The 57671-nt window shown below is 44.3% G+C and carries 53 protein-coding genes and 1 riboswitch (1 of these 54 cut by a window edge); of the genes, 11 read left to right on the top strand and 42 right to left on the bottom strand.

Annotated features, from left to right (window positions below; translation table 11 throughout):
* Window positions 1–339 precede the first annotated feature (339 nt).
* The 8 genes from MHH49_RS19110 to MHH49_RS19075 form a co-directional block, all read right to left on the bottom strand.
* Window positions 340–1806: an ABC transporter substrate-binding protein gene (locus MHH49_RS19110; RefSeq protein ID WP_036682927.1), complete on the bottom strand. Its 1467-nt coding sequence runs from the start codon at window positions 1804–1806 to the stop codon at window positions 340–342.
* A 132-nt stretch (window positions 1807–1938) separates the two neighbouring features.
* Window positions 1939–2811: a carbohydrate ABC transporter permease gene (locus MHH49_RS19105; protein ID WP_036682930.1), complete on the bottom strand. Its 873-nt coding sequence runs from the start codon at window positions 2809–2811 to the stop codon at window positions 1939–1941.
* A 1-nt stretch (window position 2812) separates the two neighbouring features.
* A complete protein-coding gene (locus MHH49_RS19100) occupies window positions 2813–3640 on the bottom strand; it encodes a carbohydrate ABC transporter permease (RefSeq protein ID WP_370510615.1) in 828 nt (275 codons plus the stop codon).
* A 210-nt stretch (window positions 3641–3850) separates the two neighbouring features.
* Window positions 3851–5179 (bottom strand): response regulator, encoded by a 1329-nt coding sequence (locus tag MHH49_RS19095; RefSeq protein WP_076141627.1) that lies wholly within the window; start codon window positions 5177–5179, stop codon window positions 3851–3853.
* Window positions 5180–5198: 19 nt separating this feature from the next.
* Window positions 5199–6992, bottom strand: coding sequence for a cache domain-containing sensor histidine kinase (locus MHH49_RS19090; RefSeq protein ID WP_036682936.1), 1794 nt, complete (start codon window positions 6990–6992; stop codon window positions 5199–5201).
* A 1221-nt stretch (window positions 6993–8213) separates the two neighbouring features.
* Complete coding sequence (pgmB, locus tag MHH49_RS19085; RefSeq protein ID WP_051491264.1) at window positions 8214–8852, bottom strand: beta-phosphoglucomutase; 639 nt, start codon at window positions 8850–8852, stop codon at window positions 8214–8216.
* Window positions 8853–8877: 25 nt separating this feature from the next.
* Window positions 8878–11166, bottom strand: coding sequence for a glycosyl hydrolase family 65 protein (locus tag MHH49_RS19080; RefSeq protein ID WP_076141628.1), 2289 nt, complete (start codon window positions 11164–11166; stop codon window positions 8878–8880).
* The gene (locus MHH49_RS19075; RefSeq protein ID WP_076141629.1) at window positions 11163–13469 is read right to left on the bottom strand and encodes a glycoside hydrolase family 65 protein; all 2307 of its coding nucleotides are present in this window, start codon (window positions 13467–13469) and stop codon (window positions 11163–11165) included. The genes MHH49_RS19080 and MHH49_RS19075 overlap by 4 nt, the downstream gene beginning before the upstream one ends.
* Window positions 13470–13891: 422 nt before the next feature.
* Between MHH49_RS19075 and MHH49_RS19070 the strand changes: the two genes are divergently transcribed.
* Window positions 13892–14617 (top strand): Crp/Fnr family transcriptional regulator, encoded by a 726-nt coding sequence (locus MHH49_RS19070; protein ID WP_036682945.1) that lies wholly within the window; start codon window positions 13892–13894, stop codon window positions 14615–14617.
* 178 nt (window positions 14618–14795) lie between these two features.
* On the opposite strand, the gene MHH49_RS19065 is transcribed toward MHH49_RS19070, so the two are convergent.
* From MHH49_RS19065 to MHH49_RS19025, 9 genes are all read right to left on the bottom strand, one after another.
* A complete protein-coding gene (locus MHH49_RS19065; protein WP_036682946.1) occupies window positions 14796–15587 on the bottom strand; it encodes a formate/nitrite transporter family protein in 792 nt (263 codons plus the stop codon).
* Between the two features lie 52 nt (window positions 15588–15639).
* Window positions 15640–15960: a nitrite reductase small subunit NirD gene (gene nirD / locus MHH49_RS19060; RefSeq protein WP_076104367.1), complete on the bottom strand. Its 321-nt coding sequence runs from the start codon at window positions 15958–15960 to the stop codon at window positions 15640–15642.
* Window positions 15961–15992: 32 nt separating this feature from the next.
* Window positions 15993–18416 carry a nitrite reductase large subunit NirB gene (gene nirB, locus MHH49_RS19055; protein ID WP_341138419.1) on the bottom strand — a complete coding sequence of 808 codons (2424 nt, stop codon included), beginning with the start codon at window positions 18414–18416 and terminating at the stop codon, window positions 15993–15995.
* Between the two features lie 231 nt (window positions 18417–18647).
* Window positions 18648–19358: a hypothetical protein gene (locus MHH49_RS19050; protein WP_036682955.1), complete on the bottom strand. Its 711-nt coding sequence runs from the start codon at window positions 19356–19358 to the stop codon at window positions 18648–18650.
* A 150-nt stretch (window positions 19359–19508) separates the two neighbouring features.
* Window positions 19509–20204: an iron-sulfur cluster repair di-iron protein gene (ric, locus tag MHH49_RS19045; protein ID WP_076215358.1), complete on the bottom strand. Its 696-nt coding sequence runs from the start codon at window positions 20202–20204 to the stop codon at window positions 19509–19511.
* Between the two features lie 297 nt (window positions 20205–20501).
* Window positions 20502–21227: a hypothetical protein gene (locus MHH49_RS19040; RefSeq protein WP_341138418.1), complete on the bottom strand. Its 726-nt coding sequence runs from the start codon at window positions 21225–21227 to the stop codon at window positions 20502–20504.
* Window positions 21228–21438: 211 nt separating this feature from the next.
* Complete coding sequence (locus tag MHH49_RS19035; protein ID WP_036682958.1) at window positions 21439–21756, bottom strand: winged helix-turn-helix transcriptional regulator; 318 nt, start codon at window positions 21754–21756, stop codon at window positions 21439–21441.
* A gap of 124 nt (window positions 21757–21880) precedes the next feature.
* On the bottom strand, window positions 21881–22204 hold the full coding sequence (locus MHH49_RS19030) for a hypothetical protein (RefSeq protein WP_036682960.1): 324 nt from the start codon (window positions 22202–22204) through the stop codon (window positions 21881–21883).
* Between the two features lie 23 nt (window positions 22205–22227).
* Window positions 22228–23163, bottom strand: coding sequence for a Gfo/Idh/MocA family protein (locus MHH49_RS19025; protein WP_341138417.1), 936 nt, complete (start codon window positions 23161–23163; stop codon window positions 22228–22230).
* A gap of 163 nt (window positions 23164–23326) precedes the next feature.
* Here MHH49_RS19025 and MHH49_RS19020 point away from each other — a divergent pair, with 163 nt between their 5' ends.
* Entirely contained in the window at window positions 23327–23944 is a 618-nt protein-coding gene (locus MHH49_RS19020) for a TVP38/TMEM64 family protein (protein ID WP_036682965.1), read from the top strand.
* 102 nt (window positions 23945–24046) lie between these two features.
* Window positions 24047–25033: a peptide-methionine (S)-S-oxide reductase MsrA gene (gene msrA / locus MHH49_RS19015; RefSeq protein WP_038572566.1), complete on the top strand. Its 987-nt coding sequence runs from the start codon at window positions 24047–24049 to the stop codon at window positions 25031–25033.
* Between the two features lie 91 nt (window positions 25034–25124).
* Here msrA and MHH49_RS19010 read toward each other — a convergent pair whose 3' ends face one another.
* The gene (locus MHH49_RS19010; RefSeq protein ID WP_341138416.1) at window positions 25125–26240 is read right to left on the bottom strand and encodes a DUF4349 domain-containing protein; all 1116 of its coding nucleotides are present in this window, start codon (window positions 26238–26240) and stop codon (window positions 25125–25127) included.
* A 428-nt stretch (window positions 26241–26668) separates the two neighbouring features.
* On the opposite strand from MHH49_RS19010, the gene MHH49_RS19005 reads away from it, so the two are divergent.
* Complete coding sequence (locus MHH49_RS19005; protein ID WP_076098619.1) at window positions 26669–26821, top strand: DUF1540 domain-containing protein; 153 nt, start codon at window positions 26669–26671, stop codon at window positions 26819–26821.
* A gap of 146 nt (window positions 26822–26967) precedes the next feature.
* Here MHH49_RS19005 and metE read toward each other — a convergent pair whose 3' ends face one another.
* The 8 genes from metE to MHH49_RS18965 all read right to left on the bottom strand — a co-directional run bounded on the left by metE (window position 26968) and on the right by MHH49_RS18965 (window position 36379).
* Window positions 26968–29271: a 5-methyltetrahydropteroyltriglutamate--homocysteine S-methyltransferase gene (metE, locus tag MHH49_RS19000; RefSeq protein WP_341138415.1), complete on the bottom strand. Its 2304-nt coding sequence runs from the start codon at window positions 29269–29271 to the stop codon at window positions 26968–26970.
* A gap of 155 nt (window positions 29272–29426) precedes the next feature.
* A riboswitch (cobalamin riboswitch) is annotated at window positions 29427–29632 on the bottom strand.
* A gap of 99 nt (window positions 29633–29731) precedes the next feature.
* Window positions 29732–30592 (bottom strand): undecaprenyl-diphosphate phosphatase, encoded by an 861-nt coding sequence (locus MHH49_RS18995; protein ID WP_341138414.1) that lies wholly within the window; start codon window positions 30590–30592, stop codon window positions 29732–29734.
* 50 nt (window positions 30593–30642) lie between these two features.
* On the bottom strand, window positions 30643–31266 hold the full coding sequence (locus MHH49_RS18990; RefSeq protein WP_036682974.1) for a DedA family protein: 624 nt from the start codon (window positions 31264–31266) through the stop codon (window positions 30643–30645).
* A gap of 18 nt (window positions 31267–31284) precedes the next feature.
* Window positions 31285–33234 carry an FtsX-like permease family protein gene (locus MHH49_RS18985; protein ID WP_038572572.1) on the bottom strand — a complete coding sequence of 650 codons (1950 nt, stop codon included), beginning with the start codon at window positions 33232–33234 and terminating at the stop codon, window positions 31285–31287.
* Complete coding sequence (locus MHH49_RS18980) at window positions 33209–33979, bottom strand: ABC transporter ATP-binding protein (RefSeq protein ID WP_036682980.1); 771 nt, start codon at window positions 33977–33979, stop codon at window positions 33209–33211. The genes MHH49_RS18985 and MHH49_RS18980 overlap by 26 nt, the downstream gene beginning before the upstream one ends.
* 85 nt (window positions 33980–34064) lie before the next feature.
* Entirely contained in the window at window positions 34065–35072 is a 1008-nt protein-coding gene (locus MHH49_RS18975; RefSeq protein WP_341138413.1) for a sensor histidine kinase, read from the bottom strand.
* Complete coding sequence (locus MHH49_RS18970; protein WP_036682984.1) at window positions 35069–35770, bottom strand: response regulator transcription factor; 702 nt, start codon at window positions 35768–35770, stop codon at window positions 35069–35071. The genes MHH49_RS18975 and MHH49_RS18970 overlap by 4 nt, the downstream gene beginning before the upstream one ends.
* 162 nt (window positions 35771–35932) lie before the next feature.
* Window positions 35933–36379, bottom strand: coding sequence for an NlpC/P60 family protein (locus MHH49_RS18965; RefSeq protein ID WP_341138795.1), 447 nt, complete (start codon window positions 36377–36379; stop codon window positions 35933–35935).
* Between the two features lie 468 nt (window positions 36380–36847).
* On the opposite strand from MHH49_RS18965, the gene MHH49_RS18960 reads away from it, so the two are divergent.
* Window positions 36848–37936, top strand: coding sequence for a hypothetical protein (locus tag MHH49_RS18960; protein ID WP_341138412.1), 1089 nt, complete (start codon window positions 36848–36850; stop codon window positions 37934–37936).
* A gap of 653 nt (window positions 37937–38589) precedes the next feature.
* Here MHH49_RS18960 and MHH49_RS18955 read toward each other — a convergent pair.
* Entirely contained in the window at window positions 38590–39384 is a 795-nt protein-coding gene (locus MHH49_RS18955; protein WP_038572584.1) for a TIGR00266 family protein, read from the bottom strand.
* Between the two features lie 302 nt (window positions 39385–39686).
* On the opposite strand from MHH49_RS18955, the gene trhO reads away from it, so the two are divergent.
* Window positions 39687–40583, top strand: a complete 897-nt coding sequence (gene trhO, locus MHH49_RS18950) for an oxygen-dependent tRNA uridine(34) hydroxylase TrhO (RefSeq protein WP_036682991.1) — start codon at window positions 39687–39689, stop codon at window positions 40581–40583.
* A gap of 252 nt (window positions 40584–40835) precedes the next feature.
* On the opposite strand, the gene MHH49_RS18945 is transcribed toward trhO, so the two are convergent.
* From MHH49_RS18945 to MHH49_RS18925, 5 genes are all read right to left on the bottom strand, one after another.
* Window positions 40836–41507, bottom strand: a complete 672-nt coding sequence (locus tag MHH49_RS18945) for a YitT family protein (protein WP_036682994.1) — start codon at window positions 41505–41507, stop codon at window positions 40836–40838.
* A gap of 315 nt (window positions 41508–41822) precedes the next feature.
* Window positions 41823–42323 carry a Crp/Fnr family transcriptional regulator gene (locus MHH49_RS18940; protein ID WP_036682996.1) on the bottom strand — a complete coding sequence of 167 codons (501 nt, stop codon included), beginning with the start codon at window positions 42321–42323 and terminating at the stop codon, window positions 41823–41825.
* 176 nt (window positions 42324–42499) lie between these two features.
* Window positions 42500–44428, bottom strand: coding sequence for a PTS fructose transporter subunit IIABC (locus MHH49_RS18935; protein ID WP_038572586.1), 1929 nt, complete (start codon window positions 44426–44428; stop codon window positions 42500–42502).
* A gap of 38 nt (window positions 44429–44466) precedes the next feature.
* The gene (gene pfkB / locus MHH49_RS18930) at window positions 44467–45378 is read right to left on the bottom strand and encodes a 1-phosphofructokinase (protein ID WP_076104357.1); all 912 of its coding nucleotides are present in this window, start codon (window positions 45376–45378) and stop codon (window positions 44467–44469) included.
* 117 nt (window positions 45379–45495) lie between these two features.
* Entirely contained in the window at window positions 45496–46260 is a 765-nt protein-coding gene (locus MHH49_RS18925) for a DeoR/GlpR family DNA-binding transcription regulator (protein ID WP_305953507.1), read from the bottom strand.
* 251 nt (window positions 46261–46511) lie between these two features.
* On the opposite strand from MHH49_RS18925, the gene MHH49_RS18920 reads away from it, so the two are divergent.
* A complete protein-coding gene (locus MHH49_RS18920; RefSeq protein WP_036683002.1) occupies window positions 46512–46784 on the top strand; it encodes a hypothetical protein in 273 nt (90 codons plus the stop codon).
* 191 nt (window positions 46785–46975) lie between these two features.
* The gene (locus MHH49_RS18915; RefSeq protein WP_036683003.1) at window positions 46976–48085 is read left to right on the top strand and encodes an AI-2E family transporter; all 1110 of its coding nucleotides are present in this window, start codon (window positions 46976–46978) and stop codon (window positions 48083–48085) included.
* Window positions 48086–48195: 110 nt separating this feature from the next.
* Here the strand turns inward: MHH49_RS18915 and MHH49_RS18910 are convergent, their stop codons facing one another.
* Genes MHH49_RS18910 through rnhA form a run of 3 tightly spaced genes read right to left on the bottom strand, consistent with a single transcriptional unit; the run spans window position 48196 to window position 49999 of the window.
* Complete coding sequence (locus MHH49_RS18910; protein WP_036683006.1) at window positions 48196–48600, bottom strand: hypothetical protein; 405 nt, start codon at window positions 48598–48600, stop codon at window positions 48196–48198.
* Window positions 48601–48630: 30 nt separating this feature from the next.
* On the bottom strand, window positions 48631–49299 hold the full coding sequence (gene ung, locus MHH49_RS18905; RefSeq protein ID WP_036683009.1) for a uracil-DNA glycosylase: 669 nt from the start codon (window positions 49297–49299) through the stop codon (window positions 48631–48633).
* 43 nt (window positions 49300–49342) lie between these two features.
* Entirely contained in the window at window positions 49343–49999 is a 657-nt protein-coding gene (rnhA, locus tag MHH49_RS18900; RefSeq protein WP_038572590.1) for a ribonuclease H, read from the bottom strand.
* A gap of 208 nt (window positions 50000–50207) precedes the next feature.
* On the opposite strand from rnhA, the gene MHH49_RS18895 reads away from it, so the two are divergent.
* Complete coding sequence (locus MHH49_RS18895; RefSeq protein WP_036683014.1) at window positions 50208–50801, top strand: hypothetical protein; 594 nt, start codon at window positions 50208–50210, stop codon at window positions 50799–50801.
* 65 nt (window positions 50802–50866) lie between these two features.
* Here the strand turns inward: MHH49_RS18895 and MHH49_RS18890 are convergent, their stop codons facing one another.
* The 4 genes from MHH49_RS18890 to MHH49_RS18875 form a co-directional block, all read right to left on the bottom strand.
* Window positions 50867–51439, bottom strand: coding sequence for a type 1 glutamine amidotransferase family protein (locus MHH49_RS18890; RefSeq protein ID WP_038572592.1), 573 nt, complete (start codon window positions 51437–51439; stop codon window positions 50867–50869).
* Window positions 51436–52554: a DNA alkylation repair protein gene (locus MHH49_RS18885; RefSeq protein WP_038572593.1), complete on the bottom strand. Its 1119-nt coding sequence runs from the start codon at window positions 52552–52554 to the stop codon at window positions 51436–51438. Before MHH49_RS18885 ends, MHH49_RS18890 begins: the two co-directional genes overlap by 4 nt.
* A gap of 97 nt (window positions 52555–52651) precedes the next feature.
* Window positions 52652–53185, bottom strand: coding sequence for a hypothetical protein (locus MHH49_RS18880; protein WP_036683019.1), 534 nt, complete (start codon window positions 53183–53185; stop codon window positions 52652–52654).
* 120 nt (window positions 53186–53305) lie between these two features.
* On the bottom strand, window positions 53306–53620 hold the full coding sequence (locus MHH49_RS18875) for a hypothetical protein (RefSeq protein ID WP_076273031.1): 315 nt from the start codon (window positions 53618–53620) through the stop codon (window positions 53306–53308).
* A gap of 205 nt (window positions 53621–53825) precedes the next feature.
* On the opposite strand from MHH49_RS18875, the gene MHH49_RS18870 reads away from it, so the two are divergent.
* Window positions 53826–54035, top strand: coding sequence for a hypothetical protein (locus tag MHH49_RS18870; protein WP_036683023.1), 210 nt, complete (start codon window positions 53826–53828; stop codon window positions 54033–54035).
* A gap of 77 nt (window positions 54036–54112) precedes the next feature.
* Here MHH49_RS18870 and MHH49_RS18865 read toward each other — a convergent pair whose 3' ends face one another.
* Genes MHH49_RS18865 through MHH49_RS18855 form a run of 3 tightly spaced genes read right to left on the bottom strand, consistent with a single transcriptional unit; the run spans window position 54113 to window position 57040 of the window.
* Window positions 54113–55126 carry a Gfo/Idh/MocA family protein gene (locus MHH49_RS18865; RefSeq protein WP_341138411.1) on the bottom strand — a complete coding sequence of 338 codons (1014 nt, stop codon included), beginning with the start codon at window positions 55124–55126 and terminating at the stop codon, window positions 54113–54115.
* 31 nt (window positions 55127–55157) lie between these two features.
* Window positions 55158–56171, bottom strand: coding sequence for a Gfo/Idh/MocA family protein (locus tag MHH49_RS18860; protein WP_076146737.1), 1014 nt, complete (start codon window positions 56169–56171; stop codon window positions 55158–55160).
* Between the two features lie 20 nt (window positions 56172–56191).
* Entirely contained in the window at window positions 56192–57040 is an 849-nt protein-coding gene (locus MHH49_RS18855; protein ID WP_076104352.1) for a sugar phosphate isomerase/epimerase family protein, read from the bottom strand.
* A 182-nt stretch (window positions 57041–57222) separates the two neighbouring features.
* Between MHH49_RS18855 and MHH49_RS18850 the strand changes: the two genes are divergently transcribed.
* On the top strand, window positions 57223–57671 hold the 5' portion of the coding sequence (locus MHH49_RS18850) for an AraC family transcriptional regulator (RefSeq protein WP_341138410.1). 457 nt of this gene lie beyond the right edge of the window; 449 of the gene's 906 nt are visible here — the first part of the coding sequence; its start codon is at window positions 57223–57225; the stop codon falls past the right edge of the window.

The raw sequence follows: 57671 nt of genomic DNA, 5'->3' as shown, positions 1-57671 counted from the left end.
ACCTTGTATAGTGAAATCTTTCACAAAGTATAAAGTTTTTTTGATTTGTTTTCAAAGCGCTTTCATTCGATCATATTATAGATTTTTTACCATTATTTATGCTTTATTATTTCTTAAATTTAAAGTTTATGTTTAAAAAGACAAGAACTGATACCCATTTTCTACCTTTCCGCTCGCAAAAATATTTTAAAAAAGCAAACCTAATTTTGTTGACACTCTATTTTTCCATTGGTCTCTAAAAAATAGTGGGATGCCCCCCCGTCGTGTTGATTTATAAAAATATCAATAATATAAACATAAAAAAACCGACTCCTATGGAGCCGGTTCTGTTCTTCCTAGCTATTCTACTTTAATTGTGTCGAAGAATTTCTCTTGCACTGTTTTGGCAGCAGCTTCAAGCTGTGTCTTGGAATCTGTTCCTTTTTTGGAGAACAGCTCTTGAATTACATTGGACATGGTTGCGTAGTAGTCCTGTGTATTGTATTGCGCTTCCGGTTTACCGTCCAGCAAACCTAAAATATCAGGGCTGTATTGATATACATTTGTATATTTATCATACACAGCTTTCGTTTTCTTGCCGAAGTCAGAATCTGCAGAATAGTAATCTAAGAGCGGCGGAATAAAGTATTTACCATCCGTTGTACGTTGTTGCAGAACCGCATCCAGTGCTTCTAGACCTTTATCGGAGAAGTAATCAAATGTAATATAACGGAATGCCATTTCTTGCTCGTCTGGTGTTGCATTTGGATTGATTACAAGGTAGTCACCACCAAGTACCCCGGTGTGTTTTCCGCCTTTTTCCATTGCAGGCATTGGATACGTAAGTACATCTTCTGGTTTCAGACCGCCTTGATTCAACGCTTGCTCAATAACACCGTCAGATCCAGCCATTACCATTGCTGTACGACTTTGTTGGAATGCGCCTACAGCATCACCCCAGCCCAGTGCCCAGTCCTGAGGAATCGCGTTTGCTTCCCATCTAAGTTTCTTGTAGAAATCCAGCGCTTTAATCCCAGCCTCAGAATTAAAAGTAGCTACAACCTTACCGCCTTCTATCTTCTGAATTTCACCGCCAGCTTCGAACAGGAAGTTGGTCCAGTTCCAGCCTGCTTCATTCCCTTTACCCATTGGAGCAATACCGGAAATACCTTTTTTGGTATCAGCTACGCCTTTCGCGGTATTCAGCATATCATCCCAAGTCCAATCCATAGGTGGAACAGCAACGCCTTTTTCGTCCAGCATTTTTTTGTTGATCATTGTGGTTGTTACATAACCCTTTTGAGTTACGCCGAAGACTTTACCGTCAATGATAAATTGATTTTGGAGAACCGGGTTAATTTGATCCTTAAATTCGTATTTATTCCACAGATCCGTAATGTCAGCTACCCAGCCTTTTTCAACTAGGAATTTTGCTTCTGTAGCGTAGGTGTTAAAGAAGGTTGGAGCTTCATTCGCTGCCATTTTGATGCCGATTTCACTTACATTGTACTGCCAATCGTCTTTGACGATTTCAACATTCGGATATTCCTCTTGGAAACGTTTGATCTTGTCATCTTCCTGTGCTCTAACTTCGGTTAGGTCAGGGGTTGGATAGTGAATTTTGATGGTCACTTTTCTTTGTGTGATATCATCAGTTGGCGCTGCTGTAGCACTGCCAGCATTATCTGTTGCAGCATTCGTTGGCGCAGTAGTCGCTTCCCCTTCCTTGTTTCCTGTCGTGTTTCCGTTATTGTTATTACCGCCGCAAGCGGTTAACAACGATCCGGCCACAAGGAGGCTTAGTAGCACGCTAGAGTACTTACGCATTGAAACTCCCCTTTTCAATTCATAGTTATCTTACATATCGATCATAAAAGAGAAATCGTTTACAAACGAGGTGCATTTATATTCCTTTCATGTGCATGTTTACGATCCGTGACTAAATCCGTCGATCCTTGCTTATCCCTTAACTGCTGATAATGCGACGCCACGCATAATGAACTTTTGGAAGATCAGGAAGACAAGGATCGGCGGCAACGATACGATAAATAGGATGGCGAATTTAATATTCGTATTAAGTGCCTTTACATTAATAACGTATTTATAGATTGCTGTCGCGAGCGTATATTTCTCTTCACTGTGCATAACCAGAGATGGCCAGAACCAGTCATTCCATGCTGTAGAAAAGATAAAGATCGCCAGCGTAGCAAAAATCGGAACCGACAATGGCACTGCAATGGAGAAAAAGCTTCTCGGCTCAGAGGAACCGTCAATCCGCGCGGCTTCAAAAATTTCAGGATGTATCCCATCAAAAAAGTTCTTTAAGAGTAGAAAATAGAATGTATTCGCACCAGCCGGCAGCCAAAATGCTGCGTACTGATTTAGTAATCCAAGCTCTTTTAGATTGACAAAGTTGGGAATCATATAGCTGGTCGCCGGAATAAACAATGTCATCAGGAAAAAGAAATAAATTGCCTTTCTGTAAGGGACATTCATACGAGAAATGCTGAAAGCAGACATTCCCAATACTACTAGTGTCACGACCATATTCCCCACAAAAATATAAATGGTGTTTTTAAGGAACATCAGCAGATCAATGTAATTCATCGCTTCCTTAAGGTTGCTGAAGTGCCATTCCTGCGGGAAAAAATGCGGTGGGAATGAGTTCACCTCTTGATTCGATTTCAGTCCGTTAAATAACGTCATACAGATCGGATACAGCATGCTGAACACCATAATCAAAATAACCACGCACATCAAGCCATAAACGATCTTATTGCTTGTTTTTTTCAAATCATGTTCTGAGAGAATCCCTCTATCTGCGCTCTTCATCTTAGTTGTCCTCCTTGTTAAGCTTGAACTGTAAAATGCCCAAACCACCTAGGACAATGAACATTAGCATGCCAAGCGCAGTCGCTGTTCCATAATCGAGTCGCGTAAAAGCATATTTTACGATCAGCAGCGCATAGGTAAGCGTAGTATTATTCGGCCCACCATCAAGCAGCGCCATTTGTGACTGATACCCTTGTGAAGTCCCGATAATCTGTAATATCAACATCAAAATGATCAAATTACGTAGCGAAGGCAATGTGATGTACTTTATACGTGCCCACACACCAGCCCCATCAATCTCAGCTGCTTCATACCAATCCCGCGGAATGCTGAGTACAGCAGCCAAGTATATTAACATCCCTGATCCAAACTGCTGCCACGTCTCCATAAAAACAAGAGAAATCATCGACCACCTTGTATCTGTCAGGAAGGCAACCTGGTCCACACCAAGCGAGCTTAATACCGCATTGATTGGGCCCACCGGATCATAAATCCATCTCCAGAGTCCATATAGAACCACACCAGGCATAACGAAAGGAAGGTAAGCCGCTACCCGTACAAAGCCCCCAAACCTTCTCAGCTCCGAGATCATAATGGCAAAAGCAATCGGAACCCAGAACCCGATAATAAGACATAGAAGCATGTAATACCCCGTATTTTTTAACGCGGTCAAAACATCTGGATCACTAAGGGCTCTAGCGTAGTTCTCAAAGCCAACAAAGCTATTCCCTTTTACAAAATCAACATGGTAGAAGCTGTACAACAAGCCTTTAAAAATTGGCACCCACAGGAACATTACAAAAATAATCACAGCAGGTACGAGGAACATATATCCCCAAAAGTTTTTCTTCCAGCGGTTTTGCTTGTAAGGTGTACCCTTCAGCGCCGGCGGATTTTCGGATACAACTGCGGTTTGATTCATCAGGCTCCCTCATTCCATTTTTCTTTCAGCATTTTTCGCAAAATGCTTCCTACCTTAAATTGTAGAAAATGAGGGTTGTACTGAACATGTCTAAATCTACCGAAGTAGTATGTGTTTTTACTTCTTCAATTCACTGGGGCTAATCCCATAATATTTTTTGAAAATTTTACTAAAATGCTCCGGTGATTCATAACCTACACGCTCGGCAATTTCGTATCTGCGAAGATCAGTGTTCAAAATCATGTCCCGGCTTTCTTCCATCCGCAGCTTAATTACATATTCCCACAGGTTGTAACCTGTATTTTTCTTAAACAAATAGCTCAAATAATTAGGACTGACATGGTTTTTCTTAGCCACTTCATGGATGGTTAATCCTTTTTGCGCATAGTTCTCGTCAATATACTCTCTTGCTTTCTCTACAATCAGATTGCTGCGTGTATGAAGCTCTTCTACTGAAGGATCGGTTGTGTAGCTGTTCCAATTAAAATCCCCGTAGTAAAACACATAATGGTCATTATGTTCATTATTCCAAAGAATGGCTTTGGAGGCTTGACGGTTCAATACAGCCATAAATGATAGACCCTTGAGAATCTGGCTGATGCCGATGACTGCATTTAAGTGCAGATATTTTTGAATATTAAAATGAAGACTGCGGCCAAGAATATCTAGCCTATTGATTTGACTGGCAGACGAATCTTCATAGCTTTTTTCATCCCATTGAATAATGATCGTTATTTCTTCATCCTCTGCGTAAAAGCCTGTCGAGTTCCACTCCTGATCCATCAGCTCTTTGGCGATATTCAGCGCGGCATAACAAAGAAGCCGTCTGTCCCGCAGGGTGTAGTGCTTCTCCTGATTCATTCCAGCCAGAGGCACCTTAATTTTTAAGACGGAAAAATACGGCCCTTGCAGCTTCAGGTTATCCAGCTTTTGTAAGCGTTCTGCATCACACAGTACACCTTCAGGCTCATTGAGCAGCTCATTTAATAACTTGCTGTATTCCGGAAGCGGCTCTTCCAGCCGAAAGCTTTCGTTAATCCCTGACATGAAAATGTCCAATTCTGGTGATGGTTTGCCCATCTTAAGCAGCACATTTCGCACCGAATCCAGAAATTGCTCACTGTTCAAAGGTTTGATCAAATAATCCTTCGCGCCAAGCCTAACCGCCATTTGCGCATATTGAAATGTCTCGTGTGCAGAAATCACGATGGTCTGTACCCAGGGTTTGGCCAATTTTGCATGCTGCATTAGATCAATCCCGCTCATTGCGCCCATCTGAATATCAGTAACGAGCAGGTCTATTTCCTCCATCCGAATGCAGTCCAGCGCTTCAAAACCACTGTTTGCTGTATAAATATGGTCTATGTTTAACCCCGAAGAAGCTAATAAATTGCTCAGCCCTTTACAAATCAAAGGTTCGTCATCCACAACTAATATATTGAACATATCTGTATGCTCCCCTTCCTTAGTCCTGATTCTCTGATTTCGGAAGCTTAACCGTCACCAATGTACCGCCCTCTTTACGAGGCGTATAGCTGATGCCATAATCAGAGCCAAAGTGTAAATGTATGCGCTGGTTAATGTTGCGAATCCCGTAACCGCTGGCCGGATTTGGACTGTCGTCATTCAGCACAGCTTCAATGGCCTGATAATCAACAGACTTATATCCGTTATCTTCAATAGTGATCTCGACGGTATCGTCCACACAAACTGCGCTAATGATGATTTCCCCATCCTCGCCCATATTTTTGACACCATGAATAATAGCATTCTCAATTAACGGCTGCAGGGTAATTTTAGGAATTAGATTTCTTTTCGTATCTGGGTGAATCTCCATTACAACACGAAATATATAATCATACCGGTGCTGCTGCAGCTTGATATAGGCCGTTGCATGCTCCAGCTCTTCTTCAAGGCTAATCAGCTCCCTTCCCCGACTGAGGCTAATCTTCATAAGCTTGGATAATTCCTTGATCATCTCGGCGGATTCAACGTTGCCTTCCAGCGAGCTTTTCCAGTAAATACTCTCTAAAGTGTTGTAGAGCAAATGCGGATTGATCTGCTGATAGAGCAGTTGAAGCTGTGATTCCTTCTGTTTTAGCTCCATCTGATATTTATAAGTAATTAGTCCATTTAGCCTGCGGGCCATGTCATAGGTAGATCCAATCAGCACACTGACCTCATCGTTACTCCCTCTTTTTGGCGTCTCAGGGACACGATTGCCTGGCTCAAACTTTCGGACGAAAAAGGCTAACTTTTGCAAAGGCGTCATTAATGAACGCCAGAAATAAGTAATCATGATTAATCCAAAAACAGCATAGGCCACAGTTATGTATTGAATCACACTTTTCATTTCGTTTTGTTGCTGCAGCAGTGCTTTTACGGCGATTTTGTAGACTAGCTTCTGTCCTAAGGCGTGGTTATTATTGACCACATAAATAAAATCCGAGGTAATAACATCCACGGTACCTTCCAAATCCTCAGCAATGACCGTTTCCGGCAACGTAATGATCTCACCAGTATTATTCGTAGTAGAAGCGAGTACACGATTATCCAGATCCGTTAAGTAAATATCACCATCAGGCAACGATATGGATTTGAGGGATTCTCCGATTTTCGCGTCCATCTTGGTAATGACTAAGACCCCAATAGTCTCAGCTTTCCTGGAGATGTTATTGACAGCTCTCATATAGGTAAGAGTCTTCAAGTTTTCCGCTTGCGCACTTAGCTTCCCTGTGAATTTTAGAGATCCGCGGCCCTTTTTCTGGACAACCTCCTCGAACCAATATGGCTCTTCCGCTTTGGAAAAGAAATATACCCCCGCCTTCTTAACCTGTGGGAAATTGGGTGCAAAAAAATAATAATCCTCGGGATCGTATATATAAAGGGAATAATAGATGCCGTCCCCACGCTCAGCTCCCTGCGAGTAACTGACCAACAGCTTCTCTATCGTCTCATAGCGTTTAACCCGCTCCAGGATGGTATCCGAACCCGTCATATTAATCTGCTGAATCAGAGGGTTTTGAATTACAGTGGTAGTAATTTTATTTACGGTATCGATATCTCGGTTAATGATGGTGAAGTTTTGCTTGTTCAGCTCTACATAAGCATTCGTCACATGGCGCTTCAGAATTTGCTCAGCCTTCATATTCCCGTAAATGTTCAAAAACAGAATGGGCGAGATCATAATCAGAAACAGCAGGATAAGCTGCTGTTTGACGTTCAGCTTCAGAATCGGCCGAATCAGCCTAGACAACATCGAGATGCACCTCCGGGTTCAATAACTATATCAAAGTGATAAACGCTTACATATGTTTATTTTAAAGTTTTTTATGTTCATTTGTATGTAGTTTTTTCTGTTGGACGGATAAAAAGAGCACGATGATATGTTCGCCACTACGTGGAGCGTTTGGGCTTACGATCGCTGTTATCCTCAGATTTCCTGATTTTATACCGCTGAGCGGTAGAAATCCGAGGATAAAGGCGACCACTGGCGTTTCTCCAGCTCCAAACCTCCACTTCGCAACTCCATCAACGAACTCTTAAAAACCGCAAACAGAAAAAGGGGCGGACGGCGTAAAGACCACTGCGTGGGGCTAGGAGGAATGAACTCTATATGGAAGAAGTGCGATGTATGTTCTTGAACACTTGAACACTCAAGTACTTCAATACTTGAATGTGCTTTGCTGTTGGGCGTCTGGATTACTTGATGTGCTATTTAGCTGCTTGTTGTGCGTTAGGATTACCGGATGTGCGGCTTTGCTGCTTGTTGAGCGTTTGGATTACTTAATGTGCGACTTACTACTTATTCGGCGTTTTGCATTCCCATACGCCCTCTTCACGATGAGCTATAGGACTCAGATGCAGCTATTTGGCTAATTTTTGGCTTTTACGAGGAGTTTCGGACTCCAGAGGCGTTATTCGTTCCAAACTACGCGATATGTGGGCTTTTCGAACCAATAGCGACTATGGAGTCCGATAGGTTCGCATATGAGCCGAATTATTACTTATAGAGACTATGAGGTCCGATAAACTGTTGAGCTTTTTGACTAACCTTCTGAATTATTTACTATACGGCTAATAGCGACTATGGGGTCCGATCACCGTCTGAGCTTAATACTAACCTTTTGGATTACTTAATGTGTAGCTAACTACTTATTCGGCGTTTTACATTCCCACACACCCCTTCACGATGAGCGATCGGACTCAGATGCTGCTATTTGGCTGATTTTTGGCTTTTACGAGGAGTTTCGGACTCCAGAGGCGTTATTCGTTCCAAACATACGCGATATGTGGGCTTTTCGAGCCAATAGAGACTATGGAGTCCGATAGGTTCGCAAATAAGCCGAATTTTGGCTAATAGCGACTATGAGGTCCGATAGACAGTCTGAGCTAGCTAAATACAGAGACTTTGCACAAAAAAAGACCGCCCCCAAAGTCATCCGCTACTTTGGAGTCGGTCCCTTGTTCATTTAGAAATTTAGTCTGTCAGCAGCTCATACAATCCTTTTACGACCAGATCAGCTTCTTTCAGCACCTCAGGTTTGCCGATACCTACAACCTTCATTCCAGCAGCTTTACCTGCTTGAACGCCTGCCTCAGCATCTTCAAACACAACACATCCATCCGGCTGCAAGCCTATCTCTTGAGCCGCGATCAGGAATACCTCTGGGTCAGGTTTGGCTAGTGACACTTTGTTGCCGTCAACAACTGCATCGAATAAGTCTGTAATGTTCAGCTTATTCAAAATAAACTCAGCGTTCTTACTGGCTGATCCTAGCGCAATCCCAATCCCACGTGATCTCAATCCTGTTAGGTATTCTTTCACTCCAGGCAGCAGCTCCGATTCCTCGAGTCGAGAAATGTATTCTACGTACAGGCGGTTTTTCTTCTCCGCCATTGCCTGCTTCTCTGCTTCCTCAAATTCCAGGCCACCCACTTCCAGCAGGATATCAAGCGATCTCAGCCGGCTCACACCTTTAAGCCGTTCATTATCCTCCTCCGTGAATTTAAAGCCAAGCTCATCTGCAAGACTCGCCCACGCCAAATAATGATATTTGGCTGTATCTACGATCACGCCGTCCAGATCAAAGATGGCGCCTTTCATATTTTCCAACATTGATTTGCTTCCTCTCCGTTGTGTATTAATATTTATACTCCTGTTTCGACAAAGCCAGTCGAAGGTTCTCACCAGCAGAGCACGACTTGCCTTCTCCGCCTTGCACCGAGAATACTAAGTCTCCACTGTAATCAGCAGCTGTGATCACAGTGACTTCATCCTTACTGATCCGCAGTTGGATGGCATCGCCGCGCAGTGTAACCGGAAGCTGAACGGACTGCCAATGTTGCGGCAGAGATGGATTGATGTGCACAACCCCTCCGTCGTAGTCCAGCCCAGCAAAGCCAAGAACCGCAGCCATCCAAGCACCACCATTCGCAGCTGGATGAGTCCCTCCGATGTAGAGATCCCCTACATATTGCTTAGATTCGCCGGTGAGATCGACGGTAGCCGTACGCATAAAATACGGATAGCCCCAATCCGGTGAACCAATATCAGCAGCTACCAAAGCGTAGATACAAGGGCTTAAGCTTGATCCATGTTCCGTACGCGGTTCGTAAAATCCCCAGTTCGCTTGTTTCACTTCCTTGCTAAAGGAGTGTTTAAACAGATTCAGCATCAACACAACGTCTGCTTGTTTAAGTATGGTTGTGGTGGTAGCTAAGCCATTGCCGCCGCCAAAATACTCATTTTTATTAAGCACACGTGATTTCAGTTCTGTTAGTTCTACATCCTCCAAGGTGAGGTACCGGTCGAATTGTTCAATAACAAGACTGGCAGGATCAGGCTGTGGAACATAAAAGCTATCCAGCATCGTTTTGAACTCCTTCAGGAATGGCCCTGAGCTAAACGGAGCGGACAATTGACCGTAGGCCTCAGGATACTTCTCTTGCAGCAAAGCTGCCGTATGCAAGGCAATCTCCAGCGTCTCTTTAACCAGTGCATTGGTAAAAGCATTATTGTTCACACGCTCATGATATTCATCCGGACCTGTTACATCCAGAATCTCAAACCGCTGTTTAACCGAATTATAGTAAGCGTAAGAGTAGAAAAAGCGAGCGCATTCCCAGATCACCTCAGCTCCTCCACTAGTAAGCAGACTTTCATCGCCTGTGAATTGAACATACTTCCAGATCCCATGCACAACGTCACCACTGATATGAACCTGCTTATCGCGGAAATAGGTCCGCATCGGCCGGCCTGTAAATACATCGTTCACATTAAACAGCGTACAGGCATCGTCTCCCGTATCCTGACTTTCCCAAGCATAAAATGCGCCCAAAAATCCATATTCCGCTGCCTTACGGCGAGCACCATCCAATGTATGAATCCGGTACATCATCAAGTTCCGCGCTACCTTAGGATCACTGTGCAGGAAAAACGGCAACATAAACATTTCCGTATCCCAGAATACAGCTCCCTTATATACCTGACCCGATAATCCCCGGGCTGGAATAGACACCTTCTCCGAAACTGTAGGGGCAATGATTAACAGCTGATAGATACTATATCTCAAGGCAAATTGGGCAGCTTCATCACCTTCGATGATTACATCGCTGTGTGACCATCTCTCGTCCCATAACAGACGATGAGCCTTAAATAACGCCTCATAACCCAACGCCTCAGCAGCATGGACAGATTTAACAGCTTCCGTCTCCGGCTGATCCGCATCAAGTCCAGTATAGACTGCTACATACTTAAACCATTCATACGTCTCACCCGCACGGGCATCAAAAGAAATCCGGCGAACAGCAGCCCCATCTTCCAGTAGCTCCTCACCAAAACTGAAATACGCCCTCTCCGCCACAACAACCGGAATCTTCAATTCTCCGCTAACAGAAGAAGAGATCAGCACCTCGTCCTTGAGCTGTACCTTTTGTCCGTAAAGATGAGGCCCATTGATATCCCACACATCTACGTCAATTCCCGTCTCAATCGCTACTCGGCAGTCTTGAGTACTGCGAATAGAGTATTTACTAACGAGCAAGTGAAGATTATCCTGGCTTACGAAACGATCTGCGGTAAACGTCAACGCCCCACCGTCAGATACAGCATATTCAGTGCTCCGATGATGAATGGCATTTCGGATATTCAGCTCCTGAGTATGAACGACCGGTTCACAGTCAAGCACACTTAAGAGCTGATCATTACAGAAAACTTTGGTCAACAATCCATTAGGGGCATTAACTGGTTCTCTCCATTTGTCCCCCTCTTTGTCATATAGTCCTGCGAGGGTGACAGCTACTAGCTCAGTTTTACTGAATTCCTCCAGTGTGCCGCGATACCCCATGTAGCCGTTGCCTAACATATATTTGTTACCGTTCGTCGTCACAAGCTGTTTATCAAAACAACTCTCCTTTACGATCCAGTTCATCCTGCCAGCATCCCTTCGCCTAGCGGAAGCGTCTTCCCGGAAGCATCCACTGTAATCGACTGTCCGTACACTATAATTTCGGTACTTCCACCATTAACCGCAGTGATTGTTACTGAATTTTTGTCGACCGCAATTCTCAGAAGCACTCCTTCATACAATACTTGGAAGCTATATTCATCCCAGCGTTCTGGCAGGGTTGGCTGAAAGGACAGACGTGCTCTATCCGAACGCATTCCACCAAAGCCGTAAACAATATTCATCCAAGCAGCTGCAATTGAGGTAGTATGCAGCCCTTCACGGGTATTACGGTTATAGTTGTCTAAATCCAGTCGAGTAGCAAATTCAAAAAACGAATATGCTTCCTCGGGTTTGCCGATTTCACTCGCCAAAATGGAGTGGATCGAAGGTGACAGCGAAGACTCATGAATACATCTAGGCTCGTAATATTCATAGTTCGCCAGCTTCGCTTCTTTAGAGAATTGTCCGCTGTACAAGAACATAAACATAAGTACATCCGGCTGCTTAATCATGTCATAGCGATATAAACGATCATATGACCAGTTCGAATATAACGGGAATTCTGTAACAGGAATCGAATGAATATCAATATGTGGCATATCGAAGAACCCATCATGCTCTTCATAAACTCCTGTCACTTCGTCAACCGGAATCCGCATATGCTGCGCCTTGTTTTCCCAATCGGTGAGTTCCTCGTCATGAAGTTCTGTTTTCTCTACCACAGCTGCAAAAGCAGCAGGAGCCTGTTCTTTCATCTCCCGAAGAGTCTCTAGGGTGTATTCAAAAGATTGTTGAGCCATCAGATTAATGTAGCAGTTGTTATTGACCATCAATTGGAACTCATCAGGGCCCATAACGCCAAAATAACCATATTCCCCGCTGCGTTGCCCCCATTGGCCACGTGTAGCATAGAATCTGCTGATCTGAATCAGCATCTCAGCCCCTTTACTGTGCAGGAAGCTTTTATCACCGGTATTTTTGACATAATGCCAAATGCCATAAGAAACAGCAGTCCCTACATGAAGCTGAAGATTAGAGTGCTGCCAGAGATCACAGCTTTCTGTTCCATCTATAGTAGCAATTGGATAGCAGGCTCCCTCACAATCCACCTCTTTAGCGCGCTGCATAGCCTGCGGCAATGTTTTATATCTGAATTCCAATAAGCTCCGGGCAGCCCTTGGATTATTGAACATATAGAACGGTAAGCAATAGGATTCTGTATCCCAAAAAGCCAACCCACGATATACTTCACCCGTCAGCCCTTTGGCACCAATATTAAATCCGGGATGATCGCCATGATAGGTCTGATAAAGCTGGAAGATACAGAAACGAATACCCTGCTGATTCTCAGGATCGCCCTCAATTCGGATATCACTTGTCTCCCAGATGCCCTTCCAATAAGCTGTCTGATCAGCGATTATTTGGGTATCTGTCAATTGGCTTGCTGTTTCAGCAAGAGACAGACCTTTGTTCCACAGTTCTTCAGCTGTATGGGCAGAATCACTATCCGAATAGTTCATAACCAGTTTGGTAAAATAGGAAACTTCTCCTTCCGTAAGGTCCAGAGTGAAATTTTGTCCAATAAACTTATCACTCTCAGTAGCAGTGAGCTGCAACGGCTGCGAGGATTGTAAGGTAAAGCTTGAGAACAGCTTATTCCCAGTGTTCACTGTACTGGCCATAATAGCAGAGGACGCTCCACTTACTCCGCTGCGGAGACTGTTCCACATACATTCGCCGCGTTCTTCATGAATAATGCCGAAATCAAGACCTGCACAAATGTCCACGCTCCCTGAGAAATTAAGGGGTTCAAACTCCACCCGCTGCAACCCCAAATGAGACATAGTCATGCTGACCAGACGTGTAAAGACTACTTTTAGCGACTTGCCATCGTTTAGATGCCAGATTAGCTCTCTCCGATACGTACCCTTACGAAGATCCAGCTTGCGCACATAATCTGTTACGTTGCTTTTTGCTAAATCAAGCTGTTCACCATCTACAGATAGACGTGTATACAGCCAGTCCACCGCATTCACCATATATCTCAGCGAGCGAATAATCCCTTTATAGTGATTGCCAATATCCAATTGTTCATTTAATCCATTAAAATAACTTCCTTGCAGGGTGTCACCTGAATACCCTTCCTCTGCATATCCGCGTACACCCATGTATTCATTACCCAATGAAAAAATAGATTCCGAAGTCCGATTTCTTTCTGGATCAAAGCCCTCTTCAATAATTGCCCACGGATCAACCTTAAGATATTTGTCTGCTACTTTAGCCATATATGATTTCTCCTTCTCCTGATTTTTGCTCCAATTTCAGGATATCGCTGCATAGCAATAGAGCCAATGTCCGACCGTAATGAAGATGTGTGCATTTATACGGAGTTGAGATAAAACTAATTTCTTTAACATGAATTTCAACTGTGTTATATGTTACAATCTAACGGGGACGCAAAAAAACAGCGATTAACCCAGTATTTGAGAATAATGGATAGCCGCTGTTCATATATCATAAACGTGAGATCACTTACTCTTTTTTAGTTAAAAAGAATATTACATCGAACACTTTAGAAGTGAAATTTATCACAATGTTGAAAATTCGACACTTTTAAACGATTTTTTATAACCAATTCGAGGGATTTTCAAGGTATAATTAATTTAAAATTTACTGAAAAACTGAGGGAATAAAGGGGATGTCGATTATGCTAAAAGAACATTACAATGTTATCGAAGCCCACGGAAATACAAACTGTTTCTCCGAACAGAATTTCAACAGACTTCTAGTTACAATGAAAGAGCGCATAGTTCCAGAGGGTTCACATCTATTCTGGGAAGGCGACTACTCGGATAAATTGTTTTATATCAAACGTGGACGTGTGAAATTAACTAAATCTACTGATGAAGGTAAAGAACTCATTCTTTATATGTATCAAGCTGGCGATATGGTAGGTCAAGCAGATCCATTCTTCAGCACTAAGCATAGCTTTACAGCCGAAGTGATTGAAGAAAGTGAAGTTGGCGTCATCGAACAAAAGGATCTAGAAATTCTCATCTGCCAACATTGTGACTTTGCTATCGACTTTATGAAATGGATGGGTATTCATCACCGTCTCACCCAAACTAAATTCCGTGATCTAATGATGTACGGCAAACCTGGTGCACTATGCTCCACGCTCATTCGTCTTGGCAATACCTATGGTGAGAAGAGCAGCGATGGTGAGAATATCCTTATCAACAAAAAAATTACGCATACAGATTTGTCCAACATGATCGGTGCCACTCGTGAAAGTGTTAACCGGATGCTGAGCGACCTGCGTAAAAAAGATGCTGTTGAGTATGAGAACGGTATGATTGTCATCAAGGACCTTGGCATGCTGCAAGAAATTTGCCACTGCGAACTGTGTCCGAACGAAATCTGCCGGATCTAATTCCGTTATAATATACCCTCTATTCACCTCAATGAAACATACATGACCCAATTATTCTGCATAATATAAAATAGAGTGGTCCAAGGCGCCTAATGCAGGTGTCTTTTTTTTATATTCAACAAAAAAAGAGCTAAACCCAAGATCGGTTCAGCTCTAATATAGTTAATTAAAAATGGATTTAACGGTTATTGCGAGTACCACGCACTGGTGAGATCAGCCAATAGGCCATGCCGACAAATACGCCCCCACCAATGATATTCCCCAAAGTTACAGGGATCATATTATGCAGCCATCCAGCTATCGTAATGGTTTCCGGATGATTCGGGAGCAACACAGCAACACTAAGCAGAGTCATATTAGCCACACTATGCTCATATCCGCTTGCGATAAAGGCGAACAGACACCACCAGATTAAAATTAGCTTAGCAGATTCACTTTTAGCACGTGAGGACATCCATAGCGCTAAACAGACCAGCCAGTTACATAGGATTCCACGAAAAAACAGCTCAGAGAACGGGAGACTCATTTTTTTAGCAGCGGCTGTAAAGATCAAATGCTCTGGCGGCGCAGCACTGAACAACCCAGTCCCACGAATTAAAAGCGCTAAAATCACTGCACCTACCACATTTCCGATGAATACAAGAATCCAGTTCTTAACCGTATCCCAGATACTGGTTCTGCCTGCCAGTGTACTTACAGTAAAAAACATATTATTCCCAGTAAACAGTTCTGAGCCTGCAAATACTACAAGCGTCAAGGCGATGCCGAAGGATGTACCCATAATAAGCGGTTGGAAAGGAGATTTAGCAGCTGCTAGCGGTGCTCCTAGAGAGAAAATAAGGATAATCCCAATGCCTACATATGCACCTGCCAACAGGGCTGCTAGAAAATATCTTGGTAAGCTTTCATTCATTTTGTCCCGCTTACTGACTGCCGTTTCTACGATGCTCTCCACACTTTGCGTAAACATAACACTCCACCCCACCGTTTTCTATTAAATCTATTACTACCAGCTTCGGTGTCTACACGCTTACTGTAACTTTCTCTCCGTCCAGAGTGACTGGATAAGTCACAACACTACCTTGGTCAGGTGCCTGCACCTCGCCCGTGCGCAGATCGATTTTCCAATCGTACAGCGGATCGTACAGATAGTGACCTGACACGATCCCTTCCGCAAGCGGGCCACCCTTAGGATGAGGACTACGATTCTCTACTGCATAGATGGCTCCGTCAGAGGCACGAAATACAGCCAGTTCAACATCTCCAGCTATCACTACACGGCCAATCTGCAGCAGGAAATCCTGTACTGAGCCTATTGCATACGTTTGTGTGGTCTTATTCATTGGTCTCTCCCCTTCTGTGTGCGTTATATCCGCTAGACTCTTGTTTCTTCAAAAAGCGCAGTACGAGTGCTACTGTCATTGAGCATTTTTTTCCAAGGATCCGTCACCTGAGTCAGAGCAAAGTCAATCCGTGCGGCCAGCTCTTTGCGGTTATCTTCATTATTCAAAATGACCATTTGAATCTGCTCAAGTCCCATACGCTCAACCCACTCGGAGGTTCTCTCCAAATAATTACCGGTCTCACGATAATATTGCATCACAGCGGAGCACACTTCGATCAACTCTTCATCGGTCTTAATTTTGCAGAAGGAATCAGCAATCCGTGGTTTGATCCCACCGTTACCACCGATAAATACTTCCCAACCGCCGTCATTACCGACGATGCCAATATCCTTCGTGCAGGATTCCGCACAGTTACGTGGGCAGCCGTTGACAGCTATTTTAAACTTGGCAGGAAAATCAAGACGTTCATACTTACGTTCTATGAGCGCGCCCATTCCCAGCGAATCCTGTGTGCCGAAACGGCAGAACTGTGAACCCACACAAGTCTTAACGGTACGTAGCGACTTGGCATAACCATAACCTGATGGCATATCGAGCTCTTCCCATACTTTCGGCAGATCCTCTTTTTTCACCCCGATTAGATCCAGGCGTTGCCCACCCGTCACCTTCACAACTTTTACATCATATTTAAGGGAGACATCGGCGATTTTCTTCAAATCCTCCGGTGTCGTTACCCCGCCGTACATGCGTGGAATAACGGTATAGGTTCCGTCTTTCTGAATATTGGCTCCCATACGTTCATTAACAAAGCGTGATTCCTTCTCGTCTTGATGTGTATCCGGATTTATCATCCCCAGATAATAGTTAATCGCCGGACGGCATTTAGAGCAGCCTTCCTCTTGTTTCCAACCCAGTACATGCATAACCTCTTTAGTAGTACTAAGACCTTTAGCTGTAATCTCAGCAACAATCTCATCCCGGCTAAGCGTTGTGCAGCTACAAATTCCTTGCTTGGCAGACTGCTCAAAACTATCACCCAGGACAAATTGTAAAATTTGTTCTACAACCGGTTTACAACCTCCGCAAGAGCGCGTCGCTCCTGTACATGCTTTTATTTCGTCCACAGTAGTAAAACCATTTTCTATGACCGCATCCACAATCGCTTTTTTCGTAACCCCGTTACAGCCACAAACGATTTCTTCGTCCGCCATCGCTTCTACGGACGTGCTCTTTTTGGATCCACTTCCGCAGCAGCCCGTCCCCATAACCTCTGTATAAATTTCATCGGTCATTACAGCGCCTTGTTTTACTAACTTTTGCAGGTTAGCCGACTCCGTCACATCCCCGAACAGGACTGCACCAACAATGACATTGTCTTTGAGCAGAATTTTCTTATAGGTTCGCTTCCATTCATCTTTGCTTGAGATTACAGTGTGCTCAGGGGAATCCATAAACTCACCTGCAGAAAATACATCCACACCGGAAATTTTTAATTTGGTGGAGACAACAGAACCTTCATATGGATTTGTATCGCTTCCGCAGAGATGTTTAGCTAGAACCATACCCTGCTCGAAGAGCGGCGCTACTAATCCGTAACAAACTCCGCGATGTTCGGCACATTCGCCAATGGAATATACATTCTGCATAGAGGTCTGCAAATAATCGTCCACTACAATTCCACGATTAACAGCAATTCCGCTTTCTTTTGCCACAGTTATATTCGGTTTGATGCCTACAGCCATAACTACAAAATCAGCTGCAAGTGTAGTGCCATCACTAAATTGTAAACCACTTACTCTCTGTTCCCCTGTCAATTCTACTGTTTGTTTGCCCATGGCAAATTTCACGCCTTGACGCTCTAGCTCAGCTTGCAACATAGAGGAGGCATTACGATCAAGCTGGCGCTCCATTAGATCTTCCATCAGATGCACTACAGTAACGTCCATGCCAAGGTTCACAAGACCCTTTGCCGCTTCCAATCCAAGTAAGCCTCCGCCGATTACCGCCGCTTTGTTGTATTGTTTAGCCGCAGCTAGCATCGCATCACAATCTGCAATATCCCGGAAACCCACTACGCCTTCCTTATCACAACCAGGTACAGGTAAAATAAATGAATTCGAACCCGTTGCAATAATCACTTTATCGTAAGAAACAGCCATACCGTTATCCGCAATTACTTGCTTGGAATGCTCGTCAATTCGCGTAACTGTTGTTCCTGTATGCAAGGTAATGTTGTTATCTTCATACCAGTTCCAGTCGTTTAGGATGATATCGTTGATGGTTTTGCTGCCTTCGAGAACATAGGACAACATGATCCGATTATAATTGGGGTGAGGTTCGCTTCCAAAGACCGTAATGTCATAAGCTCCACCTAGCTTCAATATTTGCTCTAGCGTACCTATGCCTGCCATACCGTTGCCGACTAATACTAATTTTTCTCTCTTCGCTGCCATAGTTAGGTGCCTCCTCAGTCTTATCCGTTCTTGTTGAACTTTGCTTCAACTTATCTTCTACATAATGAAATTATACATTTCAAAATTTAAGAGAGATTGTGATTACAGTCACATTAAATGTGAATATTTTCACATAAAAAATAAGACAACTTTGTTAGGTTCTAAATTCTAATAAAAAAAGCCAGATCACAGGTTCTGAATAACCGTAGATCTGGCATTTATGTACTTTTTTTAACGTATAGCCAATAAAATCTCCAATTCATCCTGCACTCTAAGCTTCATGTCCATTCCATTCTCAAGCAGCTGCTTCCCATTCACCTTCATCTTCCAAACTTCATTGCTAAGAGGAGTATAATCACCAATGGATAACACCTTTTTGTTGTCTTCGGTCAACTGCACCACACTGCTGTTCTTCAACAAACCTCTCACTGTTAAATCTTCAGTAAATCCCATAACATATGAATGATTCAAATTCACTTGCTCACTTCCGCCATTCACGGTCAACAACACAATTTGAAGGGGTTCCTCTTGTTCCTTAGACATCGCCGTAATTACTAATTTTGATTCATGCCCGACGGTTCGACCCCAATCCTCAGATCCAATGGTCTCCCCATCCATTTGCAGCTCCCAATTCATTCCTGGACTGAGTGAAATATTATTTACCGTTAGAATGCTTGTGTTATCCTCAGAAAAGGTGGCCTTCCCACTACCTTTCAGTAGGTCAAAGATCGTTATCCCTTTTCTGTAGCTCTCGCTAAGCTGCTTGTCCAAAGGGTTGGTCAGCAAGTCATTTCCCGCAACGATAAGCGAAAGCGTAGGCCCGTCTGATCCTGCTAAGCCATTATTCCCTTCATTATTAACGTCAGCAAGAGTCGAACATCCACCTATTATGAATACGATGACTAATCCTAGTAACAACCTCCACATATATTTCGTGGGCATAGTGACACCGCCTTGTCCCGCCTAATGACCACACAGCGTCTCAGGCTTGTAGTAAGTTATGCATACTGTCTATTTAAGAATAACGTAAATAAGCTTTGTTCTCAAATATAAAAAAAGTCCCCTAAGGGACTCTTTGAAAACTCATTTTTTCTACTGGAATCTAGGGAACAATATATTATTCTCCAGATGAACATGTTCAAAAGTCATGCTCTCCAGCTCCTCTAGCCGGGCATAAGTCAAACGATAGGTTGTACAAGCATGAGCCGGTGGGGTGAAATCATCTGTTATTTTGCGTATTTGTCTCAATATATCGCCTGCTGTGTCATGTTCACTCTCAAGGTCAATTAATGCCTCACGAAGTATGGTCAGCCCTTCTTCACTTGGATTGGCATCATACGCTAATAATTTTGGAAACTCGTCTTCCTCTTCTTTAGCTGTATGCTGAAGCAGATCTTCCTTAAGTGTATTAAACAAGCTATATAACTCTTCTAAATGAGGTGAATCTCCGCCATGAACCCGGTATACCTTAGTTACATTTTGGCTAATTAGGGGCAGCTCTTCCCGCAGGTAATGGTGATGTTTACTCACTATATGGTCGATTAACTCTGCAGAAGGTGCTGTGTTCCATGCGAGTTCTTCTTGTGGTACCGGATATTCCTCGAATAGCTTGTTGAGATCACTAATGATCATCTCTTGATCTAGTCCACGCTCTACAGCTGCTTCAGCAAGAGGTTTGGCGCCTCCACAGCAGAAATCAATCCGTTTGGACTTGAAATAATCCGCAGCTTTTGGGAATTGCAGCACAATATCTTTTACAAGGGCATCTGGAGTAAATCCAGGTTGCACCGATTGCTTATGCTGTAAATCTGAAATTCTATCATTAGGTTGTTTAGTTTCCATAATAGTTCCTCCTCGGGATATGTGATCAGGTTCTGAAAAAATCTTTTCTACCTGTTCACCTTAACCCTGAAAGGAGTTTTGACTTGTGATTGTACTCACGAAAATTGTATCTCTTTGTTGAACGAAAAAGGTCAATCATGGAGATATATCCCCACAATCGACCTGTCTTTTGTTTACCACACGGGCATCAGTAATGTTATTTGTCTTACATTTATCTATTCGGTCACACCAAATCTGTATCTTTTATTGAACATAAGCCTGCATATACGTTCGCTTACCCTTTGCGTCCTTTAAATAAGGTCCTAAACCAGCAAAGCGGGAGTGATCCATATAAACACCGGTCATCCATCTGCCTTCTGTCAGGCCACCATTCCATTTGAGGACAAGGTCAGGGGCGGATATCCATTCCTGATAAATCTGTATATTCTGATCTTTGTACTCTTTACAAGGCTTAGACTGCTCCAGTAGACGTAGATCGTTAAGATAAGTTGGCACGAAATAAGAGGATATCGTATGCAAATCATCTTCATCAAAAAAGGGCTCATCCCCTAAAAAGGGTTTGAATAATACGGTATTCTCGTACATGGACCAAATTAGGGCTTGTAGCACCATGCTTTGGCGAATGCCATTATGGAACTTATATTGTCGTTGATTACTCGCCACATTCACTTCTTGAAGAGGTTCCGTCGACTCCAGACAATGCCGTTCACAGCCGATACATTTCCAGCCAGAAGGACTTTGAATCCATTTTTGAAAAATAGTCCCGCTATCATTGTTGCCTTTGTAGAGTGAAGAGATAATGCTGTAAGGCACACCAATCCACGCATCCCATAAGGAATCTGGAAGATGGCTATGCAGCATGAACAACGTCTTGTCATAGATGAGCTGTACTTTGATCGAAGCGTTCTCCAGCTCAGTAACATCCTTTTTTCCATACGTTATTTCCCGGGAAAACAGGGTGGTCTTCATCTCCCTCGCCTCCTAATAGTTTTGCTATGCCTGTACTCCAGCTGAGTAGATTTGAGCAAAAACCAATATTGCAAGCGTTTCCATTCAAGGAACATACAACGTTTTTTCTATTATATTACAGATTTTTTCGATCTGTGCAAGGTTTTTATTTAAAAATTGAAAAGCCCTCCTCCGTTCTTCAGGAAAAAGGGCCACAACACGACTTTGATTTCTACTCTACCCAGCTCTCAGCCCAAGACTGAATCTGCTGCATAACAGGCTCCAGCGCACGGCCTTTGTCTGTTAGTTCATATTCAATACGTACAGGTGTTTCCGGGTATACATGTCTAACCAGAATACCCTCACCTTCCAAATCCTTCATCCGCTCGGACAGCATCTTATCGCTCATTGAAGGAATGAGGCCGGAAATATCTTTAAACCGCTTCGGTCCACTCATCAATGTCTGAATAATAAGTCCATTCCAACGTTTGCCTAAGAAAGAGAAGGCTGTCTCAAATCTGGGACACATCGAAATTTGATGTTCTTCCATTGTTCTCACCTCTCACTAGCGAAACTTACTATTAGTTAGTATATATAATATTAACACATTTCATCCCTGATGAACATCGTTTACTAAAAAAAGTTCATCTGACATTATCATTATATCCTCGTTGTCAATCCCCTGTATGTGCTTTAGATTCCCTTTGAGCAATCGCTTCTGTCACGATTTGCGCCAAGTCATCATTTCCGAATAAGGAGAGTACGCCGAGAACTGTGTCATCGGAAATATCCCCTGCTTCCTCCGCAGAAACCGTTAGGGCAAGCGCTTTTCGCAAGGCTTCATTCCCTTCTTGCTGTGGATAAGCCTGCAAATATAAACTGTGCGGGTCGAGTCCTTGATTCACGCACCACTGGGCGAATACAAGGATCATCATCTCTTCCTCCCGCTTATAGCTTTCGATGATTTGTTCCTCCACTAATTTACGGTTGTCTTCCATATTTTACTCCTTTCTTAGAGACCTCATTCAGCAAGCTGAGCTGCCAATCTATGACTAGGCAGAACTGCTGAAGCAGCAATACTGCATAACTCTGGTGTATTTATATTGTTCAGGAAATGATCTACCATTCCACCGAAACCTCTTCTATCCAGCACCGTATCCCAGCTTCCAAAGCTCTGGGTCCGTGGCAAAGCATTTTTTTCATATAGGATGGCTTGGTCCAGATCTGCCACTTCCACCGAACGGCCATTACCGTGCAGCTCCAGCTTCTCCAAATCAACACCAGCCTCACGAACCATACTATACATCCCCACTGAGCCTTGCTCCCAACCCAGCATTCCAGATGCCTGGACAAGTCGCCCCTCTCCATTGGATTGAAGATTACTGCGAAGCAGCTCATACTGATCTCCACATAACCATAACAGCAGATCAAGCATATGAATCAAGTCGTCATGTACAGTCTCACGGCTGCTGCCTAATTGCAGCTTCGTGCGATGTTTAATCGCGTGGCAATGGCTAATGCCTCCAGCTTCCTCGAGCCAACTCTTGGCGGTGACATACATTGGGGCAAAACGCCGATTAAAGCCCACTCCTAGCAGCAGCCCTTTATTTTCTGCCAGCTCTGCCATCCTTCTGGATTCTTCCAGATCATAGGACAGCGGCTTATCTACATACACCGAAATCCCCTGTTCGAGACATTTTGTTACTATATCATAATGGGTCGTCGTTGGGCTATGCACAAATACTGCATCCAGATCCCAAGACAACAGCTCGTCCAAATTTGTCGTACCTTTAGGAAAGCGATAGGCATTAACAGCTTGCTCTACTGTTGTGGACGAGTGACTGAGAACCCCCACTACCTCAACTTGTCCATGCTGAGAGAGCAGTGGCAAATATACTTTGCGGGCGATATTGCCAATCCCGATGATGGCGACTCTTTTGCGTACAGAAACGATCACTGATCTAACTCCCCTCTTTATAATTCAAGAATTCATCTCTCTCTTTGTTCTCTATAAATGCTATTATACCTGCTTGGCGTTCGCCGACAATGATCTTCACTTCAATATTTACTTTTTATCCCGTATGATGAGATGAATGAGTGGAAGAAAGGGTATATTAGCTATGAGAAAATGGTTCTCGATTATTCTTTATGTTTCGGGCACAATCCTTGCGTTTATCTACAGATATGACATCCTTAGCTGGATGAAAGAGGATCATAATCTTTTTGGCTCTATAGGGATCGCAACTTTACTGGCTCTCTTTCCAGTTGTACCGTACAAAGCGGTCATCGGATTTTTTGGTTATGCATACGGAAGTTTGGCTGGTGCTTTAATTTGCTGGGTAGCTACAACCCTTGCTGCCGCATTCCTTTTCGGCGTAGTGAAGTTCTTATTTCAAGATCAAGCGAGAGCTTATCTGACTTCTATTCCCTTACTTGAAAAATTCACAAAAGGCATAGAACGGCGGCCCTTTGCTTCTATTGTCTTAGCACGTCTCTTGCCGATTATCCCGCAGACAGCAGTTAACATCTATGCCGGAGCAGCCGGGCTGCCCTTCTGGAGTTATCTAGCTGCCTCAGCTATTGGAAAAATCCCAGGCATCGCCTTGTATGCCTTCCTTGGGGATCAACTGTTCCAGAACCCTGGAAATGCGATTATAGCCATCGTTGTTTATGCCATTGTGCTTATTATAGCCGGACTAAGCTTTCGTTACAGTTCACAGGAAGTAAAAAAACACTAGGTAACAGAGAGCTTATTTGGCGGAAGCTAGCAGGCTGTGGTTATTTGCTTTATAATTAGATTGTGATCTATTTAATTGCATTACATGAATGGAGGGATATTAATGAGTGAACATCAGACTAACCATATAAATTCCAAGGCGGAAAAAGCAACCTTTGCAGGTGGATGCTTCTGGTGCATGGTCTCGCCGTTCGAGGAATTGCCAGGCATTATTAGTGTCGTCTCCGGCTATACTGGCGGGCATACAGTGAATCCTACCTATGAAGAGGTATGCTCCGAAACCACAGGACATGTTGAAGCGGTACAAATTACGTTCAACCCAGAAATTTTCCCTTATAGCAAGCTGCTTGAATTATTCTGGCAGCAAATTGACCCAACCGATGCGGGTGGACAATTCCATGATCGCGGCACCTCTTACGGAACGGCTATCTTCACCCATTCTGAAGAGCAAAAGCAACAAGCAGAGGCTTCCAAGGCAGCTTTGCAAGAAAGCGGACGATTCGCTAGCCCGATTGTTACCCCGATCCTCCCGGCAGCAACCTTCTATCCTGCCGAAGAATATCATCAGGGCTACCATCGTAAGAACCCGGGCCACTACAAACGTTACCGTAAGGGTTCCGGCCGAGAGGATTTTATCGAAACCCACTGGACACATAAAGAAGATAAACTAAGCTTGAAAGAACGTCTGACGCCACTTCAATATGAAGTCACTCAGAATAGCGCTACAGAGTCACCTTTCCGAAATGATTTTTGGGATCACCACGGAGAAGGCATTTATGTAGATATCGTATCTGGTGAAGCATTATTCAGTTCGCAGGATAAATACGATTCCGGTTGTGGCTGGCCCAGCTTTACACGTCCAATCCGCGATTACGCCGTGAAGGAAAAGACGGACCTCAGCCATTTGATGGTTCGCACAGAAGTGCGCAGCAAAGTAGCAGATTCCCATCTAGGTCATGTCTTCGACGATGGTCCAGGGGAAAACGGCCTGCGCTACTGCATTAATTCAGCGGCACTGCGATTTATACCGAAAGAGGATCTGGAGAAAGAGGGCTATGGCGAGTATCGTGTACTCTTCCAGCCTGCCTAATCTTCGATAACGTGCGAAACTGTACTGTCTTATAGAAAAGCCTCCAATTCACGGTATACCATGAATTGGAGGCTTTTTAATTCATAGGAGCTTATTCTTTATTCTCGTCCTCGTTCGCTTTCTTATCCTTTATTGAGGTTGTCACCTTTGGCTCTGCTGGTGCAGGGAGTACCTCCTTGTTCAGCTCCCGATTTTCCTGCCGTATCCGCTGGGTCTGCTGCTCCCGTCGTACGCGGATATTTTTGCGGGCAAACCAAACGATGGCTAAAATAATGCCCGCACCGATTAGAATCGGCAATGCGCCTGCAAGAATTACAAAAATCCACTGAAACATAACAGATAGTGCGTTCAGGCTTCCTTTTAAAGCATCTGATGCGCGTTCCAGCAATGGACCTTGCTCTGCCTTTTCCTTCACAGCTAAGCTCTCATCCGTCTGGTACACTCTAAGCTCTACCGTTGAAAAGGATACGTTCTGATCTATATATCGCATTCTGCCTTTGATCTGCTCAATCGTTTCTTGAATCGAACCAAGCTCGTTTGCAAAGGCGACCAGATCACTTGATTTCGTTGCTTTTTTCATAAACTCAGTATATTGAGCTTCCATTAACTGCTTTGCCTTCAGACGCGACTCTAGATCAACATACTCCTCCGAGACATCCTGACCTTGAATGCTGCGCTGTAGCGATTCGTGTTTTACTTTTTCCAAATTATTCAGAAAATGAGAGAATCCGGAGGCTGGCACCTTAAGGATAAACGTCCCCCCTTGCTCATATTGCGACATGTTCTCGTTAAACTCTATAATATATCCTTTAGCCATCGTTACCATGTTTCGAATTTCAGTCTGAGCTTTACCGTAGTCTTCTACTTCCATAGTCAGATTGGCATGATAGATAAGCTTCTTGTTCAATCCTTCCACGACATCACTGCCCGTGAATCCCGCGTTTGCTTGATCCGTGTTCTCTGATGTCAAACCTTTTTCAACTGGGGCTTCGTTGCCTCCCGCTGCTGTCTCAGCCTCTGCTGAGGTATTCTTATCCGCTAATGTAGCTTTTGAAGATTGCTCAGTTGTTGCTGCAGCAGAATTACTCGTATTTCCGCCGTCACTAGCTAATTTGTCAGCTGCCGAATTGTTATCACCCGAGCCACAACCTGCCAATACCACCGCAAGAATTAATAAACATAAGTAATGCAGACCCCATTTGCGCATTCTCATTCCTCCAAAAATGTAGTGGTAATCCCTAGCATTGTAACGTTACGGAATGTCATGTTCTATACAGATCTCTTCCGTCTCTCATTTCTTTGACGCCCCAAAACTTGGAAGGTTGCACTGGAATATGGAATTTCGGTAAATTTCTTTTGGTTTTTCATGTTGAAATACACAAAAAGCCGCATTTCTGCGGCTCTTATTGGACATATTTTTTATGTGGGAGGGGTCCTGAAAGTTAAAGAACTCATTTGCTTACAAACTCATTATTTGGTACAATTACCACGTCTAACCTAGTAAAAAAATCCAAATACCCTCTATTCATAATGAATGAGGGCGTGACACGGCTTTGCTGAGACAAGCTCCACCTTGCTGAACAGAGCCGTTCTTTGAATGATACTGTCAATTACTAAAAGGGGAGGTGAACCCTCATGGCAAAAGACGTAGTTTGTGAAGTTAACTCCTGCACCCACTGGGCAGAAGAGAACAAATGCAGCGCTGAATCGATCTTCGTAGCTTTCCACAGCTCCCAAGAACCAAAACGCGCAGAAGAAACAGATTGCAAAACTTTCGAAAGTAAATAAGTAAATGCCTAAAGGGACCCTCCACGGTTCCTTCTTTTTCTTTTTCATTCTAACAAGATTGAGAATTATTATCAAGTAGCTGATTACAAAAAAATAATTGAACTAAAAAGCCAGGGTAAATTACCCTGGCTCTAATTTATTTAAGTCTATTTAGAAGCAATAACCCCTGTCTTTTCCCTCGCAATAGCAGCAGCTCTTACCATGTTACGTAGTGCATCCTCTGTCTCCTGCCAGCCACGCGTTTTCAGACCGCAATCCGGATTAATCCAGAACTGTTCAGGGTCAAGCACCCACAGCGCACGATCGATATTCGCAGTCATTTCTTCGACAGCTGGAACCCGCGGGCTATGGATGTCGTACACTCCAAGACCGATTCCTTTATCATAGGCCTGCTCCTCAAAGCTGATAATCAGCTCACCATGGCTACGTGAAGTCTCAATGGAGATTACATCAGCATCCATAGCCGATATTGAATCGATCATGTCATTAAATTCGCTATAGCACATATGCGTATGAATTTGTGTCGTAGCCTTCACATGGTTCGTGGCAACACGGAACGACTTCACTGCCCAGTTCAGGTAATGCTCACGGTCTTCTGCCTTTAGCGGAAGTCCTTCACGAATAGCCGGCTCATCCACTTGAATCATTTCGATGCCTGCATCTTCCAACGCTTTTACTTCATGGCGAAGGGCAAGAGCAATTTGATTGGCTACCTCTTCCCGGCTGAGATCATCACGTACAAATGACCAATTGAGGATAGTAACAGGGCCCGTCAACATTCCTTTAACCGGAAGCTTCGTCAACGATTGTGCATAGACGCTTTCTTTAACAGTCATAGGCTGTATAAATGCAATATCCGCGTAGATCACCGGCGGCTTAACGCAACGGGAACCGTAGGATTGAACCCAGCCATTACTAGTAAACAAGTATCCATCCAGCTTTTCTCCGAAAAACTCCACCATATCTGTACGCTCGAACTCGCCGTGGACCAGAACATCCAGACCTAGCTTTTCTTGGAAGGTAATTGCATCCGCGATCTGCTCACGAACAAATCCATCATAACGCTCCTGATTCCAGACCCCTTTACGCCATTTCAATCTCGCCTGGCGCACTTCGACTGTCTGCGGAAAGCTACCAATTGTAGTGGTTGGCAGAAGTGGAAGCTGCCATTTCTCTTGCTGCACCTTTAAGCGCTCAGCAAAAGGCAGACTGCGTTGGTCTGGTAGAGCTGCAAGTGCAAGCACTTGCTCCGCCACATCCTTACGGCCACGCTCAGGTAGTGCGCGGAACGCTGCAATAGCTTCACGACTAGCGGCCAGCGCTGCTTGAGAAGCTTCTCCTTTATCTGCGATGGCTGCTCCGAGCAGACTAAGCTCTTTAAGCTTCTCATCGGCAAAGGCTAACGCATTCTTAACTGTCGCCTTCAGCTTCACTTCACCTTGAACGGTGACTGGGACATGCAGCAGACTGCAAGAAGGCTGAAGAATAAGACGATCAAGCGGTACATGAACGCTGAGCTTTTCTACCAGTTGCAGCTTAGCGTCTAAATCGGAACGCCAAATGTTCCGTCCATCAATAATTCCGGCACCCAGCCATTTGTCCTTCGGCCAGCCAAGACGTTCGATGGAAGCCAGATTCGTTCCACCATCGTGCACAAAGTCAAGACCCAAGCCTTGAACAGGCAGCTCTAGCAGTGCCTCCAGCGGCTCAGCAGCTTCAAAATACGTCTGTAAAATAATATTCAAGCCCGGCACGGAGCCGGCAATGTCTGTGTATATCGAGTTAAGCAGTGTTAATTCTTCTTTACTTATGCCTGTAACAATCGCTGGCTCATCGATTTGTACCCAGCTTACCCCTTCTTGCTTCAGTTCCTGTAGCAGTTGAACATAGACTGGAACAAAACGTGCAGCAATCTTGGCGATATCTGCCGCTGCGTAACCTTTGGACAGCTTAAGGAAGGTATACAGACCTAAAAGTACCGGTTTACCTTCAATCCCTGCCTGCGATTTAGCAAAACGATAAGCCGCTAGAGGTTTGTTTTCAGTCAGGCGTGGTGTTTGTGTGCCGATCTCTGGAACGATATAGTGATAGTTCGTATTGAACCATTTGGTCATCTCGCAGGCAGTAGCCTCAGCATTACCACGGGCCATTGCAAAATAAAGATCAAGCCCGATGTCGCCGCCATCATACGCATACCGTGGAGGTACGATTCCAAACATAACAGCCGCATCCAACACATGATCATAAAATGTAAAATCATTTACCGGAATAAGCTCAATTCCTGCTTCTTGCTGGGTCTTCAAATGCTGCAGCTGGATTGCTGCCATTTCGGAGCGGAATTGCTCCTCATTTATTTTCCCCTGCCAGAATGCCTCCAGTGCCTTTTTCCATTCGCGGTTCTTTCCGATTCTCGGATATCCAAGATTGCTTACTTTTACCTTATTCGTCATTTCGATACACTCCCTCTTCAATCTCTTATTTCAAACTCCAAAACTACTTGCTTTCCTATAAAAAAGAGCGCCCTTCCCTAAAAAAGTCAAAGGGAAAGACGCCCATGATATACCCATGGTTAACGTCTAACACCTCCCTATCTTCCGTAGGTGAAGCAGTGCTGTTGAAACAGGCAGGTCTCCTGGCTAGCGGCGTCAACATCTTGAGCAGTCTTCCCAGCAGTAGTAAATTGCCAGTGACCTCTGTTGCTCGAGATTCTTCCGTTACAGTGGCGGGACCGCATCGGCTTCGAACCGAATTTCCCTATTAAGCCTACCGAATTACTATTTTCCGGTCAGCACCTGTCTCCGATATCATTCATCATTTGAGTGTCTTAATCTGATGTCATCATACGTGAAAGCCCCAGCAATCTGCAATAGATTACTGGGGCTTCTGTTATATCGATTCCTTATAACGGACTTAGAAAAATACGAAATATACTACAGCAGCAAGAATTATACGGTATATAGCAAACGGTAAGAGCTTGATACGATTGATCAGTTTTAAGAAGAAACGCATCGATAACAGCGCAAATAGGAAGGCACTAATAAAGCCTGCAATAAAAAACGGCAGCGCGTCCATGGTGAAATATTGCCAGTTCTTCATCAGTGACAACAGACTGGCACCTGCCATGATGGGTACTGCCATAATAAACGTAAAATCAGCAGCGGCACGATGGCTCATCCCGAGGATTACGCCACCAGAAATCGTCGAGCCCGAGCGTGAAAATCCAGGCCATAACGAAAAACACTGTACAAGACCTACACCAAGTGCCTGTTTGTATGTAATCTGATCTACACTCTCAGTTCTGATCTTCTTCGGCCCAAACAGATCCGCAATAATCATTAATATAGCCCCGATCACTAGACCAATTAACACCGTTGAGGTAGAGAATAAATGCTCATCAATATAATCATTAAACAGAACACCTAACATACCTGCAGGCACTAACCCTACCAGAACCTGTGTCAGCTTGAGGTGCCCCCCCTGCTCTAACTGCGGTAGCTTCTCTGTTACAGGGTCCAACTGCTTACGGCTGAAACGCCTTAAGCCCAACAGATCAATGAATCGATTTCTAAAAATCACAACAACCGCTAATATAGAACCCAGTTGAATAACTATTTTGAAGGTATTTGCCGTATATTGTCCAAATAACTCCTGTGATTTCAGCCACATATCATCAACAATAATCATATGACCCGTGGAGGATACTGGAGCAAATTCGGTTAAACCTTCAACAAGCCCCAAAATAATGGCTTTAATAATCGTTAATAGCTCCATGTGTTTCCCTCCTTTTTAATAGTCATTTCTATTATCAGTCCTCCACCCGCTTAGCCCTCAGTGTTCATTCTCCGGCTGCGTTTGCGGAAGTACAGAAACCCAAGAATAACTAATCCGCCAGCAATTAGTACATAGACCACATTGGAGTACACATCCATGTACATGGCAATGTCTTCCCAGGATTCGCCCAAAGCCGCGCCAATAAGCACAAGCAGCAAATTCCATCCCAATGTGCCAATCGTTGTGAAGATCATAAATACTCCAAATTTCATACCTGACATTCCCGCCGGAATCGAAATCAGACTGCGGACCAGCGGAACCATCCGACAAAACAATACAGTCCAATAGCCATATTTATCAAACCAGGCGTCAGCCTTGTGGATATCTTTTTTAGTAACGCGAATTAGACCCCCCCAGCGTTCAACCAGTTTCTCTAACCGGCTCACATCCAATAATCGGCCAATATAATAGAGAATTACTGCACCCAGTAGTGATCCAGCAGTGGCAGCAATGATTACACCAGGGATCGTTAAGCTCGTCGTAGTGGTCATAAATCCTCCAAAGGGCAGGATCACTTCTGAAGGAATTGGTGGAAATATATTTTCAAAGGCCAGCATCAGAAAAATACCGAAGTAACCAAACTGCTCCATAAAATCTGTAATCCATGCTTGCATTCTTGTTACCCCCATTTCTCATATCAAGTTCTTCTTCAGGTTGCGTAAATAGCGGCTGCGAATAAAAAAGAAGTATAGTCCTTGAACAGCCAAATATCCGAGTAACACCGCGCCTGTCTCCGTTGCGATAGATAAGTAGAACAACCGTTGAAGCGCAATAAAGGCAAACACACTGTGTAAAATAGCTATTCCGACCGGCACAAAAAACAATAGAGCGAGCTGAATTGTGACTATTCGATTGAGTTCTTTATCCGTAAGCCCCATCTTGGACAAAGTGGAATATTGATTGCGATCATGATCAAGATCGGTATATAACCGGAAGTAAAGAAAGCTGCCTGCCGCGATAAAAAAGACAGTACCCACCAGCAATGAAGCAAAAAGCATTGTGTTATACAATGTTTTCTGAAGTTCAAACAGCGTGCCGCTGATCACAATCGCATACGGAGAATCACTTTCATAGGACTGTTTGCCTTTATGGGCAAGATCATCTGCGATACCTACCGTCTGTGGAAAATCCTCTACATAAAAACCTGTATAAAGATCCGTCTGCACGGGATCAATAGCGCTGTAGAGCTCATCACTGATCACGACACCACTAAAATCCCCGCCATCTCTACCATCCAGCTCCGGCAATAAATATTCAGCAATGGGGACTTGCGCGGTATAACCTATTTCTTTAATGGCAAGTCCTTGCTGCAAGGAATAGACCGCTTTTACTCTGCCTTCTGTTAAACTGCGATCCCGCTGTGAACCAATCATCACCAGACCTTCGTTGCCCACCAGAGCACGCTCAGCCGTTGTGAAACCTGCACGTTGCAGGGCGAGATTATAATCACTAAAAGCAATCAAGGGAAGGCGTAAAGTGCGATCGGGTCCAGTCTGAGCTTCGACCTCAGCATATTTAATCGGGATACTAAGCGCTTCATAAGGGAGTCCGTGCGTCTTGAGCTCTTCCTTAATTTCGTTCAGATGCTGATCAAAGGGTTCATCCGCCTGATTTCCTTTAGCTACATAACCCACTGCTGCAGGATAATCCAATTTCAGCTCTCTGGAAAGTGTATGTATCGATGCAAATACCCCTACTGAAGTGAAGGAGACTGCGGATACAATCGTCACCATAAAAAACATTCGGCCATTCTCTTTCCAGCGGTAGGACAAGCCCGATAAAGTGATGATATTCGTACGATGCCAATACAAGCGCCGAATGTCCTTAAGCAGCTTAACCACACAAATACTTAGCTGGGTATAAAAGAGATACGTCCCGATAACCGTAATCGCAACGACCGGAAACATGACTTTCTCTACGGAAGCAGCTTTTGCAGTAGCCGCCATATAATAACCACTGATCAGCAGTACAGCAGAGATAAATGACAATATAAACGATACTTTGGGTTCTTCTTCTGCCTTACGTTCTCCCTGAAACAGACGCATCAGTGACTCATTGCCGATAAAAACAAAGGTGCAAAGCGATATCAGAAAAAACAATAACACGAAGCTGCAGATCGTAAGCACAAGTGCCTGCCATGGGAGATGAAAGGTTAACAGGGGAATTCCCAAAAAAGTGGATCCGATCATCAGAAATAATTTGCCCAGAAGTAACCCGAGAAGGGTACCCGTCAGGATGGCAGAGGTGCCGATCATCATATTTTCCAGAAAAACCATGGTGTTTAGCTGTCTCTTCGTCATTCCATGCATCAATAAAATTCCGAACTCCATCTTCCGCGACTGCAGGAAGGATCCAACGGATACGAGCACGAACAAAGAACAAAAGACATAAATAATTGCCTCTGCCACCATCATCGTATGAGCCGCCGTACTATAAATTAAGCTCTTTGAAATATCCGGATGGTAAATAAACAAAGCGCACACGAAAAAGATCATCACCGAAAAAGCACTGACGACAAAATAAGCGGCATATTTGCGTTTATTACGTGTTACATTCCTATAAGCGAATTGCCGAAAGGTCATGGCTGGTTCCCCCAAGCAGAGACAGCATATCAATAATACTTTGGAAGAAAGCGCCTCTATTACTCCCTTTGTACATTTCACTATAGAAACGTCCGTCTTTAATAAAGATGACCCGGTTGCAAAAGCTCGCAGCCACTGCATCATGCGTGACCATCAGCACCGTAGCTCCTTCTTCCTTATTCACCTCTGTCAACATATTCATGACTTCCCCTGAGGCTTTGGAATCCAGATTGCCTGTGGGCTCATCCGCCAAAATTAACGCTGGACGATGAATCATCGCCCGGGCGATAGCCGCCCGCTGCATTTGTCCGCCTGAGACCTCATACGTGCGCTTCTTCAGCAAATGTTCGATGCCAAGCAAGGTAGTGACCTCTTTTAGCCTGCTCTCCATCTCTGGGACACGGGCACCTGCAAGCGTTAAAGGTAATACGATGTTCTCCTCTACAGTGAGCGTATCCAGTAGATTAAAATGCTGAAAGACGAAGCCTAGCTCATGACGGCGAAAAAGTGCCTTTTCTTTTCTGCTAAGCAGATTAGGATCTCGGCCGTTGATCAGAATCTGACCGGAGGTCGGTTGGTCGATGGTGGCAATCGTGTTGAGCAGCGTTGTTTTCCCGCTCCCTGATGGGCCCATTATGCCAACGAACTCCCCCTTTTCTACAGAAAAGCGGATATGATTCAGCGCCTGAGTGGACACTTTACCCTCATATATTTTTGATAAATTATGAACATCTAGAATGGGCAAGTGTTACCTCTCCTTCTTTCGACTGGATTGCCTTCATTATACAAAGTGTACACATGGGCTGCTATTTCTGAAACTTACAATGCCCTTACACATTTGTAAGGTTTGTTATATGCTGCTCCCTAAATACAATCCGCACGGTGGTCCCGCTTCCTTCTTCGGAACGGATACTCACCTCATGTCCAAGCTTGCCGCAGATCTGCTTCACGAGATATAAACCCATCCCCGTAGATTCCTGGAAGGTTCGTCCATTCACCCCGGTAAAATATGCATCGAACACGCGCGGCAGATCTCCTGCTGGTATGCCCACTCCTTCATCCCGGATCTCAAGCACAGTCTGCTTATCTTCCGTGACCATCCCTTGGAAAAAAACATGTTTGCCCTCTTCAGTCGTATAACGTACAGCGTTCGTAATCAGCTGCGTAAGGAGAAAAGTGAGCCATTTTTCATCCGTAGTTACGGTAATCTGCTCATCTATTTGTATAGCTGGAAAAACTCTTTTTCGAATAAAAAGCCGCTTCTGCTCAGAGGTCACACCACGCACGATTGTCTCCAAATTCAGCCGTTCCACATAGAAATCGTGTTCAAAAGTATCCAGACGGGCCGTATAAAGCACGGTATCCAGTCCTTTTTTCAGACGATCCAGTTCATCACCAATTGCCGTAAAAGGAGGGCCATCCTTATCCTGAATGATCAGATGAATGACAGACAACGGCGTCTTCATGCCATGTACCCATTGATTAATAAAGTGAATATGTTCTTCTAATTTGTGGCGGTAGCTGTGCAAATCATTTTTGTAGAGGCGGAATTGCGACCCCAGTAAACCTCGCAAGCTTACGGCTAGCGGAGAATCCTGTGCAGGGCCACCTGCCTCATCGAGAGAGGAGGGCGTAGTCTCCAAACGTTCATAGAACGTGCGATTGGTGACATAACGGTAAGCGAGGTAGCCAATCAGTAGACAAGTGCTGAGCAGCGCGGCATATAAACTTACATTCAGACCGCTGCCTCCATCCAGCCGATACACTAATGTGATCAGGACTAGCTGGGCTAGATAAACCACGATCAGGGGGAACTGTTCCCTTAAAAACAACTTCATTCCTCATCCCCCCAATTCGGAATCAAACGGTAGCCTTGACCGCGCACGGTTTGTAGTCCATCTGTGATAGCGAGAGCAGCAAGTTTTTTGCGTACACGGGTAACATATACATTTAATGTATTTTCATCCACGAAGGCTTGATCATCCCAGATTTTTTCGAGCAGCCTGTCCCGGGTAACGATGACTCCGGACTTTTGCATCAGCTCATCTAGTATTTTGGCTTCCGTGTGGCTTAAGTCCACTTTAGCTTCGCCTCGGGTAAGGATTAGCCGCTCTACATCCAGCGTCATTCCCGCAACGTTCAGTGTGCGTTCATTATTCCCTCCGGCATAGGTGCCGTAGGCGCGCCGCAGCTGACTTTTGATTTTGGCCATCGCTATTTCATAATCAAAAGGCTTAGTGATATAATCGTCGGCTCCATTTTCCAGCGCCATTACTTGGTCCATTTTGCCATCGCGGGCAGATATAAAAAGAATAGGGCAGGTTGAAATTCCGCGAATTTGGCGGCACCAGTAATAACCATCGTATTTTGGCAAATTAACATCAAGGAGCACCAGATGTGGCGCGAACGCCTCAAACTGAGTGCGGACCCGCTCAAAATCACTCACCGCCTGCGTATCATATCCAAACTTATGTAAATAATCCTGCAGCAAAGCCACAAGTCCACGGTCATCTTCTATAATAAATATTTTAAACATATCATACCTCCGGTCCAGCCTTAACAATATAAGGGGGTCTGCCAAATAATATATACACCGTGCATAGGGTTAGTCAAATCAGAAGGAAGAAAAAAGAACCCATGAAGCACCTATTTACGGCACCTTCTAGGTTCTTGGATAAGTTAGGTTTGAGGATATCAACTAGTCCCATTGTTTATTCTGAATCCCGGCAAGAACTCGCTCTACAGGTGCCCAGCCGATAAGTTCTGGTTGGCTCCAGCCTGGAGCAGCTTGCAGATGGCAAATTTCCATGTAGTGATCTATCCTTACTTTATCCCAGGCATGAATGGCCTCGCCATTCCCAAGGGCCAAAGCTACATGCCCCCAATCCTTAAGCTCACCGTCCACCAAACCTGAGCACGCATAAAAAACAAACGCGCCAGCTGGCGGAGCCCCGGTGTTCTTGTGCGCATCGTACAGCTCAGCGGATTCACGTGCATCGCTGCCTCCCCACATTTCGATCCCATTGCTTCTTTCATATGCATCTTCAACAAAAGCAAGACAACGCAGCGGATACTCCTGCGACCCCAGCCGCTCTTTAGCCCAACTAATAGCATTCTCAATTTCCTTGCCAAATTCCACGTCCATTACCAATATACATTCCTCCAAAGTACGATTTAGTGTTGAACACATCATACCTGAACCAGCTACTCATGAACTGGTATTATATAGTTATTAATTAAACTATCCCAATCCTACCTGAGTGGTCATCTACTTCGGCCAACCATTACTTACAAAAACATAAAAAACCGTAAATGAGCATAGCCCATTACGGCTTTAACAAACTATAAATTGGTTTAAGAATACAGTAGTAGTGGTGGCAGCGGTGGTAGCATAGATAGCGGTGGCAGCGATAACGGTAGTGGAGGTGGCAGCGGTGGTAGCGATAACGGTAGTGGAGGACAATTTAGAGTTGATATTGCAGACGCCGAACGGTGATATCCCATCGAACATAAGTAACTTATTGCTTGTTGAAGTAACTTATCTGTGGATATATAGCGCTTATAGAGATGTATACGCTCGATCGGCTCCATTCTATGGGATTATACCGCTCCTTTGGCCGCAACTACTCCATCCGCTCCATTCTGCGGGATTTATACCGCTCATTTGACCATATACGCTCCATCGACTCCATTCTACGGGATTTATACCGTTCATTTGGCTATAGGTGCTCCGTCGGCTCCATTCTACGGGATTTATACCGTTCATTTGACCGTATACGCTCCATCGGCTCCATTCTACGGGATTTATACCGTTCATTTGGCCATATATGCTCCATCGGCTCCATTCTACGGGATTTATACCGTACATTTGGCTATAGGTGCTCCATCGGCTCCATTCTACGGGATTTATACCGTACATTTGGCTATAGGTGCTCGATCACCTCTATTCTGCGGGATATATACCGCTCATCTGACCGTATACGCTCGATCGGCTCTATTCTACGGCATTTATCCCGTTCATTTGACTGTAGGTGCTCCATCGGCTCCATTCTACGGGATTTATACCGTTCATATAGCCGTAGGTGCTCCGTCGGCTCCATTCTGCGGGATTTATACCGTACATCTGACCGTATACGCTCCATCGGCTCCATTCTACGGGATTTATACCGTTCATTTGGCCATATACGCTCCATCGGCTCCATTCTACGGGATTTATACCGTTCATTTGGCTTATATGTGCTCCGTCGGCTCCATTCTACGGGATTTATACCGTACATTTGGCTATATGTGCTCCGTCGGCTCCATTCTACGGGATATATACCGTTCATTTGGCTATAGGTGCTCCGTCGGCTCCATTCTACGGGATTTATACCGTTCATTTGGCTATAGGTGCTCCATCGGCTCCATTCTACGGGATTTATACCGTACATTTGGCTATAGGTGCTCCATCGGCTCCATTCTACGGGATTTATACCGTTCATTTGACCGTATACGCTCGATCGGCTCTATTCTACGGGATTTATACCGTTCATTTGGCTATATGTGCTCCAACGGCTCCATTCTACGGGATTTATACCGTTCATTTGGCTATATGTGCTCCATCGGCTCCATTCTACGGGATTTATACCGTTCATTTGGCTATATGTGCTCCATCGGCTCCATTCTACGGGATTTATACACTTCATTTGGCAGTATCGAGTAAATCAAAGGCACTTTTACCCTTCTTTCGCGTCACACTAGCTCATTCGAGCAAATCAAAGGTACTTTCGCCCTTCTTTCGCGCGATACTAAACCTTTACAGCAAAACAAGGGCATTTCTGCCCTTGTTTCACCATCCCAATATAGAACCACCGCTGAAACGATGCGTCCTCTTGTAATGTTGTATACCTCATATGCTCCATATTTCGTACGCTCTTTGCTACATATGTTCAGCAATTCCACGCTCACTCCACATTTCGTACGCTCTTTGCTACATATGTTCAGCAATTCCACGCTCACTCCATATTTCGTACGCTCTTTGCTACATATGTTCAGCAATTCCACGCTCACTCCATATTTCGTACGCTCTTTGCCTCATATGTTCAGCATTTCCACGCTCACCATATTCCGCGCGCTCTTTGCCTCATATGTTCAGCATTTCCACGCTCACTCCACATTCCGCGCGCTCTTTGCTTCATATGCTCAGCATTTCCACGCTCACTCCACATTTCGCGCGCTCTTTGCCTCATATGCTCAGTATTTCCACGCTCACTCCACATCTCAAAAGCTCTTTGCCTCATATGCTCAGCAATTCCACGCTCACTCCACATTCCATATATCCTCTACTTCCACACTATGCAATGCGCTCACGCAGACTTATCTGCCATCCAGCAAATTACCAAGCCCACCAAGCACGCTTCCTTCTTCTTTCCGACCGCTGTTGCCGGCAGCGGACAGGATGCGATCGGCCATTCGGCTGAATGGCAGCGATTGTACCCACACCTTGCCGGGTCCGCGCAACGTTGCGAAGAACAGGCCTTCACCGCCGAACAGCGCGGTTTTGACCCCTTTTACAAACTCAATATTGTAATCCACCGAAGACGTCATAGCGACTAGACAGCCAGTGTCCAGCTTAAGCGTCTCTCCCGGTTGAAGTGTGCGTTCCATAACATAACCGCCAGAGTGTACAAATGAAAGTCCATCACCCTCCAGCTTTTGCATAATAAAACCTTCCCCACCAAAAAAGCCAGTACCCAGCTTACGCTGAAATTCAATACCGATTGAAACGCCCTTTGCCGCGCAAAGGAACGAATCCTTTTGACAGATGATTTTTCCACCGTATTGCTGCAAGTCGAGCGGGATGATTTTGCCTGGATACGGAGCAGCAAAGGTAACACTTTTACGCCCATAAGAACCACTGTGTGTGAAGACGGTCATAAACAAGCTTTCACCTGTCAACAGACGTTTGCCCGCGCCCATCAGCTTCCCCATCAAGCCACTTCCACGCGAGCCTCCGCTGCCGTCACCAAATATCGTCTCCATTGTTATTTCCTGATCCATCATCATGAAGCTCCCGGCTTCGGCAATTACACTCTCTCCTGGGTCAAGCTGCACCTCTACACACTGTATTTCCTCACCCATAATGGCATAATCAATCTCATGAGCACTCATCCCGCAGTTCCTCCTTATAATTAAAGTCATCATGTGACTTATGAATGAAAATATATACGTGCGTTGCGATTCACGGTTTCGCTAATCATAACTATCCATGAAAACCGCCTATATCCTGCAGAAAAAATCAACCAGAGGTTCTGGCTGACCTTAATCCTGGTATCCCTGAAAAATGATATTTATACCAGCTTTCTTCAGGTTACTGTACCACATCTCTTGTCAATACTTGATAATATGTTACAATACTTTTTATACTTAAATGTTTATTTAGTAGTCTAATTCTAATGATAAAGGTGAAATGAATGAATCCACAATCGGAATATGCAATTCTGCTATACTATAAATTTGTAAAAGTGCCGGATGCAGAACTATTCGCCCAGGAGCATTTGGCTTACTGCAAAGAGCTTGATGTAAAGGGACGAATTCTCATTTCTGATGAAGGCATTAACGGAACACTATCAGGTACGGTTGCCCAAACCGAGCAATACATGAAGGATTTGCGCGCAAACCCTCTGTTTAGCGATATCGTCTTCAAGATCGATGAGGCTGATGCTCATGCCTTCAAAAAGATCTTCGTTCGTTATAAAAAGGAACTCGTGACGTTCCGGGTCGAGGATGAACTGGACCCTAACGTGATTACCGGAGAGCATCTGGCGCCTAAAGATTTCTACGAAATGATGCAGCGCGACGATGTGGTGATTCTGGATGGTCGTACCGGCTACGAATTCGATCTTGGTCATTTCCGCGGCTCCATCCGCCCCGAAGTAGACAGCTTCAAAGAATTCCCGGACTGGATTCGCGAGAATATGAGCGACCTTAAGGATAAACCAATCCTGACCTACTGTACAGGCGGGATCCGCTGCGAGAAATTAAGCGGGTTTATGATGAAGGAAGGCTTTGAGCAGGTGTACCAGTTGGATGGCGGCATTGTGACTTATGGTAAAGACCCTGAGGTACAGGGCCAACTGTTTGATGGAAAATGTTATGTCTTCGATGAGCGGATCTCCGTACAGATTAATCATACCGACGAGGATATCGTTGTCGGACGTTGCCATCACTGCGGTCAGCCAGCTGACCAATTTATCAATTGCGCCAATGATGCTTGTCATCTTCAGCATATTTGCTGTGAGGACTGTGAAACACAGCACAGTGGTCATTGTTCGGACGAATGCGAAGCTATCACGAATACCGTGGGCTAAATAAAAGACAAGCTGGTCGCAAATGTCTCTACACGATTCAAAGACGAGCACAAGTGAGTCTTAAGTTAACTAAAAGGTGGCGTGCAGGATTTTCACTGTACGCCATCTTTTGTTATGAGCGAAACGTCCGAACAACGCCCCTAGGACTGCACCCTTTAAAATACGTCATATCCAACAAAAAAAAGTCAACCAGAAATTCTGGCTGACCTTAAATGTAGTATATCCCCAAATAAGCTGTTTATACAGCCTTATTCACATTACCGTACCATCATGAGGTTTACGCAAAGTAGATTGAATCTTTGGCGACTTCACTAGCTTTGGTTTGCCTAAAGAGGTTGTAAAAGTGATTACATAGCCAGCTACGACTACAGCCATCACTGTATACATCGTTTCTTTAACAGGCATATAAAAGAGTGATAGTGCCAGAACGATTACATCCATCATGATGAATACCGTACCTACTTTGATTCCCTTCCATTCACTAACCAGCAGCGACAAAATATCGTCTCCACCGCTAGCCCCGCCACTCCGCAGGATAATTCCCGCTCCTAAACCTGTCAGTACGCCGGACAAAAGAGCTGCTAATGCCAAATTGTCCTGCAAGTTGATGACCAAACCGGAATAACGTTCCATGAGACCATAGAAGATTGTAAAAGCTCCTACAGAAACAAAAGTGTTGCACACGAACGCTTTCCCTTTGAACATCCATGCTATCAAGAGTACTGGAACGTCTAGAAGCAGAGTTGAAATCGAAGGTGAAATTCCTAATACATATTTGCCAAGCAGCGATAATCCTACGAATCCGCCCTCTGACAAATGATTCTGAAAATTGATGTGATAATAAGTAAATGCAAGCAAAAATGTTCCAAACAAAATGACTGTCAATCGGAGCAGTACATTCACTCCGTAATTGTGGTTCCTCATACAGGTCTCCCCTTATCGTATATGGCGGCTAGACGTCCCACCAACCTCTACGACGGGTAAAACCGGAGGTATTGCTCCTTCGCATATATATACTCCTTCCCCTCGCAGAGGCGGTTCGTCAAGTAACAACGGTTTACGCACCTTCTACAGGGAAGCTAAGTATAAGACAGATCATAACGTTTCCAAATCGTCCTTTGGGGAATCGTCCTTCGGGGACACATGGTATCCTGATCCTTTCTCTAATTTGATAAGTTCTGTTTACATTATACCACGGAGCCACCCTACTCTAAACAGTTTGCCAGAAAAAAGCAGGAATCACTCTGTACTCCGCAGCAAACGGTTGATTGTTTCACGTCTTACACCGATCAATTGCCCTATTTCTTCCTGGGTCAATAACTCTGTTAGCGCTGCGCCATGAGAATAGTCATTAAACCAGCGGGTTAGCAATTCCATACGTTCTGCAGGTGTACCTACAGTAAGATGATCCAGCCGTGTTTGCATAAACCGTACCTTCTCCTGAAGCAGTCTGGCGATTTCCATCGCTTGACCAGGATCATCCCGCAGCTGTTGATACCATTCTGCTGATGGAACTGCCTCCACCTCGCTCTTCATCATCGCAACTGCCGTTCCATGCGCCTCCTTTGGCGAAATGAGTGAATGATGGGGAACCATCTCACCAGGATACAGGATGTTAAATAACACCATGTTCCCATTCTCATGAAGTCTTGTGACCTTGAACAGCCCGCTTTTTACCTTAAATAAAAAATCACAGCTGTCTCCTTGGCGGAACAAGACTTCCCCCTTATGTAATATCATCTCGCTCGCTCCTTTTCCTTCTGATTATATATATTTTCAATTATATAAAATTAAACCTCATTTATGGAGATAAATCTACCTATGGGCGAGGAAAGGGGTAGATTAAAGTCCATGCAAAAACTGCTGGACACCAGAATGAAAATTCTGGCACCCAGCAGTTCAATTTACTTATAAAGTTACTTTGCTTCAAGCGGTTTCTTCCATAATCCGAGCATCAATCCGGAGATGACCGAACCGATCAGAACAGCCAACAGGAACAACAGCGCGTGGCTTGAAAGGGCAGCTACAAAGATCCCGCCATGCGGAGCCGGCACGTTGATATTCCAAAGTTGTGTAAGACCTCCAGCAACGGCCGAACCAAGAATACAAGAGGTTAGGACACGAAGCGGATCGGCTGCGGCGAATGGAATGGCCCCTTCTGTAATGAACGATAAGCCCAGCACATAGTTCGTTAAGCCTGATTTACGTTCTTCTTCCGTGAATTTATTCTTAAAGAAAGTAGAAGCCAGTGCTATTGCAAGTGGAGGTACCATCCCCCCCGCCATTACAGCAGCCATCATGAAGCCGTTGGTATTGCCACTGGTAGTGAATACACCGATGGCAAAAGTATAAGCAGCTTTATTGAAAGGTCCACCCATATCTATGGCCATCATGCCACCGAGAACCAGGCCCAGAATAACAGCATTAACAGTTCCAAGATCATTAAGCCAATCGATCAGTCCGACATTGATCCAGCTAAAGACCGGATCGAACAGGTAATACATCAATCCACCGGTAATTAGAAGCCCGAATACCGGGTATAACAGGATCGGCTTCAGTCCGTCAAGTGTTTTAGGCAGACCTGCAAATACTTTACGTAGTCCGATAATTACATAACCCGCCAAGAAACCAGCAGCCAGCCCGCCGAGGAACCCAGCATTGGAATTCAAGGCCATGTAGCCCCCAACCATACCTGGCATCAGAGCCGGACGATCACCAATGCTAAGCGCTATAAATCCAGCAAGGACTGGAATTAGGAAATGGAAGGCACCATCTCCGCCACCGATTGTCTGCAGTAACTGGAACAGCGGATGATCTGCTCCACCTACTTGTTCAATCAGGAAGGAGATTGCTAGCAGAATACCGCCACCGACTACAAACGGAAGCATGTGGGAGATCCCATTCATTAAGTCCTTATATATTTTACTGCCGATACTGCCAGATTTCTCTTTAGACCCTTCGTCATTGCCACCGCGACCTTCATTGTGATAGATCGGCGCTTCCCCATTCATAGCTTTACGAATAAGCTCTTCCGACTTACGGATGCCATCACTTACCGGTCTTTGCAGTACAGGTTTACCGTCAAAACGGGCCATTTCCACCTTTTTATCAGCTGCAACAATTACACCGCTTGCACGCCGAATCTCATCAGGGGTGAGTACGTTTTTGGCCCCTTCTGAACCATTCGTCTCTACACGGATATTAACTCCCATTTCTAGAGCTTTTTTCTTAAGGGCATCTTCAGCCATAAAAGTGTGCGCAATGCCTGTAGGACAAGCAGTTACAGCTACGACAAAAGCTTGGGAATCCGGGTTGCCCACGATTACACGTTCAGGCTCTGACTTTGCGGCAGTTTCAGCGGCTTCGTTCTCTTTCTCCTTAGCTTCGCCTTCCGCCTGCTTGGCATCAAACAAAGCTGATACCTCATCCGGAGTCTGAGTATTCATAAGCTGTTCAATGAACTCGCTATCGATCAGTAGTCTGGACAATGAGGCCAGTGTACGAAGATGCATATTGCCTGCTCCTTCTGGAGCGGCAATCATAAAGAAGATACGTGCTGGCTCATCATCAAGGGATTCAAACTCCACTCCCTTTGCGCTCTTAGCAAATACAACCGTCGCTTCATTTACCGCTTTAGTCTTAGCGTGCGGCATCGCGATACCGCCACCAATCCCAGTACTGGATTGCTCTTCGCGCTTCAAAATCATCTCTTTAAAAAGGATCGGATCATTAATTCGGCCACTAGCAGCAAGACTTGCAATCAATTCATCAATTGCAGCTTCCTTAGTTGTAGCTTTTAGATCCATGATCATAGTTTCTTTTATCATTAAATCCGTTATTTTCATCATGTTCAACTCCCTTAAGTACTTTGAATGCTGTCGGCTTACACTTCTGAGATTTGGATCAGCGGTCTCAGCTGTTCAATGAATTCTCTATCCGCTAAATCATCAGAGAATGCGGTTGCACTGCCCGAGGCAACGCCTGCACGGAACGCCTCCAACAAGTCTCCTGTCAAAGACAGTGTCCCTACAAAACCAGCGATCATGGAATCCCCTGCACCTACAGAATTTTTTACTTTACCTTTTGGTGCGTTGGCGTGGTATACCCCTTGCTCCGTAATGAACAAAGCCCCTTCACCCGCCATGGAAACCAGTACATGTTTCGCTCCTGCATCCAGCAGCTTGCGTCCATAAGTAACAATCTCTTCCCTCGTGTCTATTGTTACGCCGAATAGCTCTGCAAGCTCATGATGGTTCGGTTTAACCAGCAATGGCTGATACGCCAGCGCTTTTTGAAGTGCAGCACCAGTAGTGTCAATGACGAATTCCGCTCCACTCTGTTTGCACACAGATATAAGCTTGTCATAGAAATCTGCACCCAGTGATGGGGGAACGCTTCCCGACAAAATCACTACATCCTCCGCGTTCAGAGCAGCCAGCTTTTGTAATAGTGCATCGGCTTCCGGATCAAGAATGGCGGGTCCAACACCGTTAATCTCCGTTTCTTCTCCATGCTTGAGCTTGATGTTAATCCGCGTATCATCAGAAACAAACACGAAATCGCTTGAAATTGATTCTTCGTGTAACCAATCCTCAATATATCGGCCGGTGAAGCCGCCAAGGAATCCCATAGCCTTATTCTGAACCCCAAGCTGTTTAAGCACTCGGGATACGTTAATCCCCTTCCCTCCGGGAAGCTTCAAATCACGTTTCATCCGGTTCAAGTCACCCAGTCTCAAATCTTCCACTTCCACGATATAATCAATGGAAGGATTAAGCGTTACAGTATAGATCATGATTATCCCTCAATTATGTTGGTTTTCTAAGCCATAGATTACCGATCAAAAATACGGCATCTGTAATTTCTCCAAACGATCACACGGTAATTCATAATTGCTTATCCTATATAGAATTTATACCAGCGTGAAATCCACACCCAATTGCGTGATCTCACGGATGAATTTGTCAGACGCTCCTGAATCTATAATGCAATGATCCATTTCCGTCACATCAGCAACCTTGCTAAAGGATACCTGCCCCAGCTTACTGTGATCTGCCAGTAGAATAACTTGCTTGGCGACTGCGATCATTTTGCGTTTTGTAGCTGCCTCTAACATGTTCGGGGTTGTGATGCCTTCCCGCAAATCCAGTCCATTAGTAGCAAGAAAAGTTTTATCCACTCTCACCATATCTAAGGAACGTTCTGTCATCGGTCCAACAAAAGCCATCGTATCCGGGCGAAGCATACCACCTGTAATTGAGACTTCGATATTGCGGCAATCCCGCAGCTCATTCAGCGCCATAATCGAGTTCGTAATGACTTTGATATTCGAAAAGTTCTTCAGCTCTCTGGCAATCTGCAGTGTTGTTGTTCCTGCATCAAGCAGTATAGCGTCACCCTCCTGAATCATCTCCACTGCTTTGCGGGCAATCCGTTGCTTCTCATCCAATAAATGATCTTCCTTATCAGGATAAGCCGCCTCAAAATTGACACTCTGCAAGGAAACTGCTCCGCCATGAGTACGCTTTAATAGCTTGGCTTCTTCCAGCTCCTTCAGATCACGGCGCACAGTAGACTCGGATACGCCCATTTCCTGACTTAGCTCCTGTACAGAAGCTCTTGAGTTTTTTTCCACAAAAAGCACGATTTTTTGTTTTCTCTCTTCCTCAAACATCATCGTGGCTCGCTCCTTTATGTGAGAGCGCGACCTGTACAATTCCTTGCGCTCATCTATGAATTTTCTTGACCGTTAATTGATTATATGTGACCGTTATTGATCGTTTGTGCTCGTTTATGATTTTAACAGCGTTTTCATCCTATGTAAAGTGCTAAAAAGAGACAGTGCAAAATTACATCCCAATTGCCTATCTCATATACGGCATTTATAACATATTAATAATACATACCGGGAAAAGCGGGTGATCAGAAATGGCCAATGGAAGAAACCGTGGGAGAAATAACGGTAACAGCAATGCTAATAAGAATGGGACCACCAATAACACTAATCCAGTGGAATCCGCAGAACTTAGCGCTGAGGATTATGAGATCATCGCAGCTGGACTTGTAGCATTAGGTGAGATTTTTTCCTTTTTATCTCTTGTTAAAGCAAGACAAGTTACCAAAGAAACTGGAGGCGAGGAGGTAGTTCCTGAAATCTTCACTTTATCCACTAGAAAATCTCATAAACGAAAATCAAGATAATCCACGAAAAAAGCAGCGAAGTAGTGATATACCCTTGTTATATTGCGATCTTTTTACTTGGCGTAACCTTTGTAACTAGAACCTCTATATGGGTATGCCAAGAACTACCTATAAGGAATTACCCGCTTTTGAATCAATACTTGTAAATTAGGGTTATTAAACTACATAGATATAAATTTGAATTTTGGGGGATGTTTTTATTGCCACAACAGAAGTATTTTCGGACAAGCCTTGCTATTATCGCCTTTTTACTGATTTTGTACTTAGGCTCCAAAGTAATGTTTCTCTTCGCGCCACTAGGTGCCATTTTCAAATTATTACTTGTTCCCATGATGTTATCAGGGTTTATGTACTACCTGCTGCGTCCGTTAGTAAGAATCCTAGAGAAAAGAAAATTAAACCGGGCGTTCTCCATCCTGCTCATTTATTTTCTGATTGCGGGCTTGTTCGTTCTCTTCTGGATTCTAGTCTGGCCGACACTGCAAGAACAAATTCAGAACTTTATTGATAACACTCCCTACCTCGTGCAAGGTTTGCAGGATCAGTTCAATGCATTGAGGGAGAATCCGACACTGTCACGTTTTTTCAAAGGGGATTCTGACGTCGCGGCCCGTTTATCAGAATTTCTTAGCGATACTATTACCTGGGTTACCAATTCCATGTCCAATTTGATTGGCGTTGTTTCCAGCATTGTAGTGTTAATCGCCACTTTGCCCATCATTCTGTACTACATGCTAAAAGATGACTATAAGCTATCGCCTAAACTTCAAGGCTTAATTCCGAGAAAATATCGGAAGGAAGGCCAAGAGATGCTTGGAGATATCGACAGCGCATTAAGCAGCTTCATCGTCACACGTGTGGTGCTAAATGTCGTACTCGGTATTATGTTATATATAGGATTCCTTATCATCGGACTGCCTTACTCCCTGTTACTCGCCGTAATTTCAGTGCCTCTTAACTTCATTCCATATGTGGGTTCATTCTTAGCAGCGATTCCGGTAATAATAGTAGGTTTCATTGAATCACCGACGATGGCCATATGGTCTCTAGTCATAATTTTCATTGCCCAGCAGATCCAGGATAATGTACTCTCACCGATTATTTACGGAAAATCATTGGATGTTCATCCACTGACTACGGTCATCCTTGTCCTTATAGGTGGAGACTTCTACGGTATTATCGGAGTTCTTATTGCGCTCCCTGTTTATATGATTATAAAAATTGTTTTCCTGCGCGTGTATGAGATTATTATTGCAGACCGTAAAGATGAAGCTGAGCCTATCAAAAAAGAGGAGCTATAACGGTTGTGATCTACTTCGTGAACGGGCGGAGCTTAACTATAAAATAAAAAAGGGTACGTCTCCAATCACTCGGAGTCGTACCCTTTTTTATTCTTTACAGGTTCCTGAAATCACCCTCGTAAAGAACGAACTACAAAGATGTGATTGCCCTTCATCAGGTTTTGGCCGTTCTGAAGTGTAACTGAACCTTTCGTATGTGAGGTAATAATCGTATTAAAGGCAATAAGCTGATCCTCTTTCCAGACGCTGACCGCCGATTTAAAATACACTGCATTGTCAAATTGCTGCCGATCCCTCATCACATAACCCACGGAATGGAGAACTGGAGGCAGCGCTCTTTCTTTTGGAGCCAGAGCCTTAATAACAACAATATCCCGAAACGGCACAGCAATTTCCTGATGGCCAATGACCGCCACCGATGCGGAAAGGTCCCATTTGCGCAGGATTCCCTTCATAATGGTATAAGGTTTCTCTCCGCAGTACATTATAACGGGTTTACCTACCCAATGCTTCATAGCTACCTCCCCTTCGCATCACTCCATAAATTATAAGTCCGGAATGAACCAATCTATTCCTTCCATACCCTGCGACTCTAGAAATTGATTGGCCTTCGAGAACGGACGACTGCCAAAGAATCCACGATGCGACGAGAGAGGGCTTGGATGAGGTGATTGCAGCACCTTATGCCGGCTTTGGTCGATGAAAGCACCTTTTTTCTGCGCATGACTCCCCCATAATATAAATACCATGGGCGTAGTTCTTTCATTCAGCTTTTGCATTATGGTGTCTGTGAATGTCTCCCAGCCCAGACCTTTATGTGAACCCGCCTCACCCTCACGTACCGTCAGTACGGTGTTCAGCAACAACACTCCCTGCTCTGCTAAGTGCAATAAAGAGCCGTGGTTCGGAACAGGCACACCGACGTCCTCCTTCAGCTCTGCATAAATATTGCGCAGTGACGGAGGGATACGTACCCCCGGATTGACAGAGAAGCTTAGTCCGTGAGCTTGTCCGGGACCATGATAAGGATCTTGACCTAAAATAACTACACGAGTCTCCTTATAAGGCGTTAGTTTTAATGCTGTGAACAATAATTCTTTTGGCGGATAAACGGTATGTTCCTTATATTCTTCTGTTAGTACATCCATTAATTTTAAAAAATAAGGCTTTTGCATTTCATCCTGCAATACCTCATCCCAATCGTTGCCAAACATCCCCAAACTCCTCCTTCAACCGAAACCATAGCGATATAGTTTTTTATTTCCGACCATAATCCGCTTTGATCTCGCCCCACTCTTTTGTGTGCCACTTGAGCACCTTATTGTCATATGTATTGGTTTGCAACCAACGCTCTGCCCGATCAATAAGCACCCAAATTTCCTCTGTTGAAGAATCGCGCGGCAAGGTTGTTGCCACCTTCTTCTGCTTCACCCACTTCATTGCATTTACAGAATCACTGTAAACCGTTTTATCGCTTCCCTCTTTCTTCAACAACGCCAAGGCATGGACAATCGCTAAAAATTCACCTAAATTATTAGTGCCCTTTTTGATCGGACCACAGGAGAAAATGATATCTCCCGTTTGTGTATCTACACCCTTATATTCAACAGGCCCCGGATTACCCCGAGTCCCCACATCTACTGAAATACTGTTGTAATCAATCTCCTCAGAGGTCTCTACTGTAGCACTGCGTTTAAAAGAACTTGTCCCCTTAGACTTTGCTGCACCAGCTGCCCCTGTTCCCCAATTCCCCTTCCAGCCCGCTTTATATGCCGCATCAGCTGCTGCTTTGGATTCATAGGATTTATATTTTGCACCGGTATAATGATCTGTCTGTGCCTGGCATTCTGCCCAAGTGCTATAGACTCCCGGTTGTTTACCTTCCCAGACTACATAATATTTCTGCTTGGCCATGGATAATGCTCCTTTTCTACTGCCTGTACTTATTGTAATCCATATTGCTCGTGAATTCATCGGATAAATCACATTTTTCAGGTCATACTATACGCCAGAGATGTCCAGGCCTATATTACCATTTGTAGATTGATTGGTAAATTACTAACTAATCACTCTATAGTAAGCTCGAAGGATATCGGTACAATTACTTAGGGAGGTTATACAGATGAGAAAGATAGCAAGTGTTGCTGCGGTATTTGCTTTTGTGTTAATGGTCGGATGTGGAAATGCAACAGATAATGCTAATAATGCTACTGCAACAAGCACTCCTGAGAACACAAATAACGCGGGTACCACTAATAATGCAGGCACCGCTAATAATCAAAATAACACCACAGATGCTGTAACCTCAGCTTCCGTAGTAGATAATGAAGAAGCCTTCAAACGCGCCATCAGTCCAGAGGGAACCTGGATTGCTGCCACACTTAAAGACTTAACCTTCACCGAAGATCTCGTCGTGGATGGAGAATTCATGAATAAAGAGGAACCCGCCAGAAAAATTGCTCTATACACACAAGATGCGGATCACAACATCACCAACTCCTTCAAACTGACTGCTCCAAAATTGACCATCAAGAGTAAAAACGCCCGTATTCAAGGCGGCACTTTTATTGGAGATGTATACGTAGAAGCGGATGGTTTTACCCTGGTGAACGCAACCGTTGAAGGCAATGTCTACTTCGCAAACGATCAATATAAATCCACCTTTAATTCATCCGATCAAGGAAAAGTAACTGGTGTTACAGAAGTGAAAAAATAAGCTTCAACCCCAGAAAGGTGATCTGAAGTCGTTAAGACTTGAGACCACCTTTTTTATATACATTTTTATTCTTGATAAAAACCATCTTTGAAAAAATTGTACCATCCCTCGACGGTTTCGATTGGGAAACCCTCTAACTTCTTCATAACTTCCCTTGCAAATTCTAAAGCAGCCGTACCATTAGCAGTAATGATATGTTCACTCGAAACTGCCTGTTTTTCTATATAATTTGCATCTCCTTTATAATTAGGAGCGTTTTGTTTTAAATAATCCAATGAATTTCCGGTATGCGGTATGTTGTCTAAATAGCCATGTTCAGCCAAAAAAGTTGTAGCGTCACATATAGCGGCAATAGGTACACTCTCCTGCAAACATTTTTCAATCACTGGAGTAATAGCTGAATTATCTTTCCAGCCTGTGCCCCCGATTAAAATTAACATTTCATACTGAACAGGTAAACTGTCTAAAGTATAGTCAGGTACAACAGTAAATCCACCCATAGATTTGACATTGTCGCTAGTTAAAGCAACTGTGCTTACTTTAAATTCACTCTCCGGCTTATTTAGTTCGGCACTAATATATCCGCTTTCCCAATCAGCGTAGCCATTGGATAGAAACATCAAAACTTCTTTTTTCATATATTAGCACTCCCTTTAAGTTCTAACGCCACTTCCGCCACTTCTCGCCCATTTACCAGCAGCACAATCCGGTGCTCTCCTGGATAATGACGCCGAGTTGTTAAATCAGCCCAACGATGTGTCCGTTTACCTGACAGAATTGTACCTCCAGGTACGGTCTTATCCGATAACAAAAAAGATTTACGAGAGGTTCGACCTGCCGCTTTCACGAAATAGATTCCGTATTCAATCCGAATCCGTGCCGGAGCTCCCTCACGAACTTGAAGCTTATACTGTAATTCAGAGCTTTCGCCAATGGTCAGGATAGAAGGTTCCAATAGAATTGAAGCACTCGTTATAAGTGGAGTAGCTTCGTCTGTCTGCTCTGCGTATCCGAATAAAGCCATAATCTCTGGCTCAGCTTTACGAATCAAAGAACGGCAGCCGTGCCGCACAATCCAGTCTGTATCGGGATGTGTTCCCTTCCAGCGCCGAGCGGTATCGAGCACCACTTCCGGATGATCCTTCGCAATATCATTCAAATTATTAGCGACACTTTTACGCACATACAGGGATGTATCCGCCTTAAGCTGCTCAAGTACAGGTAATACCGGAGCTGGGTCAAGCTTGAACATGGGGAGCGCCTGTCCCCAAGGCAGACGAGGCCGACAGCCTTCACTAGCCAGCCTACGTACATGCTCATCAGGGTGCTTCGCCCATACCAGCATTTGAGCCATCATCCGTTCTGGTTCCCGTAAGAGAAACGGCCTAACTGCAAATTCAGCCGATGATTTCGCTGTGAATCTTTCCAGCGCCTGCATAGACAACGCCCAATGTTCGTCTCCTTGGCCATATACCTCAACGAAATCCGGAAAAATTAAATACGGAAATCCTACACATTCCTCAGCAATGGCGAATAGGATAGCCAGCGCTTCCTCATAAGGAAGCTGTAAGTGGCTGCCCAACGTCTCGGTGATCCGCCGCATTCTTGCCTTCAGCTCAAGCGTTTCCCACGGTTCAGTCATGGCTGAGCTTACAAATGCCTCTGTCTCGAAGACATTATGTACGCCACGAATCTTTTCGCCGAACTCACGCAGAAATTGTTCATTGTACATTGCTTTTAAAGGTTCAGCCATTCGATAATCCCTCATTTTCTTCTTTAGATCAGCAAACTTGATTCTGTCAGGAAATCGTAGCACATCCAATTTGACAACAGTATGTCAACTTTGGCAACTAAGAATTAATTAGTACCTTTACCTCTTCAATCCCTTGTTGGGCTCGACTGTTTAACGCACGTTTATCTTTAAGGTTATGTTCTTTAAGTTCGTGTCCAGGATCAATGACCAGCGGCTGTGAGATTACATCCTCGAGGATTTGAACAGCAACCTTACATCCTTGAAATAACAGTTCTTTTGTGATCACTTGATTATGAGAACGAATGATTTCAAGCATTTTTTCCGCATAAATCAGTCTAACCAAACTATCGGCGCTCATTATATTCCGCGAAGCAAAAGAAGCCACTTTTTCCACAATCCAGCTATCCTGATAATTCCGCGAGATGGATTCTAGTATCGTAATCGCATCCCAGTCCCGTATCGACAACTGCTTGACGTGCTCCGTAGCCCATTCCTGCAGCCATTCCAGCTCCACTTCTCTTGGAATTTCAAAACTCTTGTACTCCTTAAGCACTCCTGCTTTATGCATATTTAAAAAATGACCCAAAAACTGAATGTACAGCTCCTTGGCTCTTTGTGTCTGTTCCGTCACCTGGCAATCATCCTTTCATTATCCAAATCATATCCATTCCCCGGTTTCTTTTCAAATTAAAAAGATAAAAAAGGACAGGTAGCGAAATCATCGCAATACCTGCCCTTTAATAACTTCGGGTTATGGTAAATAGTTTGCTTCAACCGGAGGGGTTTTCTCCACTATTTTCAATTCTAGACCTCCGAATCTCTTCGCCAGCTTGTTATATACCAGCGCTACCAGCATACCCACCAATCCATAAATGAGTATCAAAATAACCGGCATAATCAAATAAGGGATACCCATAACAACCATAAACGTCTCTTTAATGATAAGCCCGACCACCACCATCCCTAAACCTACTATAAACAATAGCAGTGTAGGAATAATCATAAAATAGATAGTCGTTTTAAAAAAACTCTTTTTGTTAATTTCCAGCACTTCATAGTCTTTCATTATGTAATCCCCTTAATTTATTTAGAGTGGTAAAATTACCCTCTTTGTTTCATTAAAGATGATCTTAAATACATTTTCAACCAAATTTCTCATATTTTCGACTTTTACCAAAGAATTCTTCCTAAAACTCAACGATAAATCATGGTAAAATAACTCCTATGGTTTAATATATCATCATGTACAAGATGTCACCGGAGGGAATAACATGCCACAAACACTAGTGAAAAATATTGATTTTTTTATAGCTGCCTTATCCCAAACCTATATTTCTGCGCTACAGCTTGATCCTGATGGAATGTATTCAGAGGTTGCTTCAGGAATTGTTGAACTGTTCTCTGATGAACAAGTACGGCTGAGAAGATATGACGGATCAGTATCCCATTATGCAAGAGACAACACCAAATTTCAGCGATGACAAAAGGACGTGAACTGGAAAAAGGTCATTGTGAATGATCCTCTTCCAGCTCACGTCCTTACTCACTCTGCACACAACTAATCTAGCACGATCCATTCGCCTTCAGCATCCGCTGACTTCATTTCTGCTTCCACGATTCTTAGAGACTCCGCTGTACTCTCTGGCGTACAAATAATGATAGGCTTATCCTGGATAATGACATTCAGAAAATATACAAGCTCTCTATAGTAGCCAACATCCGGCGAAAGTTCCGCGATATAGCCTGCCCTGTCATTCGGATTGACCTTGACCTCGCTGCCGTCAAACACTATATTTCCTCGTTCAAAATTAACCCGATACCCCATGTAAAACCCAAAATCACCTTCCAGCGTCCAATCCACCTGAGCATTAATTACTTTTGCATCCTTATAATAATAGTGAGTCGATGCGATATCATATCCACTTCCCGGAAGGACATTACGTCCTAAGGATGATACTTTATCCGGTCTGCCGAACAGATAGTTAATCATATCCGTATCGTGAATATGCATATCCATAATGCCTCCACCGCTTAGTGTCTCATCAAGAAACCAATCCTTAGGAGCACCAGATCCCCTGTAAAAATACCCTTCCGTGACCTGACCGAACTGCCCGCTCTCTATCACTTCTTTTAAATATTCATACCCCGGCCAAAAACGGAGACAATGTCCGATCATCAGTTTTTTCCCACTCCGGGCTGCCGTTTCCACCATTTTCAGCGCTTGTGCGGAAGTTCTGGCCATCGGTTTCTCACAAAAAACATGGTATCCACGTTCCAGCAGCGAACAAGTCATTTCCGCATGTAGATAAGTAGGAACCGCAATGTCGATCATATCCAGTTCCTCACTGGCTATCATTTTCTCCAGATCATCGTATAGATTGTAAGCTGACAAATCATAGACTTCCTGGGCAGTGCTCATATTCCCGGCTGCTTTTCCATCCTTTAATTCCTCAATTCGCAAATCACAGATGGCTTTAAGGGCAATGGGCTGCCCCTCTTCCGTTAAGCGCACATAATTATCAAAATGCATCCGGCCCATAAATCCAAAACCGATCAAACCTATTTTCAACATCGTGAAGTCTCCTTTACTAAAAATATGGCACTTAACGTATCCGTATCCAGGTACCTTCCTGATCAGCCGATTGGATTTCAGCCTCAATGATTTCTATGGACTGGGCCGCACTTTCAGGCATACATAGGGTCACTGGCTCATCGTTCTGAATGACTTTTAAGAAATATACCAACTCTCTGTAATATCCGGTATGCGAAGAAAGCTTCGCAATGAACCCCGGTTGACAATTAGGATTCACCTTAACTTCCGCGCCATCGAAGACTACATTTCCCCGTTCAAAATTAATCCGATAGCCCATGTAAAAACCAAAGTCGCCTTCCAGTGTCCAGTCCGCTTGGGCATTGACCACTTTTCCATCCTGATAAAAATAATGAGTGGAGACGATATCATAGCCACTTCCCGGTAAAACCTTCCGCCCAAGCGTTGATACTTTATCCGGTTTTCCGAATAAGTGATGGATGATGTCCGTATCGTGTACATGCATATCCAGCATACAGCCACCACTTAGCTCATCATTGACCAGCCACCCTTTAGGAGCACCGGAACCCCGGTAAAAATAAGCCTCTGTCACTTCACCGAACTCACCGCTAGCTATGATCCCCTTCAAATATTCATATCCCGGCCAGAAGCGAAGACAATGGCCAATCAGCAATTTTTTTCCGCTGCTTTGCGCCGCCGCTACCATCTTCCAAGCTTCTGCGGAATGTCTCGCCATCGGCTTTTCACAAAACACATGATACCCTCGTTCCAGCAGCGAACAAGCCATTTCAGCATGCAAGTACGTAGGTACTGCAAGGCTAATAGCATCTAGTTCTTCTTTTTCGAGCATATGCTCCAAATTCTCATAAAGGTTGTAAGGGGATAAATCATATACCTCGTGGGCCGTGTCCATATTTCCCGCGGATTTAGTATGTTTAAGGACTTCAATCTGGGGGTCACAAATGGCAACCAGAGAAATCGGATGGCCGTCTTCCTGTAATTGAACATACTGATCAAAGTTCATTCGGCCCATAAATCCAAAGCCCACCAGCCCCACTCTGAGCACAGCCTTCACCTCTATTAAACTTAGTAACTAGTGCGTCCTAAAATAGCATCCATCGCTGCAGAAGTATTAAAAATGATTTGCTCCGAATAATGCGTGTATGGCGGTATCATTTCTCCAGTAACATAATTGCTGTAGCCGATCTCTTGCAGTGCTTCCATAACAGCAGGATAATCCACATCCCCAGCAAGTAGATCAACAAATCCATGAAGTCCTCCCGCTGCCCGGCGGTAATCTTTGAAATGCACCTTCTTGATTCTATGGCCTAGAATCCGTATCCACTGCTCTGGATAACCAGAATGAACGATATTCCCTACATCCAGATAGGAACCTACATAATTGGAGCCTACAGCATCTATAAAAGAACGTAATTCGAGCGGAGACAGCAGGAATTTATTCCACACATTTTCAATCCCAATAGAAACACCCGCCATTTTTGCATCCTGAGCTAGATCACTGATCGCCTTCAAGGCTCGATCATAAGCTTTTTCATAATCGACTACTTCACAGCCCTCAATAAAATCCACACCAACCGCACCAGGAATGACAAGAATCGTATCTACGCCAAGTGTTGCTGCCAGCTCCAATTGTTTTTTACATACATCGATAGCCTTCGTCCGGTTCGCCGCGGATTCACTTGTCATGGCATATGACCAATATAGTCCTGTCGCCAGTCCTGCAATTTCTAACCCCATCTCCTGAATGGAATTTCTGATCTTAATAGCTTCTTTCTCAGTGGTTTGCAGGCCAAGTTCACCCGATTCATTCAAAGACAATTCAATTCCATCGAACCCCGCCGCTTTAGCCAGACGTGCACATTCTTCGATCTCAGTACCTTCGCGAAACGACCAAATGTTTATTCCCTTTTTCATCTGAATCCTCCTCAAATTTGTTATTTTCCGTCTTTTAAGATCCTGCCCTAAATACCCTTATATCCTTGATTTATTTATATTATAATAGATTGTAAGTTAGATTTATTTAGGTGAACAAGAGATTTTTTGCACGATTCCGGTCTATTTAGTAAATCATTTTATACTGTATGGGAGGTTTATTCGTGGCTGAAAAAGAACCCCGTTATCACTTGAGAAAACAGGTCCCTTCCCGGGAGTGGTCACCTGGCATTCACTACGCACAATTCCAAACCCTCTCACCTTGCCTCTTTCCAAGAAGAAGATTGTATGATTTCGAGCTGCTATACGTTCGCCAGGGGAAATTATCAACAAAAATGGATACGGAGGAATATATCCTGAATTCAGGACAACTGATATTCCTTTCTTCCGGGGTATATCATCAGAATGCGATTGTGTCAGATTCGGAAACCAAACTCATTGGGATCCATTTTGATTTTTTTGGGGAATCGATTATTACAAGCGATGAAGACATGCTGGTCAATGAGGAGGAGGTTATGGACGAGAAGTTTGCCTTGGAAGCTGTGACCGCTCCTTTTATGCCATTGTCACAGGAGCCCATTTATACCCCGCCACCCGAATGTATCCATGCGAT

It is taken from the genome of Paenibacillus sp. FSL F4-0122, from assembly GCF_038002845.1.
GTDB classification, from domain to species: domain Bacteria; phylum Bacillota; class Bacilli; order Paenibacillales; family Paenibacillaceae; genus Paenibacillus_AQ; species Paenibacillus_AQ odorifer.
Note: the sequence above shows the minus strand (reverse complement) of the source record. Positions and strands in the feature narration are given on the sequence as shown.

Coding starts and splice junctions, on each gene's coding strand:
- MHH49_RS19070 (WP_036682945.1), top strand. CDS start 13,892: ATGCTAAAAGAACATTACAATGTTATCGAAGCCCACGGAAATACAAAC.
- MHH49_RS19065 (WP_036682946.1), bottom strand. CDS start 15,587: ATGTTTACGCAAAGTGTGGAGAGCATCGTAGAAACGGCAGTCAGTAAG.
- MHH49_RS18890 (WP_038572592.1), bottom strand. CDS start 51,439: ATGAAAAAAGAAGTTTTGATGTTTCTATCCAATGGCTACGCTGATTGG.
- MHH49_RS19075 (WP_076141629.1), bottom strand. CDS start 13,469: ATGGCTAAAGTAGCAGACAAATATCTTAAGGTTGATCCGTGGGCAATT.
- MHH49_RS18955 (WP_038572584.1), bottom strand. CDS start 39,384: ATGAGTGCTCATGAGATTGATTATGCCATTATGGGTGAGGAAATACAG.
- rnhA (WP_038572590.1), bottom strand. CDS start 49,999: ATGGCCAAGCAGAAATATTATGTAGTCTGGGAAGGTAAACAACCGGGA.
- MHH49_RS18940 (WP_036682996.1), bottom strand. CDS start 42,323: ATGATATTACATAAGGGGGAAGTCTTGTTCCGCCAAGGAGACAGCTGT.
- MHH49_RS19050 (WP_036682955.1), bottom strand. CDS start 19,358: ATGCCCACGAAATATATGTGGAGGTTGTTACTAGGATTAGTCATCGTA.
- ung (WP_036683009.1), bottom strand. CDS start 49,299: ATGTTTGGCAACGATTGGGATGAGGTATTGCAGGATGAAATGCAAAAG.
- MHH49_RS19100 (WP_370510615.1), bottom strand. CDS start 3,640: ATGTTCCTCGTACCTGCTGTGATTATTTTTGTAATGTTCCTGTGGGTG.
- nirD (WP_076104367.1), bottom strand. CDS start 15,960: ATGAATAAGACCACACAAACGTATGCAATAGGCTCAGTACAGGATTTC.
- MHH49_RS19005 (WP_076098619.1), top strand. CDS start 26,669: ATGGCAAAAGACGTAGTTTGTGAAGTTAACTCCTGCACCCACTGGGCA.
- MHH49_RS18990 (WP_036682974.1), bottom strand. CDS start 31,266: ATGCAAGCATGGATTACAGATTTTATGGAGCAGTTTGGTTACTTCGGT.
- MHH49_RS19030 (WP_036682960.1), bottom strand. CDS start 22,204: ATGGAAGACAACCGTAAATTAGTGGAGGAACAAATCATCGAAAGCTAT.
- MHH49_RS19095 (WP_076141627.1), bottom strand. CDS start 5,179: ATGTTCAATATATTAGTTGTGGATGACGAACCTTTGATTTGTAAAGGG.
- MHH49_RS18985 (WP_038572572.1), bottom strand. CDS start 33,234: ATGACCTTTCGGCAATTCGCTTATAGGAATGTAACACGTAATAAACGC.
- MHH49_RS18935 (WP_038572586.1), bottom strand. CDS start 44,428: ATGAAAATAACGGATTTAATGATAAAAGAAACTATGATCATGGATCTA.
- MHH49_RS18875 (WP_076273031.1), bottom strand. CDS start 53,620: ATGAAAGACTATGAAGTGCTGGAAATTAACAAAAAGAGTTTTTTTAAA.
- MHH49_RS19080 (WP_076141628.1), bottom strand. CDS start 11,166: ATGAACTGGATCGTAAAGGAGAGTTGTTTTGATAAACAGCTTGTGACG.
- MHH49_RS19020 (WP_036682965.1), top strand. CDS start 23,327: ATGAGAAAATGGTTCTCGATTATTCTTTATGTTTCGGGCACAATCCTT.
- MHH49_RS19110 (WP_036682927.1), bottom strand. CDS start 1,806: ATGCGTAAGTACTCTAGCGTGCTACTAAGCCTCCTTGTGGCCGGATCG.
- MHH49_RS18870 (WP_036683023.1), top strand. CDS start 53,826: ATGCCACAAACACTAGTGAAAAATATTGATTTTTTTATAGCTGCCTTA.
- pgmB (WP_051491264.1), bottom strand. CDS start 8,852: ATGTTGGAAAATATGAAAGGCGCCATCTTTGATCTGGACGGCGTGATC.
- MHH49_RS19090 (WP_036682936.1), bottom strand. CDS start 6,992: ATGTTGTCTAGGCTGATTCGGCCGATTCTGAAGCTGAACGTCAAACAG.
- pfkB (WP_076104357.1), bottom strand. CDS start 45,378: ATGATCTATACTGTAACGCTTAATCCTTCCATTGATTATATCGTGGAA.
- MHH49_RS19105 (WP_036682930.1), bottom strand. CDS start 2,811: ATGAAGAGCGCAGATAGAGGGATTCTCTCAGAACATGATTTGAAAAAA.
- trhO (WP_036682991.1), top strand. CDS start 39,687: ATGAATCCACAATCGGAATATGCAATTCTGCTATACTATAAATTTGTA.
- MHH49_RS18920 (WP_036683002.1), top strand. CDS start 46,512: ATGGCCAATGGAAGAAACCGTGGGAGAAATAACGGTAACAGCAATGCT.
- MHH49_RS18965 (WP_341138795.1), bottom strand. CDS start 36,379: ATGGACGTGGAATTTGGCAAGGAAATTGAGAATGCTATTAGTTGGGCT.
- MHH49_RS18995 (WP_341138414.1), bottom strand. CDS start 30,592: ATGGAGCTATTAACGATTATTAAAGCCATTATTTTGGGGCTTGTTGAA.
- MHH49_RS18895 (WP_036683014.1), top strand. CDS start 50,208: ATGAGAAAGATAGCAAGTGTTGCTGCGGTATTTGCTTTTGTGTTAATG.
- msrA (WP_038572566.1), top strand. CDS start 24,047: ATGAGTGAACATCAGACTAACCATATAAATTCCAAGGCGGAAAAAGCA.
- MHH49_RS19040 (WP_341138418.1), bottom strand. CDS start 21,227: ATGAAGACCACCCTGTTTTCCCGGGAAATAACGTATGGAAAAAAGGAT.
- MHH49_RS18910 (WP_036683006.1), bottom strand. CDS start 48,600: ATGAAGCATTGGGTAGGTAAACCCGTTATAATGTACTGCGGAGAGAAA.
- MHH49_RS18970 (WP_036682984.1), bottom strand. CDS start 35,770: ATGTTTAAAATATTTATTATAGAAGATGACCGTGGACTTGTGGCTTTG.
- MHH49_RS18975 (WP_341138413.1), bottom strand. CDS start 35,072: ATGAAGTTGTTTTTAAGGGAACAGTTCCCCCTGATCGTGGTTTATCTA.
- nirB (WP_341138419.1), bottom strand. CDS start 18,416: ATGGCAGCGAAGAGAGAAAAATTAGTATTAGTCGGCAACGGTATGGCA.
- MHH49_RS18945 (WP_036682994.1), bottom strand. CDS start 41,507: ATGAGGAACCACAATTACGGAGTGAATGTACTGCTCCGATTGACAGTC.
- MHH49_RS18915 (WP_036683003.1), top strand. CDS start 46,976: ATGTTTTTATTGCCACAACAGAAGTATTTTCGGACAAGCCTTGCTATT.
- MHH49_RS19035 (WP_036682958.1), bottom strand. CDS start 21,756: ATGGAAGAACATCAAATTTCGATGTGTCCCAGATTTGAGACAGCCTTC.
- MHH49_RS18885 (WP_038572593.1), bottom strand. CDS start 52,554: ATGGCTGAACCTTTAAAAGCAATGTACAATGAACAATTTCTGCGTGAG.
- MHH49_RS18855 (WP_076104352.1), bottom strand. CDS start 57,040: ATGAAAAAGGGAATAAACATTTGGTCGTTTCGCGAAGGTACTGAGATC.
- MHH49_RS18865 (WP_341138411.1), bottom strand. CDS start 55,126: ATGTTGAAAATAGGTTTGATCGGTTTTGGATTTATGGGCCGGATGCAT.
- MHH49_RS18925 (WP_305953507.1), bottom strand. CDS start 46,260: ATGATGTTTGAGGAAGAGAGAAAACAAAAAATCGTGCTTTTTGTGGAA.
- metE (WP_341138415.1), bottom strand. CDS start 29,271: ATGACGAATAAGGTAAAAGTAAGCAATCTTGGATATCCGAGAATCGGA.
- MHH49_RS19010 (WP_341138416.1), bottom strand. CDS start 26,240: ATGCGCAAATGGGGTCTGCATTACTTATGTTTATTAATTCTTGCGGTG.